We start from the raw sequence: 56,616 nt of genomic DNA on the forward strand, positions 1-56,616 counted from the left end.
TTTTACAGGAACAGAAATGAAGAGTGGTTTTGCACCAGATTGTTTTAATAAATCAAGTGCAATTTGTAAATCTTCATATTCTGGCGATTGATCATAAGCATCATTTTTTAAGTAGCCTTCACGTTGTTTTAATTTCTTCTTGATTTTGCTGTTGAAGTAACCATCTTCGATACCATATTCGTTAGATCCAGATTCCGCTGCACCTGTTTGATCTGCATGTTTACGAGCTTCATCCCAGTTCATTTGTTTTAATGAAGGGTCAAGTTTTTCTTTATGCGGTTTAATATCAAACATTGCTGTAAATAAATCTTTGCGATCTAAAATGTTTCGATAAATATAAGCGAAAGGTTTAGCAGCAAGTGCTTTTACTTTATGCTTTGTATCATCGTAAACGATACCTTCAAGCGAAATTTTAAGTAAAGTTTCTTTCTTAACAATCTCAAAGTTTAATAAACGTTTTGCAATTTGCTTTTTCATTTCAGGTTTTACATCATCGTTGAAAATGAAGTGGTAACCTTGTTGTTTTGAAAAGTTAGGTGCAAAGTGTGTTTCATCAATACCTTGTGGCACAAACCATTGCGGAGAAAGAACGAATACCATTTTCTTATCCTTCAATTGATCCATTGTAGATGCAAAGTTTAATACATGTACAAGATCTTGTGTTCCACCGCGTCCAAGTAGGAATGGTGTGAAGCCTTCAGGCTTTACTTTGAAATAGTTTGATGGATGGTAAGCATCCATACGTGCGAATTCTGATGATCCATACATCGGAAGGTATTTCGAGTCTGCTAACATCTTTTGCTGTAAAATCATACTTTGAATCTTTTCTTCTTTTAAAGAAGTTGCAGCTTGTTCTACTTTTTCATCACTTAAAAGTGGAAGTAGGAAGCGCGTTGGAATAAGTAAGAATACAGCAAAAAGGGCCAATGCTAAAAGCATCGGACCAAATTTTGCTTTGTTCATCGGATTTCTTCCAACTTCTTAATAACCATGTTTGGAGTAGCCCACTCGTCACGGTCAAAATCAGAAATAGAAACTTCAATATCTAAACGCTCTTGGAATTCAACTAATAAAGATACTACAGCGAAAGAATCAAGAATACCTTCTTCAAATAATTGAACATCTAAGTTTTCTTTCACAATATCGTTTTCACATACTTCTTCTAAAATATCTAATACTTGCTCTTTGAATTCTGCCATTTTTAAAATCTCCTTTATATCCGAAATATATTATATGTGCAACTTCTTATTAGTTATAAGAAGAGTGCATTAAAAGTATCTGTTAAGGTGTCCAGAGAAAATAAGGAAACCGAAACATACAACGTGGAACGTAATTACGATCGCAAGGACGTGTGTAAATTTATTGTTTGGCCAAAACTTATGCTTCTTGTTTTTTCGTTCGAAAATATCGAATAAAATGAACAGTGCGGCATGATAGAGACCATAAATAATGTATTGATACACATGCTCACCAGTAATATGCCAAATTCCCATGATGAAAAAGTTTAAAAATGCACCGATATACGAAATTGTGTAACGGTTCTTAATTAACTTTTTCTTCGTTGCAAAAAAGACGAAACGCATGTAAATAAAATCACGGAACCAGAATGATAAACTCATGTGCCAGCGGTTCCAGAAGTCTTTAATATTACGGCTAATGAATGGCTTATTAAAGTTTTCTGGCGTCTTAATTCCCATCATATAACTTACACCAATTACAAATGAGCTATAACCAGCAAAGTCGAAGAATAAATATAAGCTATAGCTATACATGTAAATCATATTAGATAGAATTGTATCTTGCTGTGCAAATGCGGGATCCATAAAATATTGTTTTATTAAGTAAGCGATAATAAATTTATACAAGAAACCTTGGAAAATACGGTTTAATCCTGTATATAATAAGTTTTGATACTCCTCAGCGCTAGGTGGCTTTTGAATATCTTTTTGGAATCTACGGTAACGATCGATAGGTCCCGTTGAAATAGCTGGGAAGAATAAAACGAATTCCCAAAAATTAAAGAAGGATAGTTCTTTAATTAAGCCATCACGAACCTCAAATACCATTTGTACTGCTCTAAATGTTACATAGGACATTCCTAGAAATACAATAAACTTTAGATCAGGTGCAAACGGTGCGATTTTTGCCAAAATAAGTGGCAAAATCGATAAAATAACAGCTACACAAAAAGTGAGTGTACTATTCTTTTGTTTTCTTAATAATAAATAGCCTTTAATTAAGGCATATTGCCAAATAATAAATGCGGCTAACATAATTGCTTGCTTCGGTTTATCCGAGAAGATAATAGCAAGCATGACTAGTGTTAAAACGGCATTATATTTACGCAACATTTTACCTTTTAATCCAGCTATGATAGTAGGTATTAATAAAATGCCCACTATAGCGAAAAAATAAAATGATCCATATGCGGTCATGCTGTAACCTCACTCAATAATTTTTTGCGATCTACCTTTCCATTTGGTGTCATTGGAATAGAAGATTGATACATGAATTTACGTGGAATCATGTAGTTTGGTAATCGCTCATTGAGTTCTTTTTTGATTGCAGATGTTAATTTGAATTCTTTTTCAAATGAATGTTCTCCAGGAACAACAACCGCTAATAAATAATCGTATTTCTCACCTTTTTTAATTGGAACGATAACTGCTCCTTCTACGTAAGAACAAGCACGAAGGTGATGCTCAATTTCTTCTAATTCCATTCGATAACCATGCAGCTTAATTTGGAAATCAAGACGACCATTATAGAATAGAAGACCATTTTCAACATAGCCAGCATCGCCTGTTTTATAGGCGCGCTCACCGTCAATCATAGTAAATGCTTTTTCTGTTAATTCAGGGCTTCCTAAATATCCAACGCTTACGCTTGGACCAACAATTACGATTTCACCTTTTTCACCATCAGGCGCAATCGTACCATCTTCTTTCATAATAAGAAGGCGGCAGTCTGATTTACAGTAGCCAACTGGAAGTGATTTGTATTGATCAAGCACTTCTTCTGTAACGTGAATACCTGTTACAGCGACAGTAGCTTCAGTTGGACCGTACGTATTCATAATTGTTGCTTTTGGGAAACGCTCAATTAATTTTCTAGCTACTTCATTTGGTAACACTTCACCGCAGAATAAGAATGTTTTCATGTTTGGTAGCATACTCTCAGAGAAAGATGCTTCCATTAAACACATCTCTGCGAAAGATGGTGTGGAAGTCCATACTTGTATATCCGATTGCTCTAAAGAAGCAAACAAGTCTTTTGGACGTGCAATCATATCTTTATCGATTGCCCAAAGTGTCCCACCTGTTACTAATGATGGGTAAATATCCATGACAGATAAATCGAATGAGAAAGGTGCTTGGTTTAAGAATACTTGCCCCGTTTGTAAGTTGAAATCTTCTACAGCCCATTTTGTAAAGCTAACAAGGCAGTTATAAGTAATCTGAACCCCTTTCGGATTACCTGTGCTTCCTGATGTGTAAATAATGTAGAAGTTCTCATCACCTTTTACCGCATGTTCAGGATTTGGAGTGTTCCCTTTATGAGTAAAGAAAATATCTTTTAAGTTGTCTTCACTTACGATGCGAACTGGTAAATCAGTTACAGTTACTGCTGTTGCCGATAAAAGTAATTTCGCACCAGAATTTTCAGCAATACGTTGTACACGATCAGCTGGGATAGATAAATCTACAGGGATGTAAGCATGTCCAGCTTTTACACATCCTAAAAAGTTAATAATCATTTCAGGTTGCATATGGCCATACACCATAATTGGTGAACGATCGTCTGGATACTCAGAAGAAATCCAATGTGCTAACGCATCAGAATCTTCCTTTAATTGTTTGTACGTAATTTTCGCATCTCGCCAAACAAAAGCGGTTTGATCAGGCGTTTCTGCAGCCCACTTTTCAATTTGTTCTAATAACTTCATAACGTTCCCACCCTAGAATTCATTGTAAATAAATGTACTTGTGTTTGTATCATGGAATCCATACAACCAAAGTAATGCAAATAAAATTGCAAGGTAATAAACCGTCTTTGCAACCCATTGTGTGAGTGGTCGAGACCATATCTCTTTTAATCTTTCCATGTCTTTCCCTCTCTTAATGAAATAATAGCTCTTTGTAGGTATCATGTCCTACATTATTGTGAAAAAAACAAAATCCCACATTTTAGGTAAAAATAAGTCAAAAGGCTCTTTTTTGATATTAGCACTAAATACTAAAAAAGAAAATCCCTAACTTAGCAATTATATTACATTCAGCATGAATTTGTAATGGGTTTGACATGTAAATAGAAAGGAGATTGTGTGAATACATAAAAGTGGACTATAAGAATACGTAAAAATACAGTATTTGTTTTTATTAATCATTCAAGATGGAGTAAACTTTTAAATTTCTAGTTATTTTGAAAAGGAGGAAATTATCATGAATAGAGTGTGGAAGAATCTAATTTCGGAAGAAAATATCGTGAAATGGAGAAGGCACTTCCATAAGTATCCGGAATTATCATTTCATGAAAAAGAAACTTCGCAATTTATATATGATACATTATGCTCATTTTCTTCTTTTGAAGTAACGAGACCGACGAAGTATAGTGTACTAGCAATTAAAAGAGGTGTGAAGCAAGGGAAAGTAATTGCGATTCGAGCTGATATAGATGCTTTGCCAATTCAAGAGGAGACAAGTAAACCTTATACGTCTGTGAATAAAGGTGTAATGCATGCATGTGGGCATGATGCTCACGCGGCTATTTTGTTGGGTACAGCAGAAGTGCTAGCAAATATAAAGGGAAATTTTTCAGGTGAGATTCGTTTATTCTTTCAGCATGCAGAAGAGGTGTATCCTGGCGGGGGACAAGAAATGGTTGAAGCAGGCGTAATGGATGGTGTTGATTATGTAATAGGTTTACATGTTATGTCAGGACTTGAGAGCGGGAAGATAGGCATTGCGTATGGGCCGATGATGGCTGCACCAGACGTATTTACAGTTGAGATTCAAGGCAAAGGAGGACACGCGGCGCGACCAGAAGAAACGATAGATCCTATTGCTATCGGAGCACAGATTATTACAAATCTACAACATATCGTATCAAGAAATACAAGTGCTTTTATGCAAAGGGTTGTTTCAGTTACACAATTTCATGGGGGAACGGCTGACAATATTATTCCTAGTACAGCAACTTTAATGGGAACTGTTCGTTCATTTAATCAAGCATTGAGGGTGGAAGCAGAAGGGAAAATCGAGAAAATTGTGAAAGGAATTACAGAAGCACATGGAGGATCGTATACATATACGTATCGATATGGATATGATCCCGTTATTAATGATGAATATATTACGAAAATAGTAGAAGAAAGTGCACTACATTTGTTTGGGAATGAGCGTGTTGTGAAGCTTGAACCTTCTATGGGTGGAGAAGATTTTTCAGCATATTTAAGAAAAGCACCTGGTTGTTTCATTAAATTAGGAACAGGTAATGAAAATATATATACTTGTTATCCACATCATCATCCGAAATTTGACTTGGATGAATCAGCATTAATTTGTGGAGTGGAGCTATTTTTAGAGACGACTATAAGATTACTAAAATCATAGAAAAACAAAAAAAGGCAACTGCACTCTATTGCAGTTGCTTTTATTTCTTTCCGTCAGAGAGGGCTGAGAAAGAACTATGCTCATTTATAGTATATGAATAGCTAACGGACAAGCTTGTACATTTTAATCATTTTTAAAAAAAAGTTGTTGACAGTGATAATCAATATCAATTAATCTAAAAATAGTTGAAATTGATAATTATTATCAATAGGATGGATGCGACATGTTAATGAGAAAAAATTTTCACCTTCTGCGGAGGGGATTAAAAGATAAAAATAAAGATGTTGATCAGCATATGGAATGGCAAAGAAATGTAATTCGGTCTGAATATGTAGATGAGAAGAAGAGCATTCAAACAGAAAAAGAGATACAAAGTAAAGGGAGAGGTTCAGTTGAGTAAGTTAGTAATGATTTTTGCAAGTATGAGTGGAAATACAGAGGAAATGGCTGACCATATTGCCGGCGTAATTCGTGAAACAGAAAATGAAATTGAAGTTATTGATATTATGGATTCACCAGAAGCTTCTATATTAGAACAGTATGATGGAATTATTTTAGGTGCATACACTTGGGGAGATGGTGATCTTCCTGATGATTTCTTAGATTTTTATGATGCAATGGATTCTATTGATTTAACTGGGAAAAAAGCAGCAGTATTCGGATCGTGTGATTCGGCTTATCCGAAATACGGAGTGGCAGTTGACATTTTAATAGAAAAGCTACAAGAGCGCGGGGCAGCAGTTGTGTTAGAAGGACTAAAAGTAGAATTAACGCCAGAAGATGAAGATGTAGAAAAATGTTTACAGTTTGGAGCTGAATTTGTAAAACACTTTTCTTAATGGCAGAAGGGAGAGGAAGAGGAAGAGCAAGTGCATGAGAAAATCGCAATCAAAACGATGACAGATTATCATTTGTATGATTTTATGCGTTGCCCGCATAAATTTTATTTCCGTCATATAAAAAGAAGAGAACCTTCTTCGTTTGAATGGCAACAAATCGCACAAATGATTGTGAATCGAATTATTAACGAATATTACACACTACCTGCGGGCCAACAAACGAAAATCGTACTTTTAATATTAATAGAAAAGTATTGGAAAAAAGTAAGGATTAATATGTTTGCTTCAAAGACGGAGTATTATATTGTGTTAGCGAAGCTAACGGATCACTTATTACAGTTTGTTGAAAGAGATGATAGTCAGACACCGCCGTTATTTTTATATGAAAAATTTCAAACATATATGGAAGAGTTAGGTGTCCACATGTCATTGACATTAGAAGTTGGTGAGTGGAGTACTGGGGCGTTTGTAATTAAAAAGTATGTTGTCGATGCGGATGAGGAAATGCTTGCTCTTTGTCAAAAGTTAATAACAGTATTCAGTTATAAAGCTTTCGGCATTCTTCCAGGGAAAATTGAAGTTATTAATTTAATAGAAGGAACTAAGTATGAGTACATTCCGAAACAAGAAGATATAACAACTGGAATGGCTGATTTATCTAGAATGAAAGAAATGTTGCAGCAACCTGAGCACTACACAGAGCGTCATTTTCGTTCTGAGTGTATAAGTTGTGCATTTCGTAGCGAATGCCAAGGGGAAGAAATAAAGGAAGAAGCGAAGCAGAAGAAAAATATCGTACATTAAAGGATGCAATGTTGCATCCTTTTTTTGTATTGACATGAAAAGCTTTTCATCATTTACCGTATATTTGTAGCAGATTTTAATAAAGGGAGGAATAATCAATGAAAGATGAAACGAAAGTATTTCAATGGTTAAAAGAACAAAATGCTCCTTTTGGGATTCAACTGCAAATTTTACAAGCATTTCAACTATATAAAGTCATTATTGAAATGGATAAAAAGTTAATGATGTATGAGGAGAGGGAATATAGGGAGAGAATGTAATCTCATCCCTGCAGTATTACTTTCAGTTGTTCTATACTTGCTAGAAATTCAAGTTCATTCTTTGTTTCAAAGTTATAAATTATATTATGTAGTAAAGGACTGTATTGATAAAAATTTGTGATACGGTGAATGAGTAATGGATCATGGTGTGAAGTAAGTGTACAGTATTGTTCATATACTGATGTAGTAAATTCATGTCCGAAATCATCATATAGCCCAGCAAAGTCAAAGGCAGGATCTCCAATTTGAGCATCACCAAAATCAATGATTCCTGAAATGGTTTTATTTTGGTTATCAAATAAAATGTGATGATGTGTAAAGTCAGCGTGAATGATTGCATTTGGAAATACCGATGTAGCTATACAGGCAAAAAAATTCTCGAATAAACGGTTTAAGGTTGATTTCTGGAACGAAGTTAGACTGTTAGTAACATACTCATTTAATTTAGTTTGTAGCTCTTTCCAGTAGGTAAGTGTTTTTTCGGTAGGGAACCCTAACGCTGTAACACTTTTTAGAGGAATGCTATGTAGAGCCGCAAGGAAAGTAGCTAATTGTGTAATAATTATTTTTCGTTCTTTTTCATCTAAGTTCGCAACTATTTCTGTTTTTAATGGTTCACCATGAATGAGAGTATAGTAACTACAAAGAGGAACCTCATCAGATTCATTTTTATAAATTAGGTGATATTGTGGAACTTCGATTTCTTGTAGTGATTGAGTGAGAATTGTGCACAGTTCTTTTTCTAACGGAATTCGCATTGCATATTCCTGTTTTCGCGGGAAACGAAACAGTAGTTCATCATTTACAATAACCGCTACATTATCCCATCCTTCTTCATTTTGTTTATATGAGTGTATAGAAAGATTAGGCAAAGCTTCTTTTATATATTGTTTGTAAGAGTCCATACTTGTTCCTCGTTTCTAATTTAAGTTATTCCACTTTATGATATCAGAATTTTCTTTCTATATGTTAAAATATAACTATCATTATGAAGAAGGGCGGGAGAATTACGAAGAAAAGAATGGTAATCATTTCTCTATGTATCGTTTTTGGACTGTTTTGGTCATATAAAGAAGAAGTTTTTGCTAGCTATAAACCGATTGATCAGTACGGATTAAATAAGGAATTAAAGAACAAAAGTATAGAAACTTTAACTCATAATGAAATGAAAAAGGTAGGAGAACATTTTGTGACCGAACAACTATCAGTTTTTGAGTTTACTAATAAAGAAGATGTGAAACGAAAAGGTGAAGAACTATTTTTAAATAGAGGGTATGAACAATTAATGAAAAATTATTATCCAAATCGTTTTCAGGATTTAGAGTATAAATTTACAAACGAGGAGATACGTGAAGTGAAGGATGAAAGTTTTCTCTATAAAACTGTAGCGTACGTGACGGGTATTGAAAATGGTAAGAGAAGCGAAATGAAATTGAATTATGAAATGAAAATTGTAAAGGTTAATCATGCATTAAAGGTGTTAGAACAAAAACAGTATGTACAATAAAGAGAAACATAAATCAGTACCATAAATAGCGGGATAAAAAAATCCCCCAGTTCTTTGAGGGATTTTAAAGGTTTTCATTTTGTTGCCCAATTTCTTTTTGAGCAATATATAAATTTCCTTGCTCGACTTGTTTCTGAGTAAGAACCGAATCACCTGCATACCCTTTTTCTGTTTTCACAATTCTTTTTGAACGATTGGAATTTTGTTTCTTCATATAATAAACCACCTTTCATCAAAAATAAACGAAAATGATAAGCACGAGTAATACAGCAGCAAAAATGGTAATACCCATTAAAAACGAAGTGTTTTTATATTTAGGTTGTTTATGTACATCTTGCCGATAACCAGGTGAAATTTCAGGGGCGAATTCTTCGTCGAATGATTGCTTTTTTTCTTTTTCGTCCATATGTATCCACCTTTCTTTTTCATTATGTTATACGTTACAAGAAAAAATATGCATAAAGAAAACAACCGCTATATTATGAGCGGCTGTTTTGCGTTGTATATTTTCTCTGAACTTGAAAGAGACGGATAAGGAGGAAGGTTGCTCCAAATGCTAGACCGATAATAAGACCGATCCAATATCCTTTTGCTGCCCAATCAGTATAGGTTGCTAATATGTAACCGAGAGGGAGACCAATTACCCAATAGGCGATCAATGTCATAATTAAGGCGACATTTACATCTTTATAACCACGTAGTGCCCCTTGTACAGGAGTTGCAATTGCATCTGAAATTTGAAATAAAATCGCAAATATAAGGAATTCTTTTGCTAAATGATGAACTTGTATATCTGTCGTATAAATCGAAGCAATTTCATCATCAAAGAAGTAAAGAAGAATGGAATATAATAGGGCGAATGCAAGTGCTAAGCCAATCCCGATAAATCCATATTGTTTTGCGTTATTATATCGTTTCGCTCCAACTTCAAATCCAACAGAGATGGTCATGGCCATTGCTAAACTTAAAGGAGTCATATATAGCAAGGAAGCGAAGTTCATAGCCGCTTGATGAGCTGCGATTGTTGTCGTACTAAAATTACTCATCATAAGTGTTACCGCAGCGAAAATACTCGTTTCAAAAAAGATAGCAAATCCGATAGGGACGCCAAGTTTTAAGAATTCTTTCCAACTCGAAAGAGAAGGGCGATATAATTGTTTAAAGATATGGAAAGATGCAAAAGGCTCTTTCGTACGAATAATCATAACGGTAATAATTAAAATGCACCAATAGGTTGCTGCAGAAGCAATTGCTGCTCCGACACCACCGAGTTTTGGAAAACCGAAGTTACCGAAAATTAATACATAATTTAATACTACATTAATTGGTAATGATAGTAATGTAATGATCATCGTTGTACGAGTTTTTCCTAATGCATCAATAAATCCGCGTAAAACTGTGTAAGTAAATAAAGGGATAATTCCAATTGCGATAATACTTAAAAATTGTGCTGCAATACGTTCTACAGGTCCTTCTAATTGCATGCCATTTAAAATAGGTGTAACAGTAAAGAAACCGATAAGGATAACAACGAGGCTAGCGAAAATGGCTAAATATACTGCCTGTATGACAACGTGAGGAACATCCTCTTTTTTCTTAGATCCAACGAGTTGTGCAACAATTGGAGTCGTAGCCATCAAAATTCCTGTTAATCCCGTACTAACTGGAATCCATATACTTGTTCCGATAGCAACACCTGCTAAATCAATAGGGCTTGCATGTCCTGACATTGTCGTATCGAAAAAACTCATTGCAAATAATGACATTTGCGTAACGAAAATCGGGAAAAATAGTAATACAAATTGCTTTAATTTTTGTGATAATGAATTAGTTTCTTTCATAAAATCCCCTTTCCGCTAAAAAACAAACTCTAACTATCATACAATTTAATCAAAAAATAGAAAAGAAATACGCGCATGCAATATGTACAATCAATAAAAAAAGGATGCACTTTAAAAGGGGATAAGGTATTATGATAAGGTGTGAAAAATTACATATTTGTTATTAAGGAGGCACTACTCGTGGCTGATTGGTTAATTGGAATAATCATGGGTGCTGTTGAAGGTTTAACAGAGTTTTTACCAGTTTCATCAACAGGGCATATGATTTTAACAGGTCATTTACTTGGATTTGACGATGAGAGAGCGAAAGTTTTCGAAGTTGTTATTCAATTGGGATCGATTTTAGCAGTTGTAGTTATATTTTGGAAGCGTCTATGGTCTTTAGTAGGTATAGGAAAAGTAACAGATGGACCGTCGTTAAATTTATTACATATTATTATCGGGATGATTCCTGCCGGCGTACTTGGCGTATTATTCCATAGTGCGATTAAAGAAGTTTTATTTGGGCCAGGCCCAGTTGTCATTAGCTTAGTGGCTGGTGGTATTTTAATGATTGTTGCTGAGAAGTTTTCGAAACCAAGTACAGCAAGAACATTAGATGAAATCACATATAAGCAAGCATTTACAATTGGAATGTTCCAATGTTTAGCACTTTGGCCAGGATTTTCTCGTTCTGGTTCTACAATAAGTGGTGGTTTATTAGCTCGCGTATCACATACAGCGGCAGCTGAATATACATTCATTTTAGCAGTACCAATGATGGTAGCTGCAAGTGGTTTAGATTTAATTAAAAGCTGGGATATATTAAGTGCGGCTGATCTACCGTTATTTGCAACAGGATTTATTACAGCATTCGTTGTTGCGATGCTTGCAATTGTTTCATTCTTAAAATTACTATCTCGTGTAAAACTAACACCGTTTGCTTACTACCGTTTCATTTTAGCTGCGGTATTCTATTTCTTCATTATGTAATAAAAAAACTGCCGAGTTCGGCAGTTTTTTTTATTTTACTACTTTTTCCATCATGCTTTCCATTACATGTTCCCAAAGAGAAGTGTCATCAGCTAATGTAGCACGGAAATTAGCGTACATTTCTTTTTGTTTCTCTTCGAATGTTGGATCTTCTTTTTCAGGCAATGTAGCGCGCATTGAAGTTACTAACTCTTGTACTTTTGGAGCACGTGGTCCCCAAACGGCTTGTTCGTTTCCATCTTTATCAATGAAAATAAAGATTGGAATCGCACGTGCTGTTCCGTTTGTTAAATATTGATCCATTAATTCTAAGTTTTCATCGCGAATTAATAATGACATATCAATATTTGCAACTTCAGAAATTCGTTTCATAACAGGTACGCATAAAAGAGCATCGCCACACCAATCAGCTGTTAATACGATAACACGCCAGCCGTCATTTTGACGTTCTTCTAATACAGGAAGTAATTCATTTGGAATTAAAAAATTATTGTAAATGTGAAGTAACTCGTATTGATTTACTTTCATTTCATTTACATATGTATCAAAGGACATACCTTTATCAGCCCATTGTTGTAAGTTCATAAGTAACACCTCTTTAGTATGATTTGCTTTCATTGTACCAATTTTTATATAGAAAAGCTTGTATTCTTACTCTTTCTTGTCACTTAATAATTTATTTAATAGGAAAAGGAATAGTACGACACATAATTCAGCTATGTTGGACAGTTGTACGCTCTCTATCCAATCGTCAGCGGTATGAATGACGAACCAATCTAGTGTAATTTCAATGATTGCGAAAAGAGTAATAGAAAGCCAATTTGGCATGTTTTGTGTCATTGGATATAGCAGTGCCTTGAAGAAACTGAAGATGAAAAATATAATACCGTCTAAGAAAGTAATTAATAAAAAAAATAGAAGTAAGGCAGTGCGCGACCTATACTCTACACCAGTAATATGAAAGATTCCTACATATACAAAAAATATAAATGCAAAAATTACAATGAGGAACAGAATAACAAAACCAATGATCAAAGTTTTATCTTTTAGATTGAAATTCGAAAATTTGTCTTCTTCACCCACTATCCCAACTCCTTTTTTTGGAAATTTAACTTCATTTTATCATGAAATATCTATTAAAAAACTACGAATTATGGGAAAATAAGGTGACAAAAAGTAAGATTTCATGTAAAATTATTAATAAGGTTTTTATTTAATCAAATGAAATAAAAGGGGCTGTCAAAGTTGTCTCAAAATCGAGAGCAATTAATGGAAGAACTATCGACAAATGTTTTTGCTATGTTCCGCACGTTGCGTAATGATATTGGAAAAATATTTGGTGGTTACATACCGTGGAATGAGTTCATCGTCCTTAGAATATTGAATCGTACGAATAAAGAAATGGTATCACGTGTGGCGAATGAGTTAAATGTGTCGAATAGTCATATTACAGCTGTTACAGAAAAATTAATTAATAAAGGTTTTGTAACTCGTTCACGTTCTACGTCAGATCGCCGAGTTGTATATTTGGAGATTACTGAACAAGGAAAAGATTTAGTTGCAAAAATGGAAGGTGCAAAAAAACAATATTTGCAAGAAAGATTTTCTACGCTCTCAGAAGAAGAAATGAATATAATGATATCTATTTCTAAAAAACTTATTTAAGTCATTATAAGTGAGAAAACGCTTACACTCCGGAAAAGAAGACTTTCCTTATATGAGGAAGGTCTTTTTTCGCATGTAAAAGATTATAAAAAAGAAAATATGTAACATACTACTAATAAAGGAAGGGGGCAGAAATATGACAAATCGAAATGGTAGTAAAGGGAGCGGAAATCAAGGCTCACCGAAATCAGGGCAATTTCAACAAGAGTTTAGTGCAGAATTTGAAACTGGTAACGATAATAAAGGAAAAGAATATCGTTCGAAAAAGGGAAGTAAATCAAAAAAGGAGTGAATCATTTCACTCCTTTTTTGATTTAAGATGCGGCAGATTGATCTGTATTATATTTTTCTTCTGATTTTGCGACAATCATTGCGCAAATTGCATCACCAGAAATATTTACAGCTGTTCTTGACATATCTAGAATGCGGTCAATACCGATAATTAAGGCAATACCTTCTACCGGTAGATTTACTTGATTTAAAACCATCGTCAGCATTACAAGGCCAACACCTGGTACACCAGCAGTGCCGATACTAGCTAGTACAGCAGTTAATACGACTACAGCTAGTTGGGAAATAGTAAGTTCAACGCCGTATACTTGAGCGATAAATACAGTTGCTACACCTTGCATAATGGCAGTACCATCCATATTAATTGTTGCACCTAGTGGTTGTACAAAAGAGCTGATTGCTTTTGGAACACCAAGCTTCTCTTGTGCGGTTTTCATTGCAAATGGAAGAGATGCATTAGAGCTAGATGTACTAAATCCAATCGCCATTACTGGTCCGAAATGTTTAAAGAAACGGACAATGCTTTCTTTTGCTAATACTTTTAATAAGCCACCATATACGAAGACACCATGAATAATAAGTACTAGCATAACGACAATCATATACTTGAACATCGCAGCGACGCCTGCAAGACCCATTTTACCGACGGATGAAGCAAGCAACCCAAATGTTCCGATTGGAGCTAATTTCATAACGAGATTAACGAGATACATCATTAATTCGTTGCCCTGTTCAAGTAATGAATGAATACTTTGGACACGTTTTCCTAAAATAGCTATACCAAGTCCAATTAATACGGCAAAGGCAATAATTTGTAACATGTTTCCATCAGCCATCGCTTTTGCTGGGTTATCTGGTACGATATTTAGCAATGTATCAACGAAAGATGTTTCGGTTTTTGCACCTTCATATTTAAGCCCTTCGGTTTTAAAATTACCGCCAGATCCTGGTTGTATAATCAGTGCAAATGTAACTGCAATAGAGATGGCAACGGCTGTAGTTACAAGAAAAAATGAAATTGATTTTAAACCAATTCTTCCAAGTTGCTTCGGGTCCCCAAGACCAGCAGCTCCAAGTACGATAGAAATGAATACAACAGGGACAACTAGCATTTTAATGAGGCGAATAAACAATTGACCAAGTGGATTGAACACATATTGATTTAATGGTTCAAAAATGGATGGTGCAGCTAAATTTAAAGTGAGTCCGACAACTAAACCGAGAAATAATGCAATTAAGATTGCTTTTGTTTGTTTCAATAAAACCCCCTCCTTATTTTTGTGAAATTACTTTCTACATTAATTGTACCGAAAAACTACCTATTTTGACAATATTTTCTGAATATTTAGTACAAAAAGTATCTATTTAAATATAGATTGCTTTTACGAAAGTAAGCAGAAAAAGCTAAATAAACTATTTAGAAAACAAAATAGACCATCACATATGATGGCCTAGGGAAGGGGACAATTTATGTCAATTTAATTAGGGATGGAAGTTGTTCAAGACACTGGGGAATGTCTTATAAATTAGGGAGGAACAACTTCGATACATATACTATAAAATGTGGATGTGACGCCCATGTGAACATAGAGTGAAAGAGAGAGGGAGTTTTAAATAGAAGATAGAAAGACAAAAAATAAGACCATCACGCAGGATGGCCAAAGGAAGGGGACAATTTATGTCAATTTAATTAGGGATGGAAGTTGTTCAAGACACTGGGGAATGTCTTATAAATTAGGGAGGAACAACTTTGATACATATACTATAAAATGTGGATGTGACGCCCATGTGAACATAGAGTGAAAGAGAGAGGGAGTTTTAAATAGAAGATAGAAAGACAAAAATAAGGCCATCACACAGGATGGCCAAAGGAAGGGACAATTTATGTCAATTTAATTAGGGATGGAAGTTGTTCAAGACACTGGGGAATGTCTTATAGATTAGGGAGGAACAACTTCGATACATATACTATAAAAGATAGATGTGACCCCCATGTGAACATAGAGTGAAAGAGAGAGGGAGTTTTAAATAGAAGATAGAAAGACAAAAAAATAAGACCATCACACAGGATGGCCAAAGGAAGGGGACAATTTATGTCAATTTAATTAGGGATGGAAAGCTGTTCAAGACACTGGGGAATGTCTTATAAATTAGGGAGGAACAGCTCCGATACATATACTATAAAAGATAGATGTGACCCCTATGTGAACATAGAGTGAAAGATATGAGGATTTAAGCAATGATACATATAAAATGATTGTTGTGAGAGTTATAGAGTAAGGATACTTATAATAGAAAGAGTCTTTTCATAAATGAAGTGAAGTTCGAGTATAAATAAAAGTTGAAAACTATGAAAAAAAGGATTATGCTCAACTATATTATAAGAATATAAGGTTTATCCTGCTATTTAAGGTTTTTTATAAGCCTTTAGTTATGAGGGGGAAAAGGGAGCTAGTGAATATGGAAGTAACAAAAAGACAAAGGCTGTATAATCGTTTTATACGATTAAATCCACCACAAATATTAGCATTAGGTTTTTTCTGCTTAATTGTGGTTGGCGGTTTGTTATTAAAGTTACCATTCGCAACGAAAGTACATATTAGTTGGGTAGATGCTTTCTTTACGGCAACGTCAGCAGCAACTGTAACGGGGTTGGGAGTAGTAGATACTGCAAGTACGTTTACGATGTTTGGCGAAATTGTAATTATGTTTTTAATTCAAACGGGCGGTTTAGGTCTTATGACAATTGCCATTTTAATTGTTTGGGTATTAGGTAAAAAAATCGGATTACGTCATCGCTTATTAATTGGAGAGGCATTTAATCAGACGAATATAGGTGGTCTTGTAAAATTAGTAAAACGTGTCTTTATATTTTCAATTTGTATTGAGTTGATTGGGGTTATCTTTTTATCGTTTCGCTTTATTCCAGAGTTTGGCTTTGGAAAAGGTATACACTATAGTATTTTTCACGTGATCGCATCTTATAATAATGCCGGATTTGCTCTATGGCCGGATAATTTAACGAGGTATGTAGGCGATCCGATTATTAATATTGGGATTTGCTCTTTAATCGTAATAGGTGGTCTCGGATTTACCGTACTAATTGATATATGGTATAGCCGGAGTTTTCGAAAGCTATCGCTTCATTCCAAAATCATGATTATTGGAACGGTAGCGCTAAATGTGATAGCGATGATTGTGATTTTTGTATTGGAATATAATAATGTGAAGACGTTAGGGAATTTACCGTTAAATGAAAAGTTATGGGCTTCTTTTTTCCAAGGGATTACTCCTCGTACGGCTGGATTTAATACAGTTGACTACGGTGGAATGGAAGAGTCATCTATATTATTTACGATGGTTTTAATGTTTATTGGTGCAGGAAGTGTATCAACAGGTGGAGGGATTAAATTAACAACGTTTGTTATTTTAGTTACATCTGTTCTTTCTTTCTTTAGAAAGAAAGAGGAAATCGTATTATTTCAGCGCACAATTAAAATGTCGACAGTAACGAGAGCATTAGCAATTGCTGTGGCCAGTCAAATTCTCATTTTTGCAGCAGTATTTATATTAATGCTTACAGAAGACTTCAGTTTTATTCAGTTACTATTTGAAACAATTTCAGCGTTTGGAACGGTAGGATTAACGATGGGAATTACTGCAAAGTTATCAGCGTTTGGAAAATGTATGATTATGTTTGTTATGTTTTGTGGATTAATCGGACCGTTAACACTTGTATTTTCTTTAGCGCGACCAGCAAAACAAAAAATTAAATATCCGTCAGAAGATGTATTTACAGGATAAGGTATCCCGCATAAGCGAGATACCTTTTTCTTTTTAAAAGAGGGAGAACAATAAGCCGATAAGCGCTACTCGGAATAAAATTGCAATGAGTGCTGCAATTCCGCCGACAATCGCAGCGATACCACCAGTTACAGTAGCTCCGCGGTTATAAGCGTAAATACCTAGTAGTACAGAAACAAGACCAAATAATGTTGGGAAGGTGAAAAGTGATAAGATAGATAAGGCAAGAGCGATAAAGCCAGCCGTTGATCCAGCAGCGGACGATCTTACATCATCTTTATGTTCCTTCTCATCGTAATCATAATCAATGCGCTGTGGTGCAACCTCAGCTGCATATTCTTCTTTATAGTCACTATAATCACTATCTATTCTATCTCTTTTTTTATACTCATCAAATTTCTCAGTCAAAGTCATGACTCCTTTCATAACAGGGTTCAATAGTAGTATGTATCTCTTTTCCCTTTTTATCCGAGTATGTACAGGGAGTAATATCCATTTAAAAGGTGAAGATTGTTTTTTTGAAATAGGAAAAGTTAGTATGACTTCCTCTATTTTGGAAAGTATAAAAAAGAATAATGAGGAAAGGGTGCAATACATAATGGAACATCCAATTGAAAATTTAATGAAAACAGCAATGACAAATTTAAAAGAGATGGTAGATGTAAATACAATTGTTGGCAGCCCGGTTTCAACAGCTGACGGAAATGTAGTATTAACAGTATCTCAAGTGGCCTTTGGTTTTGGAGCTGGCGGAAGTGATTTTAAAGGTGATTTTATTTCCGAAAAACATAAGAACGGACAAGGGCAACATAAAGAGCACAAACAAAGTCATCCATTTGGAGGCGGGAGCGGGGCTGGGGTTTCTATTAGCCCAGTTGCTTTTTTAGTAGTTGGTTCTAACGGTGTGCAAGTATTGCACCTCAATAGTAGTACACATTTAATTGAGAAGGCTTTAAATACTGTACCAAGCACTGTAGATAAATTTGTAAATAATCGTCAAAAGTGAACTTGCATTTTTTAGGAATTATGATATATTAGAACAAGTGTGCTTTATGATGATCGGAATAAATGAACTGTAAATATATATGATGTGTGGAATAAGGGAGAGGAATTTATGATTAATATCAAAAACTTAGTAGTTGGCTTATGTATGTTAGTAAGCGGCTTTGTTGTATATGTAATAAAAGAAAAAGCTCCATTCTAAAACAGACAAACCGTTACTGTCTGTTTTAAATTTGTAAAAAATGTTGACAAGTTATCGTATTGATGTTAAAATTTTAATTCGTGTCTCGGTTACAGCTAGTGTAAAGTAAATAAATCTTATAAATATAATACGAAAAGTTTGCGAAAGATCGGGTAATCTTACCAACAACTTTTGTGAACAAACCCTATAAATTATAATTATAGGCTTTATAGGTATACTAGTGAATCAAGGAGCGGTCAGTGGAACCGTAATGATGAGAGAGAGGTAGGGCTTTCATCCAGTATATGTTACTTTCCCGTTAGGTGAATATAAAAAAGAGGACTCCTTTTCAAAAGGGGTCCTCTTTCATTTTTTAAGTGCGACTTTCAACTTGTTGACAAATTTCATCCGTTGTTAAACCATGAGCTGTAATTACTGAACCCTTAATTGATGCATCTGCAATACCCATCATATTAGAATCTTGCCCAGTTACAACGCAACAGTCGCATCCTTGTGCATCCTGTTCGGAGTTAAGGGGAACGACTTCATGTCCTTGTTGCTTAAGAGCTTGCTGAACATCTGTTAGCGAGTTTTCAACACCGATTCTAGCCATAATTCTCACCTCCTACCATCTAGTTGCTAGTATGCTCAAGTACATCGCATATATTTATGAAAGATGGTAGGATACATTTAGCCGACTTTAATGGGCAGTAAGACCCCCACCTCAAAATGCAGCGAAAGCAAAGAAGTTAGGTGGGGGATGAAGAAAACCCCCACTGATTAAAATTTCACTTTATTTGTTTAGTCGTTATATACACCAGTAAGCATTTGGCTTACGAATTGATCGTTTAAAGTATCTTGGGAGGAAGAAGTATTTGAATGGATGTCGATGGAAGCAATAAAATTGTTATGTTTTTTATTATTTGGTTCTACCTCTACATAATTATCGAATTTACAAAAACCTTTCGTATCCATTAGATCAAATAGTTGAAGCATTTCTACTACCTCTTGTCTCGTTCCTTTAATTTGTACACACGCCATATTGATTTCCTCCTTCATTTTGACAAATTGTTTTTTAAAAATAGGATTATGATTCCGAAATGGAAAATATGAATGTTATTTTTAGACAGCGTTATTTTTACTATTTCCCCCCTTTTTCAGCAAAAGTCGTTGTATATTCCCGAATTTATAAAAACGGACGTCCGTTTATTGAATACAATAGATTCGTATCAATTGACGAAAATCCTTCTTTTAAGCAAATATTTTTTTAATGGAAATTGACGAAAAAAATTTTTTGACTTTTTGTAAACGTTAACAATGTTGTTAAATCAATATAATTAAAGATGTACGTACGAATAAAAATTATAAATTTTCTAAAAATTCACTTGATTTATTTAGAAAGGAGAGTAAACTAGGAAACAATAAAAAATTCATAGAACATAGGAGGCGCTTTCCAGTGAACGAGCAATGGATTTTCTTAAATGGAGAATTTGTTCCAAAAGACGAGGCAAAAGTATCAGTATATGATCATGGTTATTTATATGGAGATGGAGTATTTGAAGGAATTAGAGTCTATAGCGGTAATGTTTTCCGTTTGAGAGAGCATCTTGTCCGGTTATATGAATCAGCAAAATCCATCATGTTAGAAATTCCATATTCTTTAGATGAAGTAACGAATATTGTTGTTGAGACGATTCGACAAAATAAATTATCTAATGGATACATTCGCCTAGTTGTATCGAGAGGAGCAGGAAATCTTGGGTTAGATCCTGATTCTTGTACGAAACCGAATGTAGTCGTAATTGCAGAGCAACTATCTTTATTCCCGCAAGAGTATTATGAAAAAGGGATTCCAGTTGTAACAGTTGCAACGCGCCGAAACCGCCCAGATGTATTGTCGCCTCAAGTAAAATCTTTAAATTACTTAAACAATATTTTAGTTCGCATCGAAGCGAAATTGGCTGGAGTACAAGAAGCGCTTATGTTAAATGATCAAGGATACGTAGCTGAAGGCTCAGGAGATAACGTGTTTATTGTAAAAGGAAATAAATTAATTACACCGCCAAGTTCTGCTGGAGCGTTAGAAGGTATTACACGAAACGCTATTTTAGAAATCGGTGAAAAACTTGGATATGACGTTAGAGAAGAGCTATTTACAAGACATGATGTATATGTAGCTGATGAAGTATTTTTAACAGGAACGGCTGCGGAAGTAATTGCTGTTACGACAGTAGATGGTAGAACGATCGGTTTAGGGCAAACAGGTCCACATACGAATCGTTTATTAGAAGAATTCCGAAAGTTAGTTATAAAAGATGGAGAGAAAATTTACGAAGAAAATAAAGTTGGATAACAACTTTTTATAACATAAGAAAGCGTTGAGAGGGAGGAGTAGTTGATTGTGAAGCCTCACAGAGAGTCGGTGGTTGCTGGAAACCGATGGTTCACGTCGACGAACATCGCCCTTGAGTGCTAAGCTGAAGCATTTGTCTAGGCTTAGACGGTAGCTCCGTTATTAGCTAGACTCATTTTATGAGTCACTGAGGCAAGAGTATTCTTGCAAAGAAGGGTGGTACCGCGAAATCTTTCGTCCCTTCAGCACATAGCTGGAGTGTGGACGTAGGATTTTTTTTATTGATAAAAGTTTTGAAAAGGGGGCTTATAAGAACAATGTCTTCAAAAACGGAAGAGAAACTGGCAACTGGTGCACAGCTATTGTTAGAAGCGCTAGAAAAGGAAGGAGTAGAAGTGATTTTCGGTTATCCTGGTGGTGCTGTTTTACCTCTTTATGATGCACTCTATGACTGTGAAATTCCGCATATTTTAACGAAACATGAACAAGGTGCTATTCACGCTGCTGAAGGGTATGCCAGAATTACTGGCAATCCAGGGGTTGTCATTGCAACGAGTGGACCAGGTGCTACAAATGTGATTACTGGTCTAGCAGATGCGATGATTGATTCATTACCACTTGTTGTATTTACAGGGCAAGTAGCAACAACGTTAATTGGAAGTGATGCTTTCCAAGAAGCCGATATTATGGGGCTTACGATGCCGGTGACAAAACATAATTATCAAGTGCGAAAGGCTTCAGATTTACCTCGAATTATTAAAGAAGCATTTCATATTGCTAGAACAGGAAGACCAGGGCCAGTCGTTATTGACCTTCCGAAAGATATGGTAGTAGAGCAAGGCGAACGATGTAGTGATGCGCAAATGGATTTACCAGGATACAACCCGAATTATGAACCGAATCTACTTCAAATAAACAAATTATTACAAGCAATTATGGTTGCAAACAAGCCATTAATTTTAGCTGGAGCAGGTGTATTGCATGCGAAAGCTTCGAAAGAATTAACAAGTTTTGCTCGTAAATACGAAATTCCTGTTGTGCATACATTACTTGGTCTTGGTGGCTTTCCGCCAGATGAAGAGCTTTTTCTAGGGATGGGAGGAATGCATGGTTCTTACACAGCTAATATGGCGTTATATGAATGCGACTTACTCATTAATATAGGCGCTAGATTCGATGATCGTCTTACTGGAAATTTAGCTTATTTTGCGAAAGAGGCGACTGTCGCGCATATCGATATTGATCCAGCAGAAATCGGAAAAAATGTACCGACTGAAATTCCTATTGTTGCAAGTGCTAAGCAAGCGCTCCAAGTATTACTTCAACCAGAAGGAAGCAAAGAAAATCATCATGAGTGGATCTCTTTATTAAAGAATAGAAAAGAAAAGTATCCATTCTCTTATAAACGAAATTCTGAAAGTATTAAGCCTCAATATGCAATTGATATGTTATATGAAATTACGAAGGGAGAAGCGATTGTAACGACAGATGTGGGGCAACATCAAATGTGGGCAGCCCAATATTATCCGCTGAAAAATCCAGATAAATGGGTAACTTCAGGAGGACTAGGAACGATGGGCTTCGGATTTCCAGCAGCAATTGGTGCCCAAATTGCAAAGCCTGATGAATTAGTTATTGCAATTGTTGGTGACGCTGGATTTCAAATGACTCTGCAAGAATTAAGTGTGTTAAAAGAACACTCTTTACCTGTTAAAGTATTTATTTTAAATAATGAAGCTTTAGGGATGGTAAGACAATGGCAAGATGAATTTTATAACAAAAGATATTCGCACTCTTTACTATCGTGTCAACCAGATTTCGTTGCTCTTGCGAATGCGTATGGCATAAAAGGAGTTCGCATAGATGATCCACTTCTTGCAAAGAAACAATTGCAGCATGCAATTCAATTACAAGAGCCAGTTGTAATTGATTGCCGTGTACTTCAATCAGAAAAGGTAATGCCGATGGTTGCGCCCGGGAAAGGTGTTCACCAAATGGAGGGAGTGGAAAAAAGGTGAAGAGAATTGTTACAGCAACAGTTCGAAATCAAAGTGGTGTGTTAAACCGAATTACAGGTGTTATGACACGAAGACATTTTAATATTGAAAGTATTTCAGTAGGTCATACGGAATCATCGGACATATCGCGGATGACGATTGTTGTACACGTTGAAAATGAACAGCAAGTAGAGCAGTTAATTAAACAACTTCATAAGCAAATTGATGTTTTGAAAGTATCAGATATTACAGAAGAAGCGATGATTGCAAGAGAACTCGCACTTATTAAAGTAGCAACATCAGTAGCAAGAGCAGAATTATACAGTTTAATTGAACCGTTTCGAGCCGCTGTAATAGATGTTGGGAAGGATTCCATAGTTGTGCAAGTAACAGGTACACAGGAGAAAGTAGAAGCGTTAATTGAATTACTTCGTCCATACGGTTTGAAAGAAATTGCAAGAACAGGTGTAACAGCTTTTACGCGTAGTATGAAAAAACAAGATAAGCAAGTTATGTTAATTCAATAATCATTTAAATATAGGGGGAAATGAAAATGGCAAAAGTTTATTATGAAAAAGATGTAACGGTAAATGTATTAAAGGAAAAGAAAGTAGCAATCATTGGATATGGCTCGCAAGGTCATGCGCATGCGCAAAATTTACGTGATAACGGATTTGATGTAGTAGTAGGTTTAAGAAAAGGGAAGTCTTGGGATAAAGCGAAAGAAGATGGATTTTCTGTATATACAGTAGCAGAAGCAGCAAAGCAGGCTGATGTAGTAATGATTTTACTGCCAGATGAACTGCAACCAGAAGTATATGAAGCGGAAATTGCGCCAAATTTACAGGCAGGAAATTCTCTCGTTTTTGCACACGGATTTAATGTTCACTTTGATCAAGTGAAACCACCAGCGAATGTAGATGTATTTTTAGTAGCACCAAAAGGGCCGGGACATTTAGTTCGTCGTACGTTTGCTGAAGGAGGAGCTGTTCCTGCATTATTTGCAGTATACCAAGATGCAACAGGAGTTGCGACTGAAAAGGCACTTTCTTATGCCGATGGAATTGGAGCGACGAGAGCTGGTGTATTAGAAACGACATTTAAAGAAGAAACAGAAACAGACTTATTTGGAGAGCAAGCTGTACTTTGCGGCGGAGTAACTGCGCTAGTAAAAGCTGGATTTGAAACGTTAGTTGATGCGGGATATCAGCCGGAACTTGCATATTTTGAATGTTTACATGAACTGAAACTTATTGTTGATCTTATGTATGAAGGTGGACTTGAAAATATGAGATATTCAGTTTCAGATACAGCGCAGTGGGGCGACTTCGTATCAGGGCCACGCGTTGTAACGGAAGATACGAAGAAAGCGATGGGTACAGTGCTAGCAGAAATTCAAGATGGTACATTTGCAAGAGGTTGGATTGCAGAGCATAAAGCAGGAAGACCGAATTTCCATGCGACAAATGAGAAAGAGAATGAACACGAAATCGAAGTAGTTGGACGTAAATTACGTGAAATGATGCCTTTCGTACAGCCGCGAGTAAAGGTAGGGATGAAATAATATGAAGCAGATTTTGTTCATGGATACGACGCTACGTGATGGCGAACAATCACCAGGAGTGAATTTAAATGAACAAGAGAAATTGCAAATTGCAAGGCAATTAGAAAGACTAGGGATTCATGTTATGGAAGCTGGCTTTGCAGCAGCTTCCGAAGGGGATTTTCAATCGGTAAAACGTATCGCAAATACAATTCAAAATGCTACAGTTATGAGTTTAGCTAGAGCGAAAGAAAGCGATATTCGAAGAGCATATGAAGCTGTGAAAGGTGCGGTATCTCCCCGTTTACACGTATTTTTAGCTACGAGTGATATTCATATGAAATATAAACTTTGTATGTCAAAAGAGGATGTGTTAGATAGTATTCATCGTTCTGTTACACTTGGAAAATCATTATTTCCAACAGTACAATTTTCTGCAGAAGATGCGACAAGAACAGCAAGAGATTTTTTAGCTGAGGCAGTAGAAGTTGCGATTCGTGCAGGAGCCAATGTAATTAACATTCCAGATACAGTTGGATATACGAATCCAGAAGAATATTATTCTCTTTTTAAGTACTTACAAGAATCCGTTCCTTCATATGAAAAAGCAATTTTCTCTTGTCATTGTCACGATGACCTTGGAATGGCTGTAGCAAATTCGTTAGCTGCAGTTGAAGGGGGAGCATTGCAAGTAGAGGGAACAATTAATGGAATTGGTGAAAGAGCAGGGAATGCGGCGTTAGAAGAGGTTGCAGTTGCTCTTCATATTAGAAAAGATTTCTATCAAGCAGAGCCTTCTATGACGCTAAAAGAAATTAAAGCGACAAGTACATTAGTAAGCAGATTAACAGGTATGGTTGTACCGAAAAATAAAGCGATTGTTGGAGCGAATGCATTCGCTCATGAATCAGGCATTCATCAAGATGGTGTATTAAAAGAAGTGACAACATATGAAATTATTGAACCAGCGCTAGTAGGCGAATCTCAAAACTTATTTGTACTTGGAAAACATTCTGGACGTCACGCGTTTACAGAAAAAATGAAAGAGCTTGGCTATGAATTTACAAAGGAAGAACGAGATGCAGTGTTTGAAGCGTTTAAAAAATTAGCTGATCGTAAGAAGGAAATTACGGAGGAAGATTTACGAGCACTTATGCTTGGTGAAGCAGCATTTGCGGCTCAGCAATATAATATTACGCAACTGCAAGTACATTTCGTATCAAATAGTACACAATGTGCGACAGTTGTACTAAAAGATGAGGAAGGAAATGTATTCGAAGATGCAGCTACTGGCTCTGGTAGTATTGAAGCAATTTATAATGCAATCCAAAGAATTTTAGGATTAGAATGTGAATTGGCGGATTATCGCATACAATCTATTACACAAGGTCAAGATGCACTGGCTCATGTTCATGTTGAATTAAAAGAAGGAACACATCAAGTATCAGGTTTTGGTGTTGCGCAAGACGTATTGGAAGCGTCGGCGAGAGCATATGTCCACGCAGCGGGGAAATTGAAATCTTTTATCCAGCTTGTGAAATAAGTGTTTGATAGGTGAGAGGGGCTATTCTCATCTATCAAATTAAAGTTCTGAAAATTCAGTTAAAAGGGGTGTTGAAATTGGAAAAACGTATCGTTTGTTTAGCTGGTGATGGGGTTGGACCGGAAGTTATGGAAAGTGCGAAGGAAGTATTGCATATGGTAGAAAGGTTATATGGTCATCATTTTCATTTGCAAGATGAGTACTTCGGCGGGAGTGCTATCGATTTAAATGGGCAACCATTACCACAACGAACGCTTGCCGCTTGTTTAGCAAGTGATGCGGTTTTACTAGGAGCAGTTGGTGGACCAAGGTGGGATAGTGCGAAAGAAAGACCAGAGAAAGGATTATTAGCTTTAAGAAAAGGACTCGGTGTATTTGCGAACGTTCGCCCTGTAACGGTAGAAAGTGCAACGGCACATTTATCGCCATTAAAAAAGGCTGATGAAATTGATTTCGTTGTCGTTCGTGAATTAACAGGTGGGATTTATTTTTCTTATCCGAAAGAACGAACCGACGAAGTAGCAACGGATACACTTACGTATCATCGCCATGAAATTGAACGTATCGTTTCTTATGCTTTTCAATTAGCAAGTAAACGGAAGAAAAAAGTAACATCTATTGATAAGGCGAATGTTTTAGAATCTAGTAAACTATGGAGAACTGTAACAGAAGAAGTAGCACTTCGTTATCCAGATGTTGAACTAGAACATATTTTAGTAGATGCAGCTGCTATGGAGTTAATTCGGAATCCAGGACGGTTTGATGTAATTGTAACAGAAAATTTATTTGGGGATATTTTAAGTGACGAAGCTTCCGTATTAGCTGGATCATTAGGAATGCTTCCGTCAGCAAGTCACGCGGAAAAGGGCCCTTCGCTATACGAGCCTATTCACGGATCAGCGCCAGATATTGCCGGGAAAAATAAGGCAAATCCAATTGCGATGATGCGCTCTGTTGCGATGATGCTTGGGCAATCGTTCGGATTAACGAGAGAAGGGTGTGCAATTGAAGAAGCGATTTCAGCAGTCCTTAAATTAGGAAAATGTACAGCAGATATCGGGGGGACTGAAACGACAACTTCATTTACGAAGGCAGTAATGCAAGAAATGGAAGAGCAAGCGCTAGTAGGGAGAGGAAGATAATGGGGAAAAGGTTGCTAGATAAGCTTTGGGAAAAACACGTAGTTACGACAAATGAAAATGGATTAGATTTATTATATATCGATCTGCACCTTGTTCATGAAGTAACGTCACCGCAAGCCTTTGAAGGCTTGCGGCTTACAAATCGAAAGGTACGCAGACCAGATCTAACATTCGCAACGATGGATCATAATATTCCAACGAAAGATGTTTGGAATATTACCGATCGCATTGCGAAGCAGCAACTAGATACACTTCGGGAAAATTGTAAACAATTTCAGGTGCCGTTAGCGGATATTGGAGATGAAGAGCAGGGGATCGTTCATGTTATCGGGCCAGAACTTGGGCTCACGCAGCCAGGAAAAACAATTGTTTGTGGTGATAGTCATACAGCGACGCACGGTGCGTTTGGTGCGCTAGCGTTTGGTATTGGTACGAGTGAAGTGGAACATGTATTGGCAACGCAAACGCTGTGGCAAAGAAAACCGAAAGCGATGGGAATTGAACTAAAAGGAAAATTAAAGAAAGGTGTTTACGCAAAAGATATTATTTTGCATCTCCTTTCAAAGTACGGTGTAGCAGTTGGAACTGGATACGTAATGGAATTTTACGGAGAGACGATTCAGGCTATGGAGATGGAAGAGAGAATGACGCTTTGTAATATGGCGATTGAAGGAGGAGCAAAAGCAGGTATTATCGCGCCAGATGAAAAAACAGTTGCTTATGTAAAAGGACGTAAATATGCACCGAGAGACTATGAAACTTTCGAGAAGAAATGGTCTGAACTTTATACAGATGCAGATGCAGTTTATGATTTACATATTTCGATAGATGTTACAGATTTAGCGCCATACGTTACGTGGGGAACAAATCCGAGTATGGGAGTTCGTATTGATGAGAAATTGCCAGAAAAACATGATGTAAATGACGAAAGAGCATTTTCTTATATGGGATTAAGCCCTGGACAAAGTACGTATGACATTCCAGTTCAGCATGTCTTCATTGGATCTTGTACAAATTCCAGGCTCTCTGATTTAGAAATTGCTGCAGCTGTTGTGAAAGGGAGAAAGGTAAAAGAAGGTGTGCGAGCACTCGTTGTGCCTGGATCGAAAAGAGTAAGGGACGCGGCGATGCAAAAAGGACTACATCACATATTTGAAGAAGCGGGATTTGAATGGAGAGAACCTGGATGTTCCATGTGTCTTGGAATGAATCCAGATCAAGTACCTGAAGGAGAGCATTGCGCTTCAACTTCAAATCGTAATTTTGAAGGGAGGCAAGGAAAAGGAGCACGAACGCATTTAGTTAGCCCAGCAATGGCGGCAGCAGCTGCGTTATATGGTCATTTTGTTGATACTAGAAAGGAGAGTTATGATGGAGCCATTTCGTATTCATAAAGGTACTGCCGCAGTACTTATGAATGATAACATTGATACAGATCAAATTATTCCGAAGCAATATTTAAAGAGAATTGAAAGGACGGGGTTTGGAAAATATTTATTTGATGAGTGGCGATATGATAATGAACGAAACGAAAACCCTAATTTCCCACTTAATGCACCAGATAGAAAAGGGGCAAGTATATTAATTACAGGTGATAATTTTGGATGTGGTTCTTCAAGAGAACACGCACCTTGGGCACTTGCTGATTATGGTTTCCGCGTAATTATCGCGGGAGGGTTTGCAGATATTTTTTATATGAATTGTATGAAGAATGGTATGTTACCAATTGTAATGGATAAAGAAATGCGAGAAAAGCTTGCCAAAACGGATGCAAGAGAACAAATAGAAGTAGATTTAGAGAATGAAGTAATTACAACAAGTACGCACAGGTTTCATTTTACAATCGAGAAAATGTGGAAAGAGAAATTATTAAATGGTTTAGATGAAATTAGTATTACAATGCAATATGAACAAGAAATAAAAGAGTATGAAAGAAGGGTAGCTGTATATTAAAAGATAACGGAATATTTAAAATGTATTTACATTCAGAATTAAGTATTATATACTATGTAAAAATTAGAGGAGAAAGGGAGTAAGTATTATGAAAACAATGCAATCTATTAAAATGCTTACACAACTACATCATCATACATAAAGCCCTTGAACCTAGCGTGAAAACGTGTAGGTGCAAGGGTTATTCCCGTTGTACCTACACGCTACTAAAGAGCCTTGTAGGTATATTTTATCTACAAGGCTCTTTTTATTTTCGGTTTAGGTGCATGAAATAAGCATACATTAGAAAGGGAAAGGTGTGAGAATTTCGATGACAAAATGGAAACGGGCAAATCCAAATGGAACGAGAGATTATTTATTCGAAGAATGTACGTTAATTGAAGAAGTGGAGCAAAAATTAAGGCGTACTTTTTTAGAGAGAGGTTATGAAGAAATAAGGACACCAACAATTGAATTTTATGATGTGTTCGCCTTTCAAAGCAGGCCGATAGATGAAGAAAAGATGTATAAATTTTTTGATGAAAAGGGAAGGATTATCGTATTGCGTCCAGATATGACAATTCCTTTAGCGAGAGTGATCGGAACGCAGAGGTGTGATACGCCACTTAAAGTGATGTATAGCGGAAATGTATTTCGAGCGAATGAGTCCCTTACTGGAAAATATAATGAGATCGTGCAAAGTGGTATTGAAATTATCGGTATTGATAATGTAAGAGCTGAAATTGAATGTGTTATAAGTGTTATTCAATCACTTCAAAAGTTGAAAGTGCAATCTTTTACAATAGAGATTGGGCAAGTGCAGTTATATAAATGTATTGTCAAAAAGCTCTCCATTCATGAGGAAGAAGAGAAAGTTCTTAGAACATATATTGAAAGTAAAAATTATGCTGCTCTATCAAATTTTATTAGAGAAAAGAAATTAGATCGATGTGATGAAACAGTAAGGTTACTGGAGAAATTACCAAGGTTATTTGGGAATTTAGAAGTAATTGAGGAAGCAGAAAAACTTGCCTCCAGTAATGAAATGAAAATGGCTATTGCAAGAGTGAAAGAAATATATGAAGCAATTGAAAAACTAGGCTATGGATCTTATATATCAATTGATTTAGGAATGATTCAACATTTGGACTATTATACAGGTGTTATTTTCAAAGGGTATATATATGAAATTGGGGAAGAAATTGTTAGTGGCGGAAGATATGATGAGTTAATTGGAAATTTTGGAGAAATGTTGCCGGCTGTTGGACTCGCGGTGCAAGTTAATCAAATTGTGAAGGCGCTGCAGGAGCAGCAAGAACCATATGAACGAAAGAGAACAGATATTATGATTCATTACGAGTTAAATAGATTAGCAGAGACGGAACGGTTACGAAATTTAATTCAAAAGGACGGGAAAAAAGTAGAGATATCTTTATTTTCTAATTTAAATGACACCTTTCAATTTGCAAGAAAAAATCAAATAATAACGGTCGTTGAGGCAAAGAACGAATCGTTAGTGGAATATGTATGGAACGAGAAATGGGTAGTCCAGAAAGAAGGAGAAACTTCATGCGTAACATTCAAATTGCGTTAACGAAAGGGAGATTAGAAAAACATGTGATTCCACTCTTTGAGCAGATTGGAATCGATTGTTCAGAGCTTAAAAATAAAGGACGAAAGCTTGTCTTTCAAAGTAAAAATACAGATATCTCATTTATTTTAGTGAAAGCAGTAGATGTTGCTACTTATGTAGAACATGGAGTAGCGGATATCGGGGTCGTTGGAAAAGATATTTTAATGGAAAACGAGAAAGATATTTATGAAATGTTAGATTTAGGAGTAGGTGTGTGTAAGTTTTGTGTTGCTTCTATTCCTACTTATAATCCGAAGAGCTACCGGAAGAAACGTATTGCGACGAAATATCCACATATTACTTCTAACTATTTTCATGATAAAGGAGAGGATGTAGAAATCATAAAAATAGAAGGTTCTGTAGAAATCGCTCCTATTCTTGGGTTGGTAGATGCGATTGTTGATATTGTTGAAACAGGAAAAACATTACAAGAAAATGGACTCATTGTATTTGAGGAAATGTATTCTATATCTGCTCGAATGATTGTAAATAAGGCTGCATTAAAAACTAAAAAAGACGAAATATTCAGTATTATAAATATGATGGAGCAAGAAATTTTGTCAGGAAAATAGGGGGACTTGTAATGGAGATAGTTTGTGAGGATTTTCAAAAGGCGTTAACGAAAATAAAACTGTTACGAGAAAACGCTAATATAATAGAAGAAACTGTTCAAAGAAGTGTCAGGGAAATCGTTCATAACGTAAGAGAGAGTAGAGATGAGGCGTTATCTTTCTATACAAAAAAGTTTGATGGTGTAGAGATTAAAGATGTTCGTGTAAGTGAAGAAGAAATAAAACAAGCGAGTATGTTTGTAGAGAGTTCATTTTTAGAAGCGTTACAAGAGGCGAAGAAAAACATTATTTCGTACCATGAAAAGCAAAAAAGACAATCGATGTTTGATTGCACGAGTAAAGGCATCATAAGGGGACAAATCATTCGGCCGTTAGAAAATATAGGGGTATATGTGCCAGGCGGAACTGCTTCGTATCCTTCGTCAGTATTAATGAATGTATTGCCAGCAAAGCTCGCTGGTGTGAAAAAGATTGTAATGGTAACACCGCCAAGAGCAGTAGGAATTGATCCGCATATTTTAGTTGCTGCAAGCCTTGCAGGAGTAGATGAAATTTATACGATAGGTGGTGCGCAAGCAATTGCTGCTTTAGCATACGGGACGGAATCGATTCCGAAAGTGGATAAAATAGTTGGACCAGGGAATTTGTACGTCGCTTTAGCGAAACGAGAAGTATATGGAATAGTAAATATCGATATGATTGCTGGACCGTCAGAAATTGTAGTTATTGCAGATGAAACTGGCAATGCAAAATATATTGCTGCTGATTTATTATCACAAGCAGAACATGACGAGAGAGCGACAGCAATTTGTATTACAACAAATATAGATTTAGCAAAAGAAGTAGAAAAAGAGATAGAAAGGCAGTTAGAAACATTACCAAGAAGCGAAATTGCACGTGAATCAATAAAGAGAAATGGAGCCATTTTTATCGTTCCTTCTTTAGATGAGGCGCTAAAGTTATCGAATGAAATTGCCCCGGAACATTTAGAGTTACATATAAAAGAACCGATGAATGCTCTAGCTTATGTGAAACATGCAGGATCTATCTTTCTTGGACCATATGCACCAGAACCGCTCGGGGATTATTTAGCAGGACCGAATCACGTGTTACCGACAAGTGGAACGGCAAGGTTTTTCTCGCCGTTATCAGTCGATGATTTTGTGAAAAAATCAAGTTTTCTATCTTATACGGAGGAAGCATTAAGAGATGTAAAACATCATATTGTAGAACTTGCCAATAAAGAAGGGCTACATGCGCATGCGAGAGCAATTCAAATAAGATTTGGGGAGGAAGAATAATGCGGGAGTCTAGTCAAATACGTGAGACGACAGAGACAAAAATAAAATTAAGTTTACAGCTTGATGATGGGAAGAACGTTTCTGTACAAACGGGAGTTGGTTTTTTTGATCATATGCTAACTTTATTTGCAAGGCATGGAAGATTCGGTTTGCAAGTGGAGGTAGAAGGGGATGTATTCGTTGATGCACATCATACAGTTGAGGATGTTGGGATTGTACTCGGAAATTGTTTGAAAGAAGCATTGCACAGTAAAGAGGGGATTAACAGGTACGGCTCAGCATATGTACCGATGGATGAGTCTTTAGGCTTTGTTGCAATTGATATAAGTGGACGCTCATATATTGTATTTCAAGGAGAATTAACGAATCCGAAGCTTGGGGATTTTGATACAGAACTAACGGAAGAATTTTTTAGAGCAGTTGCTCATGCTGCCAATATTACATTACATGCTCGTATTTTATACGGAAGCAATACACATCACAAAATTGAAGCGTTATTTAAAGCGTTTGGTAGAGCGCTTAGAGAAGCAGTTGAAAGAAATGCCAATATTACTGGTGTAAATTCAACGAAAGGGATGTTGTAATTGATTGCCATTATAGATTATGGAATGGGAAACATTCGTAGTGTAGAACAAGCATTAAAGTATATTGGAGCAGCGTATATCGTAACGAGTGATAAAGAAGAGATTTTTAGAAGTGATGGAGTGATTTTACCAGGAGTAGGTGCATTTCCAAAAGCGATGGATGTATTGGAAGAAAAAGATTTAGTACGTGTGTTACAAGAAATTGGGCGTTCCAGAAAACCACTTCTAGGTATTTGTCTAGGAATGCAGCTTTTATTTGAAAAAAGTGAGGAACTACAAGACTGTAACGGGTTAAGTTTATTGCCAGGCGTTATTCGAAAGTTAAAGGTTCCTTATAAAATTCCTCATATGGGATGGAATGAGTTAAAGAAAGAAGGAGAAATAGCGCTTTGGAATGGAGTAGAGGACGGTTCTTTCGTATATTATGTCCACTCTTATTACGCAGATTGTCCAAATGAAATTGTATATGGAATAAGTGAATATGGAGTGAAAGTACCTGGTTTTGTAGCAAAAGGAAATATATATGGTGCACAGTTTCATCCTGAAAAAAGTGGTGACATAGGAATGCAAATGTTGAAAAATTTTAAAGGAGTGGTAGAATCATGGAAATCTTCCCAGCTATCGATTTAAAAAAGGGACGATGCGTTAGACTGTATCAAGGAGAATTTAGTAAAGAAACAGTAATGAATGAAGATCCGGTTGCGCAAGCGATTATATTTGAAAATTTTGGAGCGAAACGGTTGCACATTGTTGATTTAGATGGTGCAGTTGCTGGTGAGTCGTTAAACTTGTCCGTCATTGAAAGAATTTGCAAGGCAGTACGTATTCCAGTGCAAGTTGGCGGAGGAATTCGATCACTTGTAGCCGTAGAGAAATTATTTTCAGTAGGGGTAGATAAAGTGATTTTAGGAACAGCTGCTCTTTATGATAAGCCATTTTTAGAAGAAGCAGTTTTTCTATATAAAGAAAAAATCATCGTCGGAATTGATGCGAAAAATGGTTTCGTAGCAACGAGAGGCTGGCTTGATATGTCTGAAATTTCTTACATTGATTTAGCAAAACAAATGGAGAATGTAGGTGTTCAAACGATTGTATTTACAGACATTTCGAAAGACGGGACACTTGCAGGACCGAATATAGAACAATTGGAGTTACTACAAAAAAGCGTTTCTACTCGACTTATTGCTTCTGGAGGAATTGCATCTATACAAGATGTGAAAAAGTTAAATGATATGAACATATACGGCGTCATAATTGGTAAGGCTCTTTACGAGAAAACGATTGATTTAGAAGAAGTGCTAGAGGTAACAAAGTTATGTTAGCGAAACGCATTATTCCATGTCTAGATGTGAAAGAAGGGCGAGTCGTAAAGGGGGTAAATTTTATAGGGTTACAAGATGTCGGTGATCCTGTTGAAATAGCAGCTTTATATAATGATGCGGGAGCAGATGAAATAGTATTTTTAGATATTACGGCAACGCATGAAGGACGAAAAACGATTATAGATGTTGTAGAAAAAACGGCTTCAAAAGTATTTATTCCTCTTACAGTTGGAGGAGGAATTTCAAGTGTGAAAGATATGTACAATTTACTAAGAGCTGGAGCAGATAAAGTTTCAATTAACTCAGCAACAGTGCGAAATCCAAAATTAATCGAAGAAGGGGCAGAGCATTTTGGCTCACAATGTATTGTTGTAGCAATTGATGCTAGAAAAGTAGCGGAGGATAAGTGGAATGTATATGTGAACGGCGGAAGAGTTGATACAGGAATGGATGCAATCAGGTGGGCAAAGCGTGTTACAGAGCTAGGCGCAGGCGAAATTTTATTAACGAGTATGGATGCAGACGGAACGAAAAACGGATATGACCTTCGTTTAACAGAAGAAATTTCAAAAAGTGTTTCCGTACCTGTCATCGCGTCAGGTGGATGCGGTCATGCTGATCACATTATAGAAGTGTTTCAAAAGACAACAGTTGATGCAGCATTAGCGGCATCAATCTTTCATTACGGTGAGGCGACAATAGGGGACGTAAAGAGAAAGTTAAGAAATGCAAATGTTGAGGTGCGGCTATGAAACCTAACTTTTCAAAAGGACTATTACCAGCAGTTGTAATTGAAGAAGATACAAAAGAAGTTTTAATGCTAGCTTATATGAATGAAGAGGCATATGAAAAAACAATAGAAACGAAAAGAACATGGTTTTATTCTCGTTCAAGAAGGTCGTTATGGAATAAAGGAGAAACATCAGGTAATGTCCAACATGTGCAATCTCTTTATTTAGATTGTGATCAAGATTCAATCGTTGTTGTCGTAAAGCAAGTAGGACCTGCATGTCATACGGGAGAAAAAACATGTTTTCATTACAAAATTATATAGGGGGATACATATGAAAAATGCCTTTACATTACTATTCGAAACAATTAAAGAACGAAAGAGAAATCCACTTTCTGAATCATATACAAATTACTTGTTTTCAAAAGGAGAAGATAAAATTTTAAAGAAAATTGGTGAGGAATGTACGGAAGTAATTATTGCATCCAAAAATAATGATAACGAAGAGCTAGTGAAAGAAATGGTTGATGTAATGTATCACTGCTTCGTTTTATTAGCCGAAAAAAATATATCATTAGAAGATATTATGGAGGAAGTGACAGAAAGAAATGGGAAGCTTTCGAGAGTAGGGGACAGAAGAGAAATAGATACATTATAGGGGGAATATGTATGAAGGTGGATTATCACATTCATTTAGAAGAAGGGCCATATTCAATAGGATGGCTAGCTAAAATAAATGAAGCACTGCAACATTATGAACCGCTAAAAGAAGAAAAACATTCTATGGAATGGCTTGTGAAAACACAAGAACGCCTGCAAAGACGTGTGAATGAAGGGCCATTTACAACGAAATGGATTGATTTATATTTAGAAGAAGCTTTGCGAAAAGGGATAAAAGAAGTTGGTATTGTCGATCATTTATATCGTTTTTATGAAGCGAAAGAATACTATGAAAAATATGTTGATATTAGTGATTCGGGTCTTGGACGTTTACAAAAGGAATGGTTAGACCAAGTAAGGGTAGCTTCACTACATGATTTTACAAAGGCAATTGAAGAGGCGAAAGAACGGTGGAGTAAAAGAGGTGTTACGCTTAAACTTGGAATTGAAGCAGATTATTTTATTGGTGGTGAACAACAATTACAATCTTTACTCGCATTAGGAGATTTTGATTATGTAATTGGTTCTGTTCATTTTTTAAATGGCTGGGGATTTGATAATCCAGATACGAAAGAATATTTTAAGGAACATGACTTATATGTTTTATATGATACGTTTTTCAAAACGGTTGAGTGCGCAGTTCGTTCTGAGTTATTTGATATTATTGCTCATCTTGACAACATAAAAGTATTTAATTATCGATTAGATGAGAATGAACAACTTTCTTATTATAAGAAAATTGCGCGTGCATTAGTAGAAACAAATACAGCAACGGAAATAAATGCGGGATTGTACTATCGCTATCCTGTGCGCGAAATGTGTCCGAGTCCGCTATATTTACAAGTATTAGGTAAACACGAAGTTCCGATTACACTCTCTTCAGATGCTCATTATCCGAATGATTTAGGAAAATATGTGGAAGAGAATATAAAGACGTTACGTAATCATGATATTGCTCACTTAGCTACATTTACGAAACGAGTTAGAACGATGAGATTACTAGAAGAAGTAACAATTTCAAAATGATCACGATTTTTTCATGAAAACCCATCTTTTTGTTCAAAATAAGAAAGAATAAAAAGGAGGGTAAGAAATGTCGAAACAGCAAAATAAGCAAAATGTACAAGGTGCACAGCAACAAGCGTATACTTCTGAAACGAATGCTACATCTCAATCCGTTATTGAGGAACAAATTAGTGATACAGTTGCAGAAGGAACGATCGATGTGAAGCTTGGAAAACAATCGCAAGAAAAAGCATAAGAAGAGGGGGAGACTTGCATCTCCTCTTTTTTTGTGGAAAAGTGTCGATTTTCAAAACTATAATCAAATTCCTTGGTTTTTATATGTGGATTTCTTACAATGAAAGATAAGAGAGATCTTATTTTCTATAGAAGAGGTGTTAGTAGTGGCAAAAATATTAGTAGCAGGGAAAATTCCAGCAATCGGATTAGAACTATTAAAGGATCATGATGTAGAAATGTACGATAAAGAGGAGTTAATTTCTTTAGATGAATTAACAGAGCGTGTAAAAGACAAAGATGCATTGTTAAGCCTACTTTCTACAAAGGTGACAAAAGAAGTGATTGATGCGGCACCTAATTTGAAGATTGTTGCAAACTACGGTGCTGGTTACGATAATATTGATTACTCATATGCCGAAAAAAAAGGGATTGCGGTAACGAATACACCGAAAGTATCAACGGAAGCTACCGCAGAACTAACATTTGCACTTCTTTTAGCAGCGGCACGTAGAATTCCTGAAGGTGATACGCTATGTCGTACAACTGGATTTAACGGATGGGCACCGTTATTTTTCTTAGGCCGCGAAGTACATGGTAAAACAATTGGAATTATCGGCCTTGGAGAAATCGGAAAGGCAGTTGCAAAACGTGCGAAAGCATTTGGCATGAATATTTTATATACAGGACCAAATCGAAAGCCTGAAGCTGAAAGTGAACTGGAAGCAACATATGTAACATTGGAAGAATTGTTACAAACGGCAGACTTTATTACAATTAACTGTGCGTATAATCCGAAATTGCACCATATGATTGATGAAGAACAGTTCAAAATGATGAAGAAAACGGCGTATATTATAAATGCTTCACGTGGACCAATTATGCATGAAGCGGCACTTGCTCATGCTTTAAAAACAAATGAAATTGAAGGGGCAGCTCTTGACGTGTTTGAATTTGAGCCGAAAATTACGGAAGAGCTAAAAGGATTAAAGAATGTGGTACTTGCTCCTCACGTAGGAAATGCAACATTCGAAACGCGTGATGCGATGGCCGAAACGGCGGTAAGAAATATTTTAGCTGTATTAAATGGCGAAGAAGCTGTAACGCCTGTTAATCAAAAAGTATTCGTTACAAAATAAAAAGAAACCTTCCGATTCCGGAAGGTTTCTTTTTATTTTTCTTTATTTGCTCTTTTTGATGGTCTTTGTCTAAGGAATTGAGATAGCATGTACAAAATATATAGTGGAATAGCAATGAATAAGAAAACAGAAAAATTACCGAACCCTGTTTGGTACATTGTGATAATGATGCCCACTAAAAATAGTGTAATAATGATGCTATATCGTGGAATTGGTACATCTTTTAAACTTGGGATACGAATGCGGCTCACCATTAAAAATGCGAACGTTACAAATACTGTAATAAGAACGATTTTTGGAATGGTATGTGAAAATAATGTTAAGAAAGCAACAAGCCCTCCCGCTGCTGTAATCGGTACCCCAGTGAAATATTTCATTGAAGTAGAAGATGGTGTTACATTAAATCGTGCTAAACGATATGCTCCGAAAAGAGGGAATAGCCCCGCTATGTATAGTCCGATGATTCCATAATTAGAGAAAGATGTGTAATACATGAGAACAGCAGGTGCTGCACCAAATGTTACGACATCCGCAAGCGAGTCAAGCTCTTTTCCCATTTGTGAATCAACACGTAATAAACGAGCAACACGCCCATCAAGACTATCTAACATCATCCCGATAAGTACTAAAATAGCAGCTGATTTATAATATCCTAAAGATGCATAGCCGATTGACAAGAATCCACTATATAAATTTCCGAGCGTAAATAAGTTTGGAATAGCTGCTCTATACAAAATCTGATCCCTTGCTTTCTGTAATAAATTCTTAATTAGTGTATGAAAGTTTACTTATTTTATCATACCATAAATTTCTTCTTCACACGAAAGAAATTCCCAATTTGTGAAAGATTTCATATCAGAATGATTTGAAAAATAAGTGAAAAAAGAAGGGGCTGTCTCATAAGTCTCTTTCGAAGTAAGATCACATGAAATTGAAAAGGCAGAAACGTTATAAAATTAACATTTCTGCCCTTCACTTTTTATTCGATTTTGGCTAAAAAGCACTTTTTGGGACAGCCTCTTCTTGTATTATTCAAAGTTCGTTATCATAGTTCCAGTTTTATACCGATTGTTAGGATCGAAACGTAACAAATCTCCATAAATGAGTTTGTCGGAAAGTTTCAATTCTGTTTTTGCTTTTTCAATATTCGGTTGACATAATGAGATGTCTGCTTCTTCACCTGTGTTTCGTTTATAGCACATGTTTTTTGTATACACATAATCTTCCGAAACGAAGCTACCATCACGCATTACCATAAGTGGATCTTCTTCTTTAATAAATAAGTCAGTTCCAAATTCAACTGATTTATTTGTTTTAATACCAAGTAAATGAAGTAGCGTTGGTTTAATATCAATTTGACCAGACACTTTAGAAATGACTTTTCCTTCTTGACCAGGTACATGAATAATGAGAGGGACGCGTTGTAATTGCATAGAATCAAATGGTGTAATAGCGTCTTTCCCAAGGAACTGAGCCATAGCTGCGTTATGGTTTTCAGAAATACCGTAATGATCTCCGTAAATGACAATAACAGAGTTGTCATACAGTCCTTCTGCTTTTAATTGTTTAATAAATTGTTTAAGAGCTTCATCCGTATAACGAACGGTTGGGAAGTAACGGTTTACAACGCCACTTTCCGAATTAAACTCATCAACATATTGATCTTCTGGATTTAGAAGAAATGGAAAATGGTTTGTTAAAGTAATGAATTTTGTATAGAACGGCTGTGGTAAAGATTTTAACTTTGGAATAGATTGTTCAAAGAACTCTTTATCTTTTAACCCCCAACCGACAGACATTTGTTCCGTGCCTACGTAATCACTTAAATTAAAGTAACGATCATATCCAAGTGCAGGGTACATTACATCACGATTCCAAAACGTTTTATCGTTTGAATGGAAGACAGCAGAAGAATATCCGTATTTCTTTAATTGTTCTGGTGTAGCTGTATATTCATTTGTTGCATGAGTAAAGAATACAGAACCGCGGTCTAACGGATAAAGTGAATTTTCAACGATAAATTCAGCATCAGAAGTTTTACCTTGCCCTGTTTGATGATAGAAGTTATCGAAATAAAAACTATCTTTAATAAATTCATTTAAAAATGGAGTAATTTCTTTTCCATTTATTTTTTTATTAATAACAAAACTTTGTGTAGATTCCATTGAAATCAAAATTACATTTTTACCTTTTGCAGCTCCAAATAAGTTCTTATCAACTTGCTTATCTTTTGAGTCTGTATAGTTTTTAATTTCAGAGAACCCGTCCCCACTTGCAAATACACGTTCAGCTGAAGATTTTGATTGCAGTGTAATATCAAATAGATGATATGTGTATAAACCTAAATTTTTCACGACAGTTTGACGGTCAAACGAGCGTGAGAACATTTGTGGTTTATAAATAATGGAAACAACAATTTGTAGTGCTAATAGAGCTGTTACACCGCTAAAGAAAGTTCTCTTCTCAGAGCGAGAAAGCGGCGTTTTGTCGCAAAATGATGGGAATTTACGCGAAAGAAACATTAAGATGATCGCATCTGCAAATAACAGTAATGTTTTATACGTAAAGAGTTCTTTTATACTCGTCCCTAAATCAGCCATATTATTTGTTTGAAATAATACTGGGAACGTAACGAAATCGTTATAAAACCCATAAAACATTGCATTTCCAAATAAAATGAATGACAGTATAAAACTAATTCCAACTATAATGCGATTTCGGTGTTTAGATGCAAATAATGCAAAACCGAAAAATAAAAGTAACGCAGCTAGTGGATTCATAAAAAGCATAAATTCTTCAAAGAAATTATCAATTTTAATATCAAACGCTAGCTTGTACACAATATATGTTTTTATCCATAATAAAACGACTGCAACGAGTGCGAATCGCAGTTTTGGAAACAGACGTTGTAGCATAATATACTCCTCTCCTAAAAAGCATGACGGTTCTTGTGGGCCTATTTGATTAGCGCCTCATTTTATATATACGAACAGTCCTTTATTATTATGTTTATTATACTATGAGTATCATTATACGAAAATAAAAGAGAGTTGTGGACTTTTTTATAACAATTGAGTAGAAAAAGGACAGTAGGAGACAATAAAATGGAGTTTCTATGTATGATTATTATCGTGCGCGGAAAGAATCGTGTAACAATACGGAGGTTATAATGCGAAAATTATTATATTTTATAGTATGCAGTAGTGTTATACTTTTTGCTTCACCAAGTGTGTCGGTAGCAGAGTATGATGCACCTCTTATGGAAGATGCCCTTTATTCTGTGTTATTTCCGAAAATAAATAAAGCAATCGAAAAACAATATGGGAGCTTGAAGCCTTATCAATGCCCGAAAATTATTAGTTTAAAAAAAGTGTATAGCGGCACATATTTATTTCAAGCGAGTATTGAAGTGACAAAGTATGAACGTGTTGCAGGGAAAATTGCGCCACCATTTGAGAAGGTAACGATTACATTTAATAACGAAGAAGGCGAATGGGAAGTGACAAAGGTTTCAGTAAAGCGCTTACCAAACGATACGAAACTAAACTGTCAAAAAGCAATATAAAAAATTGTTTGACAAATAAAATGGTCCTTTGGTATTGTTAATAGCAACAATTAGATGTTTGAAAATTAAATAGACTTACCTCATCTACTCTCAAAGGTAGAGGCCGCGATAGGAAAGAGTAAGCTATGGGAGATTGAATGGAATCTGTGATCATAGGTTGAAAGGGACTATTGCCGAAATATAAGAATAACCATCTTATTCATATATTGGGACTGCATTGAATAAATGTAGTACTGTCATAAGATTTATTTTATGGAGAGCTATTTGGAGATGTTGATGCGGTTTCTTATTTTGAGGAGATAACAACTCGTTTATTTTTTCAATATATATTTTTCCTAATAAGAAACGCGTGTGAACATTGTTCCGCGCGTTTTTTGTCTATCTAAAAGCGTGCTGCAATGAATAGAAGATTGGGGTTATGAGTTTTAGAGGAAATAAGGGAGGAATTCAAATGTATTTACACGGCACAAGCCGAATCAATGGGCAAGGACACTTAGAAATTGGAGGGTGCGACACGACGCAGCTAGCAAAACAATATGGAACACCACTTTATGTATACGATGAAGAGTCAATTCGAGGAAAGTGCCGCGCGTTTCATCGTGCTTTTAAAGAAAGTGGGTTCTCTTATCAAGTAGCATATGCAAGCAAGGCGTTCTTGTGCATGGAGATGTGCCGAGTAGCTCGTGAAGAGAATATGTCATTAGATGTTGTTTCTGGAGGAGAATTATATACTGCACTACAAGCAGGATTTCCTGCATCGCGCATTCATTTTCATGGCAATAACAAAACAGATGAAGAAATTGTGATGGCTCTTCAGGCGAATATTGGTTGTTTTGTCGTAGATAACTTCTTAGAATTAGAAATTTTGCATGATTTAGCAGTGCAGCATGGGAAATTTGTGAACATATTAATTCGTGTAACGCCTGGGGTAGAGGCGCACACACATGAATATATTACAACAGGTCAAGATGATTCAAAATTTGGATTTGGCGTGTCAAATGGTCAAGCGATGCAGGCAATTGAGCTTGCTTTACAAAAATCAAATTATAACGTGTTAGGAATTCATTCACATATTGGATCACAAATATTTGAAACGGCTGGCTTTGTGCGAGCGATTGAAGTTCTTCGTCAATTTTTAGAAGCAGTGAGAGAGCGAACAAACTATGTAGTAAAAGTGCTAAATGTAGGGGGAGGATTCGGAATACGCTACACAGAGTCCGATACACCATTAACTCTTGAGACGTATGTGCGAGCTGTAACAAGTGCGGTGAGAGAACAATTTACGTTATGTAATTATCCATTGCCAGAAATATGGGTTGAACCAGGCCGTAGTATTGTGGGTGATGCCGGAACGACACTTTATACAGTCGGATCTGTGAAAGACATTCCTGGTATTCGGAAATATGTATCAGTGGATGGTGGGATGACTGATAACTTAAGACCTGCTTTATATAACGCTCGTTATGAAGCGATGTTAGCGAATCGAGGGAATGATGAGAACGAGGAAGTTGTTTCGATTGCAGGGAAATGCTGTGAGAGTGGAGATATGTTAATTTGGGATATTAATCTACCGAAAGTTGCTTCTGCGGATTTACTAGCAATTTCTTGTACAGGGGCATACGGGTACTCGATGGCAAATAATTATAATCGGATTCGTAGACCAGCTGTCGTCTTCGCGAAAGGTGGTACATCACAAATTGTTGTAGAGCGCGAAACATATGAAAATATTATTGGGAACGATCGCATACGTATAAAAGAACTTGTTTAAATGAGGAAAAAGGAGTTGTTCGGATGGGCAATTCCTTTTTTATAAAATAAAATAATTAAAATATATCGGAAAACTAGGATTGAAAAAAATCAGAATTGTGATAAAATACAAATACAAAGCTTATCAAGAGAAGCGGAGGGAACTGGCCCGGCGAAGCTCGGCAACCTGCTTATAGAAAGCAAGGTGCTAAATCCAGCAAAATGGAATCCATTTTGAAAGATAAGGTAAAATATATTACCGAACAGTCTTTTCGAAATGGGAAAGATTTTTTTTATGAATAAAAAGGGGGGCTGTTCGCGTGAGCGTACGGGAACATTTTGAGGAAGTATCTGAGAAAATTGAAGCGATGCTTGCTGATATGAAATATGGTTCAATTACAATTGTTGTGCAAGATGGAAAAGTCATTCAATTAGAGAAAAGTGAAAAAGTACGTTTAAAGTAAAAAGCGCTGACTAGAAAAACTAGAGGCGGTTTTAACCTATTTTATTAGGTTAAAACCGTCTTTTTGCTTTTACAGGGGGAAAAAACATGTTGACGTATGAAACGTGGGAAGAAAATGATGTTTCATTTTCAGAAGAAGATGAAACGAAAGGCGCGTTATCTGTATTAAGTTGGGCTTATAAAGAATATAAAAGTGAAATTGTATACGCATGTAGCTTCGGAGTGGAAGGGATGGTACTGCTGCATCTTATTAACCAAGTAAATCCATCTGCTAAAGTTGTATTTTTGGATACAAACGTACATTTTCAAGAAACGTATGAATTAATTCAAAAAGTGCGGGAACGATTTCCTTTATTGAATATTATAGAAAAACAGCCAGAACTTACACTTGATGAACAAGCCAAAGCGCATGGTGACAAGCTATGGGAAAGCAATCCCAATCTCTGTTGTAAGATTAGAAAAATTTTACCTTTAGAAGAATCATTAGCGAATGAAAAAGCGTGGATATCGGGATTGAGAAGGGAACAATCAGAAACCCGTAAGCATACAAAGTTTATAAATCTAGATCATCGCTTTCAATCTATTAAAGTTTGTCCGCTCATTCATTGGACGTGGAAAGAAGTATGGAGATATGTATACAAACATAGCTTGCCTTATAACCCATTACATGACATTGGGTATCCAAGTATTGGGTGTGAGAAGTGTACGTTACCTGTAGGAGAGGGTGGCGATTCAAGGGATGGTAGATGGGCAGGGAAAGTAAAAACTGAATGTGGCCTTCATTATCAATAAGGTGAATTTGAAAATAAAGCTAAGAGAGGGTTTAGAAAATGAGTACAAGAAACGAATTAGTAAATCTTTTAGACGAGACATATGATGTATCACAAATTGAAAAAGAAATTGAGCTAGACAACATTGCGTTAAGTGATTTAGAGCTATTAGCAACAGGAGGATATAGCCCGCTTACTGGTTTTCTAGGAAAGAAAGATTATGATTCGGTTGTAGAAACGCTTCGTTTAAATAATGGAAGTGTTTGGAGTATACCAATTACATTACCAGTAACGGAAGAGGTAGCAGAGACGCTAAAAGTTGGAGAGGAAGTAAAGCTTGTTAACGGTGGAAACGTATATGGTGTCATTCAAATAGAAGATATTTTTGTGCCTGATAAGGAAAAAGAAGCGTTACTAGTATATAAAACGACGGATGAGGCTCATCCGGGAGTGAAAAAATTATATGAACGACCGAACGTTTATGTCGGTGGGGCTATTGTTCTTACGAAACGCTTTGAAAATAATCCGTTTCCTTCTTATCATTTAGACCCAATTGAAACGAGAGAAGAATTTAAAAAACGTGGTTGGAAAACAGTAGTCGGATTCCAAACGAGAAATCCTGTACATCGTGCCCATGAATATATTCAAAAATCTGCTCTTGAAATTGTAGATGGTCTCTTTTTAAATCCGCTCGTTGGGGAAACGAAGTCGGACGATATTCCTGCTGATGTAAGAATGGAAAGCTATGAAGTGTTACTTCAAAACTATTATCCGAAAGATCGTGTCTTTTTAAGTGTATTTCCTGCAGCGATGCGTTATGCAGGACCGAGGGAAGCAATATTTCATGCACTAGTCAGAAAGAATTTTGGATGTACCCACTTTATTGTAGGGCGAGATCATGCAGGGGTAGGAGATTATTACGGTACTTATGAAGCGCAAGAAATTTTTACAAACTTTACAGTAGAAGAATTAGGGATTACACCGTTATTTTTTGAACATAGTTTTTACTGTACGAAATGTGAAGCAATGGCTTCGACGAAAACATGCCCGCATGGAAAAGAAGATCATGTTATTTTATCGGGTACGAAAGTAAGAGAACTATTACGAAACGGTGAGATTCCGCCAAGTACATTTAGTCGTAAAGAGGTAGTGGAAGTGCTAATTAAAGGCTTGAAAAAAGAAGTAGTAACAGAATAGGGAGAGAATGAGATGGACACAAATATTACTTGGCATACAGCTTCGGTTTCAAAAGATGAGAGAAGAGTGAAGAATGGGCATCATAGTTTTGTAATTTGGTTTACTGGTTTATCAGCGTCGGGTAAATCTACAGTAGCAAACGCGGTTGCTCGTAAACTATTTGAAAAGAATATTGGAAACTATGTACTTGATGGAGATAATATACGCCACGGTTTAAATAAAGATTTAGGTTTTTCTGAAAGTGATCGTATGGAAAATATAAGACGGATTGGCGAAGTGGCAAAGCTATTTGTAGATCAAGGTACTGTTGTTCTTACAGCGTTTATTTCACCGTTTCGAGTAGACCGAAAACAAGTTAGAGATCTATTAGCTGCAGATGAATTTATAGAAGTGTTTGTAAAATGTCCAATTGAAGAGTGTGAGAAACGTGATCCGAAAGGGCTTTATAAAAAAGCAAGAAAAGGTGATATTAAAGACTTTACAGGTATCGATTCACCATATGAGGAACCAGAGAAAGCGGAATTAATTGTACAAACGCACAAGTATTCTATTGAAGAATGTGCAGAACAAATCGTGAAGTACTTACAAGAGCGTAGTTTTATATAGGGGGATAAAAAATGAGTTATGAAAAAGTATGGGCTAACAATGAAAAATTAAATCAAACTGAGAAAAATAAATTAAAAAAAGATGGATTGGAAATCTTTAATGACATTCCTTACTATGCAGAGAATGGCTTCGAATCTATTCCGAAAGAAGAGTGGGACGCATTCAAATGGGCAGGGTTGTATTTACAAAGACCGAAAGAAGCTGGTTATTTTATGATGCGTGTAAATATTCCTTCTGGCATTATTACGAATGCACAGGCAGAAGTGCTTGCTTCTATCGCTGAGGATTATGGACGTGACGTAATAGATATTACGACAAGACAGGCGATTCAGTTTCATTGGTTACAAATTCATCAAATTCCAGATATTTTTAAAAGATTAGCAAGAGTTGGGTTATCTTCAGCTGGGGCGTGTGGTGATATAACGCGTAATATTACAGGAAATCCACTTGCTGGCATTGATGCAAATGAATTATTTGATACAACGCATATTGTGAAAGAGGTATATGACTACTTCCAACATAATGAAGAGTTTTCTAACTTACCACGTAAATTTAAAATGTCTATTAGTTCTAACATTTATAACGCAGCAAACGCAGAGATTAACTGTGTTGCATTTACACCTGCTACGAAAGAAATAGATGGTGAGAAAAAAGTTGGTTTTCATATAAAAGTAGGCGGTGGGTTATCGGCTCGTCCATATTTAGCTGATGAATTAGATGTATTCGTTTTACCAGAAGAAGTCAAAGCGGTAGCGATTGCGATTGCTACGATATTCCGTGATTTTGGATATCGTGAAAAACGTCATTTAGCTCGTTTGAAATTTCTTGTTGCAGACTGGGGAGCAGAGAAGTTTAAAGAGAAACTAATAGAATATACAGGACCATTACAAAGTAAAGGAGAAAGTGCTCTTAAAGGCTGGAATGCGGGATACTTTTATGGTGTCCAAGACCAAAAACAAGATGGACTAAAATATGTAGGTTTTAATGTGCCGGTAGGACGCCTACATGCAGAAGAAATGTTTGAGATTGCAAGAATTGCTAAACAATATGGAAATGGACAAATTCGTACATGTAATTCACAAAACTTCATTATTCCGAATGTTCCGCCAGAAAATGTAACTGGCTTGCTAAATGAGCCGTTGTTTGAAGCGATATCAGCAAATCCGAAATCGTTTATTGGTCACGCGGTTTCTTGTACTGGTATTGAATATTGCAATCTTGCATTAGTAGAAACGAAAGAAAGATTACGAAAAATTGCCGAATACTTAGATACACAAATTGCACTCGATGTTCCGATTCGTATTCATATGGTAGGATGCCCGAATTCATGTGGTCAACGTCAAATTGCTGACATTGGATTACAAGGTGTAAAAATGAAAACGAAGGAAAAAGGAATTGTTGAAGCCTTTGAAATATATGTAGGTGGAACGCTGTTAGATGGTGGTGCTTATAACCAAAAGTTAAAAGGAAAAATAGATGGTGAGGATCTACCTGATGTACTCGTATCATTTATAAGTTATTTCAAAGAAAATAAATTACCAGCTGAAACGTTTTATGATTTTGTAGGCCGTGTTGGTGTAGAGACATTACAAACAGCGTTAAATAACGTGTTAGAAGAAGTAATAGCGTCTTAGGAGGGACAATATGGATTTATATCGATTTGAAGCTGTATTAGAGAATAGTATTGTTCCAATTGTTGTTGTTGCTGAAAGTGAAGAAAAGGCATTTAAGATGGCGGAGATTGAACTTGAAAAACATTTTTTACCGTTACCAGAAGTAAAGGAGATTGCTCTATTTGAAAAAAAGAAGATTCGAAAAAGCGCGGCTTTTGTTATTCATGAGTAAGGAACATTGAAATATGAAGAAATGAAAACTTCCATTCCTATATAAGGATGGAAGTTTCACTTTAATAGTAGAAATGAGGAGAGATGATGGGAAAAGTATATATCGTTGGAGCGGGCCCTGGAGATCCAGATTTAATTACTGTAAAAGGATTGAAATGTATTGAGAAGGCAGATGTTATTTTGTACGACCGTCTCGTAAATAAAGAGTTGCTTTCCTATGCAAAGTCTGGAGCGGATTTAATTTATTGCGGAAAACTACCAAATTATCACACGATGAAGCAAGAGACAATTAACACGTTTCTTATTAAATATGCGAAAAAAGGAAAAGTTGTAACGAGGCTAAAAGGTGGGGATCCATTTGTATTTGGTAGAGGAGGAGAAGAAGCTGAAGCGTTAGCAAAGCAAGGTGTACCGTTTGAAATCGTTCCTGGTATTTCAGCTGGAATAGCTGCTCCTGCTTATGCTGGTATTCCAGTGACACATCGTGATGCAAGTGCAAGTTTTGCTATTGTGACAGGGCATAGAAAAGAAGATGCTGAAGAGGAAGTGAAGTGGGAAAATTTAGCGAAAGGTGTAGAGACTTTAGCTGTATATATGGGGGTTAGCAATTTACCCTACATATGTGAGCAACTGATAAAGCATGGAAAAAATAAAAGTACGCCTGCTGCTATTATTGAGCGGGGAACGACATCTATGCAGCGCACAGTTGTTGGGACGTTAGGAACAATTGTAGATGTTGCGAAAAAAGAACAAATTCAAAATCCAAGCATGATTGTAATTGGAGAAGTCGTCCGTTTTAGAGAAAAAATCCATTGGTTTGAAAAGCAGACAGAAAGTACGTATCAAGTAAGTGGAGTGTTATAAAATGAAAGCCATCTTATATATATGTCATGGAAGTCGCTTGAAAGCAGCGAAAGAAGAAGCGGTTGCATTTATTACGTCATGTATGAACCGTGTAGAGGCAAGTATTCAAGAAATTTGTTTTTTAGAGTTAGCGAGTCCAACTATTGATGAAGGGTTCCGTACATGTGTGAAGCGTGGTGCTACAGAGATTATCGTTATTCCAGTTTTTTTATTAGCAGCAGGTCATGTGAAAAAAGATATTCCGTTTGAATTGGAAAAGTTAAATAATCAATATCCAAGTATAAAAGTGACCTATGGTAATCCATTTGGCGTATCAGAAACACTTATAAAATCAGTGTATAACGGTAGTGGCATTGAACAGGAAAATAAGAATGAAGTGACGTTACTTCTCGTTGCAAGAGGGAGCAGTGATCCTGAAGTATTACGAGATATAAACTGGATCGCTTCTTTATTTCAAATGGAAGAGAAAATTAAAAAAGTAGAAATTTGTTATTTAGCAGCTGCCGAGCCGAAATTTGAGAAGAAGTTAAAGGAAGTTGTAGAACGAAAAGAAAAGAATATCGTTGTACTGCCTTACTTGTTATTTACAGGTTTGCTTATGAAGCATATTGAAAAAGAAGTACGCCAATATGAGCTAGATGAGATAAAAATAAGTCCATATTTAGGGAAGAATGAAGCGTTTCAGTATATGTTAATTCAGAAAACGAAGAAATTATTGAAGGGAGATCAATATGTATCCACTTACAGTGCGAGTTGAGAAGAAACGTGTTGTTGTCATTGGTGGAGGGAAAGTCGCGGGATTCAAAATTATTCCTTTACTCAAACAAGGTGCAGATATAGTTGTGGTAAGTCCTGAATTGGATGCAAATTTAGTGAAACTTGTAGAAGAAAAGAAAATTCGTTGGTATCAAAGGGAGTATGAAAAAAGTGATATTAAAGACGCCTTTTTAGTTGTTGCAGCGAGTAGTGATGCTGTATTGAATGAACAAATTGCTGAAGATGTCGCAGAGAATCAATTAGTAAATGTTATTACGAATCCGGAAAGTGGTAATGTTCATTTTCCGGCAGCGATTCATCGTGGATTACTGAATGTGGCTGTTTCTACTGGCGGAGCGAGCCCAAAACTTGCAAAAAAAATTCGAGATGATATCGCAAATAAATATGATGAGACGTATGAATCATATCTTGATTTTTTATACGAAGTTAGAATAAAGGTGAAAGAATTACAAATAGAGAAAAGAGAGAGAAATATATTGTTGCAAGAGGTATTGAAGTCGATATATGTTCAAAATGAACAAAAAAGAGAATTGTTTTTACAAGAATTAGAGAGAAGAGTTCATATAGGATAATAAATAAATTGTACTTTACAACTATAAGAATATAATTTATAATCACAAGTAACTTCAATAGATGAAATCGATGAGCAAGAAGAGTATGTATATTTGATACGTTCAGAGAGCTGGGGTAAGGTGTGAGCCCGGTACGATAAAATATACAGAATGGGCTTGCGAGAGGTATGTTGAACATTGTAGTAGGCAACCCGGGTTCCGCCGTTAAAAGGATAGAGTATCGGAGTTTTTCCTGTACTTGAACAAGTGGGATTTATCAATCCAATTGAGGTGGTACCACGGTATTAACATTACATATATCGTCCTCTACATGCATATTTGCGTGTAGGGGACTTTTTTATTTTCTAAAGGAGGTGTGCGAGTATGAAATGAAAGTGTATAATTAACAAAAGTTTAAATATTCAGAAAAGGAGAAATTATGATGAAAGAAACACAGCAATGGACGTCGAAAATAGGCTTTGTACTCGCAGCAGCCGGAGCCGCAGTAGGTCTTGGTGCGATATGGAAATTTCCATATGTTGCAGGTAATGGCGGGGGAGGCGCATTCTTCCTTGTATTTTTACTATTAACTTTATTTATAGGTATGCCGCTTCTTATAGCTGAATTTGTTATTGGACGTAGTACACAAAAAGAGGCAGTTACTGCGTATAAAGTATTAGTGCCAAATAGCAAGTTATATCCTTGGATTGGTCGCATGGGAGTTGTTACTTGTTTTAGTGTACTATCTTTTTATAGTGTTGTAGGTGGATGGATTTTACTTTACTTATACTATAGTGTGACAGGAAGTTTCTGGAATGGAGTGGCTGATTATGGGCAATTATTCGGTGAGACGATTTCAAATCCAGTAAGCGCGATCGGAGCACAATTTATCTTTATGCTTTGTACGATTTTTGTCGTAAGTAAAGGTGTAGAGAAAGGGATAGAAAAGGCAAGTAAGTATATGATGCCGTTATTATTTATTTTATTTATTGCAATTATTGTTCGTGCGTTAACACTGGATGGTGCTTTTGCTGGGGTAGAGTTCTTCTTAAAACCAGATTTTTCAAAGCTGACAGCAGATACGATTTTATATGCGATGGGACAATCTTTCTTCTCTCTAACAGTAGGGGCCTCAGTAATGGTAACGTATAGTTCATATTTAAAGAAAGAAGAACATTTAGCGAAGTCAGCAACATCTATTGTAAGTTTAACTGTTTTTGTTACAGTACTTGCAGGATTAGCGATTTTCCCGGCGATTTTCGCACTAGGTGTTAAGCCGACTGAAGGACCAGGGTTACTATTTATCGTCCTTCCAGCAGTATTTGCGAAAATACCATTTGGACAATTTTTCTTCATTATGTTTTTAGTGCTATTCTTCTTTGCAACGTTAACATCTGCGATTTCCATGCTTGAAATTGTAGTAGCATCTGTTGCGAAGGGGGATGAGAAGAAGCGTCCGTCAGCATCGTTATTAATTGGTATTCTAATTTTTGCAGTTGGAATTCCGTCAGCGTTATCGTTTGGTATTATGAGTGATGTGAAAATATTTGGGAAAACATTCTTTGACTTAGTCGACTTCTCAGTAAGTAACGTATTGCTGCCGTTAGGGGTACTAGCTATTTCGCTATTCGTACCAAATAAAATGAGTAAAGAAATGTTAATGAAAGAATTAGAAGTTACGGAAACGAAAGGGAAAACATTATTTAATATTTGGTTCTTCTTACTTCGTTATGTTATTCCAATAACTGTAATTATTGTATTTTTAAATGTGATAGGTGTATTTAAAATGTTTGCATAATAAAAAGACGGAGAAATCTCCGTCTTTTTATTATGTTGTAGGTGTATTTAGTAAGCGATTATATGCTTTGTAGGCTGTGATGACTGCGAGGAATGATCCGATTAAAAATAAAACTGAGCCACCAAATGTAAATAGCCGGCCAATAAAAGTCTCTCTAGCTTCTTGTATTTCTTGCTGTAATTGTGTATTCATATAATTCACCCCGTAAACTATAGATAGGCATTTAGTTATAGTCTATGTAGAATGCCTATAGTGTGTGAAGTGGAAATAAAAGAACTCGGTATGCACCGAGTTTTTTTATAATCCGATATAAGGAGATGGATCAACTGCGTTTGTCTTGCCGACATTCCATTCTCCCAGATGAAGTTCGAAGTGTAAATGTTGTCCGTATGATTGGCCAGTATTCCCCATAAATCCAAGTTGAGTTCCTTGTTTTACAGTTTGTCCATTTGATACAGAACGGCTACTCATATGAGCATATACTGTTGTATATGTTTTTCCGTTAATACGGTGAGATAAGTACACAACATTTCCGTAACTAGATGATAATTCTGAGCGAATAACAACGCCATCTGCAGCGGCAATAATTGGAACAGTTCCTGAAGCAGCGATATCGATTCCTTTATGGTTATCTATAGAGCGTACGCCAAAACCAGAAGTTTTTGATCCAGCTGCTGGTTTAATAAATCCTCCGATGTTTGTATCGTGTGGTGTTGGGGCCGCTTGAGCTGTTTGAGCAGATGAAGCAGCTTGTTTACGAGCTTCTTCCGCCTTGCGAGCTTCCTCAGCTTTACGAGCTTCTTCTGCGCGTTTTTCTTCTTCAATTGCCTTTTGAACAGCTTGACGCTGGTTTTCTAAAATGCCTTTAGATTCTTCTAATCCTTCAATCTCTGAATCTACTTTTGCTACTTTCGTATGTAGATCGCTAATAAGAGTTTGTTGCTGTTGTTGGTTGTTTTGTAATTCTTGTTGTTTTTGTTCTAATTTTTGCTCGGATTCTTTCAGTTGTTGCTCTTTTTTCTCAACAGCCTCTTTTTCTTTCGTCACAGCATCTTGGTCATTTGTTTGTTTTTTCACAATGTCAGTATCATTATTTAAAATTAAACTGACAGAGTACATATTATCAACAAGATCAGCAATGTTTGCAGAATTTGTTAATACTTCCGTAATGATATTTGTGCGAGGTTTTTCTTGCATAGATTGCAGTCGTTGCTTAATAACTTCCTGACGCGTATCTATGTTTGTTTGTAATTGCTCTATATGTTTCTTTTTTTCAGTAATTACTTGTTGTGTCTTACTAATTTCTTTTTTTGTATCGTTTAATTCAGCTTCGTTTTTATTAATAGAAGTAGTTAAATCGTCGATTTTCTTTTGTAATTCTTGAATTTCTTTTTCTATTTGTTCTTTCTCGGCTGATTTATTTTGTAAGTCATTTTGTTTTCCTTCTAATTCAGATTGAATATTAGATAATTTATCTTGATTCGTTTCAGCGTATGCGGGTGAAAGTAACGGGGAAGCAAAAATCGTTCCTGCTGCTAAAACGCTGAACGCTACAAATTTCTTTTTCATGGTTGTCTGGCTCCTTTCCCTATGAATGTTATATATCATAAGAAGAAGAGTGTCTATCGTTGTAACCATAATGTAAAGAAAATTTTATAAAATTACTAAGTTTTGTCGGAATTTATCATTTTTTTACGGTAATTGTAATGGTGATTCTCTTTCTTAATTTGTGTAACAAAGGTGTGTTCTGGATTACATTTTGTTAAATAAAGGAATGAATAGGTCTATTTGATGTAGTGAAATTTAATTTGGAAACTCAATAAAATACTAGTAAGGAATCGTTCTCATGTTAGGTTTTCTGACATGGGTTTTGTTTTTGTCAAGAAAATTATTTGCGTTCGGGCAAAGTTATTTTGTTGTCAGATTTTAAATTTTGATTTATGATTTTTAACAGGGACAAAATGTAGTGAATTGTCGAATAATATGTAATACTCTTAATTTCAAGTTTTATAGATATAGAATGAGAGGTAGAGTGACACATCGAAGAGGGGGTTACAACAAATATGAAAAGAATAGGACTTGCATGGCAAATATTAATAGGACTTGTGCTTGGTATTGCGGTTGGTGCGATTTTCTTTGACAATCCAGCTGTTGTGAAGTACTTACAACCAATTGGTGATATTTTCATCCGACTAATTAAAATGATTGTAGTACCGATTGTTGTAGCAAGTATTGTTGTTGGGGTTGCTGGTGTTGGCGATGTTAAAAAATTAGGTCGACTAGGCGGAAAAACAATTATTTACTTTGAAATTATTACAACAATTGCAATTATTGTCGGTCTATTAATTGCGAATATTTTCCAACCAGGAAAAGGCGTAAATATGGAGCAGTTAACAAAGACAGATATTTCGAAATATACACATACGACAGAGCAAGTACAAAGTCATTCGTTTGCAGATACATTTGTAAATATTGTTCCAACAAACATTGTAAAGTCATTAGCTGACGGAGATATGCTTGCTATTATCTTCTTCTCTGTATTATTTGGTTTAGGTGTAGCAGCAATTGGTGAAAGAGGAAGACCGGTTCTTCAATTTTTCCAAGGTGTAGCTGATGCGATGTTTTACGTAACAAATCAAGTTATGAAATTTGCACCATTTGGTGTGTTTGCACTAATTGGAGTTACAGTTTCTACATTTGGTCTTGCTTCGTTAATTCCATTAGGGAAATTATTAATTGTAGTATACGGGGCAATGATTTTCTTCGTTGTAGTTGTCTTAGGACTTACAGCGAAAATATTTGGAATTAACATTTTCCAATTCTTTAAGATTTTAAAAGACGAGCTGATCTTAGCATATTCTACAGCGAGTTCAGAAACAGTTTTACCGAAAATCATGGAGAAGATGGAGAAGTTCGGTTGTCCGAAAGCAATTACATCTTTCGTTATTCCGACAGGTTATTCATTTAACTTAGATGGATCAACTTTATATCAAGCAATTGCGGCTATTTTCTTAGCGCAAATGTACGGTATTGATTTATCCATTACACAACAAATTACATTATTGCTTGTATTAATGGTTACATCAAAAGGTATCGCAGGTGTACCAGGCGTATCGTTCGTTGTATTATTAGCGACACTTGGTACAGTAGGTATTCCACCTGAAGGTTTAGCGTTTATTGCAGGTATTGACCGTATTCTAGATATGGCTCGTACAGCAGTTAACGTTGTAGGTAACTCTTTAGCAGCTGTAGTTATGTCTAAATGGGAAGGTCAATATGACGCTGAAAAAGGACAAGCCTACTTGAAAGAAATTTCTAATAAGCAAGCAGCTTAATTATAATTTGAACAAGCTCTCACATAATATGTGGGGGCTTTTCTATATAGAAGGGGAGCAGACGTAATGAAACGTAAATATGGTGACGGTTCTTCGTGGAAGCGACTACTAGAGAAGGATTATACGGTTAAGCGAATAGAAGAAGGAATGCTAGGAATACTAGAAATAAAAAAGGTGAGAGAACCTAGTTGTAAAGAATATGACGGTAAAGAGCTATGTATTGCTGGCAATCAGTATACGTGGATTCAATATTTCATAGACGAGAAAAACTTTGCGATTACCGCTATGTTAGATGATCAAAAGGAATTAGTGCAATATTATATCGATGTGGCGAAAGACTATGAAATAGACGAGCGTGGTTTACCGTATTTTGATGATTTATATTTAGATGTAGTATTATTACCGAATGGTAAAATGTATGTATTGGATGAAGATGAGTTAGAGGATGCTTATAAAAGTGGCGATGTTACAAAAGAAGAGTATGAGTTAGCTTGGTACACTACAAAGTGGATTATAGCTGCAATAAAAAATAATGAATTTTATTGGATTTCAATATTGGAAGAAGAAATCAAAAAGTTAAAATGATTATTGTATTCAAATTTTTGTATAATTACCAAAAAAATCTATACAAA

Annotated in this window: 65 protein-coding genes, 2 riboswitches and 2 other annotated features (1 of these 69 running past the window's edge); of the genes, 46 read left to right on the plus strand and 19 right to left on the minus strand. The window is 35.9% G+C overall.

From position 1 onward, the window contains the following. The 5 genes from dltD to ACTFSI_RS07095 form a co-directional block, all read right to left on the minus strand. Positions 1-963: the 5' portion of a D-alanyl-lipoteichoic acid biosynthesis protein DltD gene (gene dltD, locus ACTFSI_RS07075; RefSeq protein ID WP_001030282.1), read on the minus strand. The gene continues 213 nt to the left of window position 1, outside the view; only the first 963 of its 1,176 coding nucleotides appear in the window; the start codon lies at positions 961-963; its stop codon lies beyond the left edge, outside the window. Further along, complete coding sequence (gene dltC, locus ACTFSI_RS07080) at positions 960-1,199, minus strand: D-alanine--poly(phosphoribitol) ligase subunit DltC (RefSeq protein ID WP_000807310.1); 240 nt, start codon at positions 1,197-1,199, stop codon at positions 960-962. Before dltC ends, dltD begins: the two co-directional genes overlap by 4 nt. Before the next feature lie 69 nt (positions 1,200-1,268). Then, the gene (gene dltB / locus ACTFSI_RS07085; RefSeq protein ID WP_000127945.1) at positions 1,269-2,435 is read right to left on the minus strand and encodes a D-alanyl-lipoteichoic acid biosynthesis protein DltB; all 1,167 of its coding nucleotides are present in this window, start codon (positions 2,433-2,435) and stop codon (positions 1,269-1,271) included. Next, positions 2,432-3,946: a D-alanine--poly(phosphoribitol) ligase subunit DltA gene (gene dltA / locus ACTFSI_RS07090; RefSeq protein WP_000770505.1), complete on the minus strand. Its 1,515-nt coding sequence runs from the start codon at positions 3,944-3,946 to the stop codon at positions 2,432-2,434. Before dltA ends, dltB begins: the two co-directional genes overlap by 4 nt. A gap of 12 nt (positions 3,947-3,958) precedes the next feature. Then, positions 3,959-4,105, minus strand: coding sequence for a teichoic acid D-Ala incorporation-associated protein DltX (locus tag ACTFSI_RS07095; protein WP_000440293.1), 147 nt, complete (start codon positions 4,103-4,105; stop codon positions 3,959-3,961). Positions 4,106-4,442: 337 nt separating this feature from the next. Here ACTFSI_RS07095 and ACTFSI_RS07100 point away from each other — a divergent pair, with 337 nt between their 5' ends. The 5 genes from ACTFSI_RS07100 (at position 4,443) to ACTFSI_RS07120 (ending at position 7,515) form a co-directional block, all read left to right on the plus strand. After that, on the plus strand, positions 4,443-5,612 hold the full coding sequence (locus ACTFSI_RS07100) for an amidohydrolase (RefSeq protein ID WP_001082778.1): 1,170 nt from the start codon (positions 4,443-4,445) through the stop codon (positions 5,610-5,612). Positions 5,613-5,835: 223 nt separating this feature from the next. Beyond that, positions 5,836-6,012 (plus strand): hypothetical protein, encoded by a 177-nt coding sequence (locus ACTFSI_RS07105; protein ID WP_000929023.1) that lies wholly within the window; start codon positions 5,836-5,838, stop codon positions 6,010-6,012. Beyond that, positions 6,005-6,451, plus strand: a complete 447-nt coding sequence (locus ACTFSI_RS07110) for a flavodoxin (RefSeq protein ID WP_138322273.1) — start codon at positions 6,005-6,007, stop codon at positions 6,449-6,451. Before ACTFSI_RS07105 ends, ACTFSI_RS07110 begins: the two co-directional genes overlap by 8 nt. Positions 6,452-6,481: 30 nt before the next feature. Beyond that, a complete protein-coding gene (locus ACTFSI_RS07115; RefSeq protein WP_138322272.1) occupies positions 6,482-7,255 on the plus strand; it encodes a hypothetical protein in 774 nt (257 codons plus the stop codon). A gap of 98 nt (positions 7,256-7,353) precedes the next feature. Then, complete coding sequence (locus ACTFSI_RS07120; RefSeq protein WP_000651087.1) at positions 7,354-7,515, plus strand: hypothetical protein; 162 nt, start codon at positions 7,354-7,356, stop codon at positions 7,513-7,515. A gap of 2 nt (positions 7,516-7,517) precedes the next feature. Here ACTFSI_RS07120 and ACTFSI_RS07125 read toward each other — a convergent pair whose 3' ends face one another. Further along, positions 7,518-8,420: an aminoglycoside phosphotransferase family protein gene (locus ACTFSI_RS07125; RefSeq protein ID WP_138322271.1), complete on the minus strand. Its 903-nt coding sequence runs from the start codon at positions 8,418-8,420 to the stop codon at positions 7,518-7,520. Between the two features lie 83 nt (positions 8,421-8,503). On the opposite strand from ACTFSI_RS07125, the gene ACTFSI_RS07130 reads away from it, so the two are divergent. Then, positions 8,504-9,022, plus strand: coding sequence for a biotin transporter BioY (locus ACTFSI_RS07130; protein WP_138322270.1), 519 nt, complete (start codon positions 8,504-8,506; stop codon positions 9,020-9,022). Positions 9,023-9,086: 64 nt separating this feature from the next. Here the strand turns inward: ACTFSI_RS07130 and ACTFSI_RS07135 are convergent, their stop codons facing one another. The 3 genes from ACTFSI_RS07135 to ACTFSI_RS07145 form a co-directional block, all read right to left on the minus strand. Further along, a complete protein-coding gene (locus ACTFSI_RS07135; protein ID WP_000744619.1) occupies positions 9,087-9,236 on the minus strand; it encodes a hypothetical protein in 150 nt (49 codons plus the stop codon). An 18-nt stretch (positions 9,237-9,254) separates the two neighbouring features. Further along, positions 9,255-9,428 (minus strand): hypothetical protein, encoded by a 174-nt coding sequence (locus ACTFSI_RS07140; RefSeq protein WP_000343560.1) that lies wholly within the window; start codon positions 9,426-9,428, stop codon positions 9,255-9,257. Between the two features lie 73 nt (positions 9,429-9,501). Beyond that, complete coding sequence (locus ACTFSI_RS07145) at positions 9,502-10,863, minus strand: MATE family efflux transporter (RefSeq protein WP_000665401.1); 1,362 nt, start codon at positions 10,861-10,863, stop codon at positions 9,502-9,504. A 180-nt stretch (positions 10,864-11,043) separates the two neighbouring features. Between ACTFSI_RS07145 and uppP the strand changes: the two genes are divergently transcribed. Further along, positions 11,044-11,835, plus strand: coding sequence for a bacitracin resistance undecaprenyl-diphosphatase (gene uppP, locus ACTFSI_RS07150; protein ID WP_000796249.1), 792 nt, complete (start codon positions 11,044-11,046; stop codon positions 11,833-11,835). Positions 11,836-11,865: 30 nt separating this feature from the next. Here uppP and ACTFSI_RS07155 read toward each other — a convergent pair whose 3' ends face one another. Beyond that, positions 11,866-12,453 (minus strand): thioredoxin family protein, encoded by a 588-nt coding sequence (locus ACTFSI_RS07155; protein ID WP_003266558.1) that lies wholly within the window; start codon positions 12,451-12,453, stop codon positions 11,866-11,868. Between the two features lie 33 nt (positions 12,454-12,486). Then, the gene (locus tag ACTFSI_RS07160) at positions 12,487-12,918 is read right to left on the minus strand and encodes a YrvL family regulatory protein (protein ID WP_000503435.1); all 432 of its coding nucleotides are present in this window, start codon (positions 12,916-12,918) and stop codon (positions 12,487-12,489) included. 162 nt (positions 12,919-13,080) lie between these two features. Between ACTFSI_RS07160 and ACTFSI_RS07165 the strand changes: the two genes are divergently transcribed. Then, positions 13,081-13,500 carry a MarR family winged helix-turn-helix transcriptional regulator gene (locus ACTFSI_RS07165; protein ID WP_000081439.1) on the plus strand — a complete coding sequence of 140 codons (420 nt, stop codon included), beginning with the start codon at positions 13,081-13,083 and terminating at the stop codon, positions 13,498-13,500. Positions 13,501-13,636: 136 nt separating this feature from the next. Further along, entirely contained in the window at positions 13,637-13,792 is a 156-nt protein-coding gene (locus tag ACTFSI_RS07170; protein ID WP_000184931.1) for a hypothetical protein, read from the plus strand. Positions 13,793-13,814: 22 nt separating this feature from the next. On the opposite strand, the gene ACTFSI_RS07175 is transcribed toward ACTFSI_RS07170, so the two are convergent. Then, the gene (locus ACTFSI_RS07175) at positions 13,815-15,050 is read right to left on the minus strand and encodes a dicarboxylate/amino acid:cation symporter (RefSeq protein WP_000814819.1); all 1,236 of its coding nucleotides are present in this window, start codon (positions 15,048-15,050) and stop codon (positions 13,815-13,817) included. Positions 15,051-16,251: 1,201 nt separating this feature from the next. Between ACTFSI_RS07175 and ACTFSI_RS07180 the strand changes: the two genes are divergently transcribed. Next, a complete protein-coding gene (locus tag ACTFSI_RS07180) occupies positions 16,252-17,595 on the plus strand; it encodes a TrkH family potassium uptake protein (RefSeq protein ID WP_000454132.1) in 1,344 nt (447 codons plus the stop codon). A 33-nt stretch (positions 17,596-17,628) separates the two neighbouring features. Here the strand turns inward: ACTFSI_RS07180 and ACTFSI_RS07185 are convergent, their stop codons facing one another. Beyond that, positions 17,629-18,021 carry an imidazole glycerol phosphate synthase gene (locus ACTFSI_RS07185; RefSeq protein ID WP_001997037.1) on the minus strand — a complete coding sequence of 131 codons (393 nt, stop codon included), beginning with the start codon at positions 18,019-18,021 and terminating at the stop codon, positions 17,629-17,631. Between the two features lie 112 nt (positions 18,022-18,133). Between ACTFSI_RS07185 and ytfJ the strand changes: the two genes are divergently transcribed. Beyond that, positions 18,134-18,601 (plus strand): GerW family sporulation protein, encoded by a 468-nt coding sequence (gene ytfJ, locus ACTFSI_RS07190; protein ID WP_002071000.1) that lies wholly within the window; start codon positions 18,134-18,136, stop codon positions 18,599-18,601. Positions 18,602-18,709: 108 nt separating this feature from the next. Continuing rightward, positions 18,710-18,799 carry a hypothetical protein gene (locus tag ACTFSI_RS07195; protein WP_000608225.1) on the plus strand — a complete coding sequence of 30 codons (90 nt, stop codon included), beginning with the start codon at positions 18,710-18,712 and terminating at the stop codon, positions 18,797-18,799. 352 nt (positions 18,800-19,151) lie between these two features. On the opposite strand, the gene ACTFSI_RS07200 is transcribed toward ACTFSI_RS07195, so the two are convergent. Then, positions 19,152-19,391, minus strand: a complete 240-nt coding sequence (locus tag ACTFSI_RS07200; RefSeq protein WP_000101003.1) for a YkuS family protein — start codon at positions 19,389-19,391, stop codon at positions 19,152-19,154. Positions 19,392-19,579: 188 nt separating this feature from the next. Beyond that, on the minus strand, positions 19,580-19,819 hold the full coding sequence (locus tag ACTFSI_RS07205; protein ID WP_000752510.1) for a DUF3911 family protein: 240 nt from the start codon (positions 19,817-19,819) through the stop codon (positions 19,580-19,582). Positions 19,820-20,234: 415 nt separating this feature from the next. Between ACTFSI_RS07205 and ilvE the strand changes: the two genes are divergently transcribed. From ilvE to ACTFSI_RS07305, 20 genes are all read left to right on the plus strand, one after another. Beyond that, positions 20,235-21,131, plus strand: coding sequence for a branched-chain-amino-acid transaminase (ilvE, locus tag ACTFSI_RS07210; RefSeq protein ID WP_138322268.1), 897 nt, complete (start codon positions 20,235-20,237; stop codon positions 21,129-21,131). Between the two features lie 16 nt (positions 21,132-21,147). Further along, positions 21,148-21,376, plus strand: a binding site (T-box leader). A gap of 72 nt (positions 21,377-21,448) precedes the next feature. Then, positions 21,449-23,149: an acetolactate synthase large subunit gene (gene ilvB / locus ACTFSI_RS07215; RefSeq protein ID WP_138322267.1), complete on the plus strand. Its 1,701-nt coding sequence runs from the start codon at positions 21,449-21,451 to the stop codon at positions 23,147-23,149. Beyond that, on the plus strand, positions 23,146-23,655 hold the full coding sequence (ilvN, locus tag ACTFSI_RS07220; RefSeq protein WP_000822948.1) for an acetolactate synthase small subunit: 510 nt from the start codon (positions 23,146-23,148) through the stop codon (positions 23,653-23,655). The genes ilvB and ilvN overlap by 4 nt, the downstream gene beginning before the upstream one ends. Positions 23,656-23,681: 26 nt before the next feature. Beyond that, positions 23,682-24,692: a ketol-acid reductoisomerase gene (ilvC, locus tag ACTFSI_RS07225; protein WP_001151733.1), complete on the plus strand. Its 1,011-nt coding sequence runs from the start codon at positions 23,682-23,684 to the stop codon at positions 24,690-24,692. Position 24,693: 1 nt separating this feature from the next. Continuing rightward, the gene (leuA, locus tag ACTFSI_RS07230) at positions 24,694-26,214 is read left to right on the plus strand and encodes a 2-isopropylmalate synthase (RefSeq protein ID WP_138322265.1); all 1,521 of its coding nucleotides are present in this window, start codon (positions 24,694-24,696) and stop codon (positions 26,212-26,214) included. A gap of 77 nt (positions 26,215-26,291) precedes the next feature. Continuing rightward, complete coding sequence (gene leuB / locus ACTFSI_RS07235; protein WP_000415369.1) at positions 26,292-27,356, plus strand: 3-isopropylmalate dehydrogenase; 1,065 nt, start codon at positions 26,292-26,294, stop codon at positions 27,354-27,356. Beyond that, positions 27,356-28,750, plus strand: a complete 1,395-nt coding sequence (gene leuC / locus ACTFSI_RS07240; RefSeq protein WP_138322264.1) for a 3-isopropylmalate dehydratase large subunit — start codon at positions 27,356-27,358, stop codon at positions 28,748-28,750. Before leuB ends, leuC begins: the two co-directional genes overlap by 1 nt. Then, positions 28,728-29,309 (plus strand): 3-isopropylmalate dehydratase small subunit, encoded by a 582-nt coding sequence (leuD, locus tag ACTFSI_RS07245; protein ID WP_071724158.1) that lies wholly within the window; start codon positions 28,728-28,730, stop codon positions 29,307-29,309. Before leuC ends, leuD begins: the two co-directional genes overlap by 23 nt. Before the next feature lie 310 nt (positions 29,310-29,619). Next, positions 29,620-30,882, plus strand: coding sequence for an ATP phosphoribosyltransferase regulatory subunit (gene hisZ / locus ACTFSI_RS07250; RefSeq protein ID WP_440045305.1), 1,263 nt, complete (start codon positions 29,620-29,622; stop codon positions 30,880-30,882). Continuing rightward, complete coding sequence (gene hisG, locus ACTFSI_RS07255) at positions 30,858-31,493, plus strand: ATP phosphoribosyltransferase (protein WP_001244478.1); 636 nt, start codon at positions 30,858-30,860, stop codon at positions 31,491-31,493. Before hisZ ends, hisG begins: the two co-directional genes overlap by 25 nt. A gap of 11 nt (positions 31,494-31,504) precedes the next feature. Then, a complete protein-coding gene (gene hisD / locus ACTFSI_RS07260; protein WP_070805581.1) occupies positions 31,505-32,794 on the plus strand; it encodes a histidinol dehydrogenase in 1,290 nt (429 codons plus the stop codon). Then, positions 32,794-33,378: an imidazoleglycerol-phosphate dehydratase HisB gene (hisB, locus tag ACTFSI_RS07265; protein ID WP_070805582.1), complete on the plus strand. Its 585-nt coding sequence runs from the start codon at positions 32,794-32,796 to the stop codon at positions 33,376-33,378. The genes hisD and hisB overlap by 1 nt, the downstream gene beginning before the upstream one ends. Continuing rightward, on the plus strand, positions 33,379-34,008 hold the full coding sequence (gene hisH / locus ACTFSI_RS07270; protein WP_070805583.1) for an imidazole glycerol phosphate synthase subunit HisH: 630 nt from the start codon (positions 33,379-33,381) through the stop codon (positions 34,006-34,008). Further along, positions 33,981-34,700 carry a 1-(5-phosphoribosyl)-5-[(5-phosphoribosylamino)methylideneamino]imidazole-4-carboxamide isomerase gene (gene hisA, locus ACTFSI_RS07275; RefSeq protein WP_000402314.1) on the plus strand — a complete coding sequence of 240 codons (720 nt, stop codon included), beginning with the start codon at positions 33,981-33,983 and terminating at the stop codon, positions 34,698-34,700. Before hisH ends, hisA begins: the two co-directional genes overlap by 28 nt. Beyond that, on the plus strand, positions 34,694-35,452 hold the full coding sequence (gene hisF, locus ACTFSI_RS07280) for an imidazoleglycerol phosphate synthase cyclase subunit (protein ID WP_000880093.1): 759 nt from the start codon (positions 34,694-34,696) through the stop codon (positions 35,450-35,452). Before hisA ends, hisF begins: the two co-directional genes overlap by 7 nt. Next, positions 35,449-35,754 (plus strand): phosphoribosyl-AMP cyclohydrolase, encoded by a 306-nt coding sequence (hisI, locus tag ACTFSI_RS07285; RefSeq protein WP_000803969.1) that lies wholly within the window; start codon positions 35,449-35,451, stop codon positions 35,752-35,754. Before hisF ends, hisI begins: the two co-directional genes overlap by 4 nt. 10 nt (positions 35,755-35,764) lie before the next feature. Further along, positions 35,765-36,088, plus strand: coding sequence for a phosphoribosyl-ATP diphosphatase (hisE, locus tag ACTFSI_RS07290; protein WP_000786132.1), 324 nt, complete (start codon positions 35,765-35,767; stop codon positions 36,086-36,088). An 11-nt stretch (positions 36,089-36,099) separates the two neighbouring features. Continuing rightward, on the plus strand, positions 36,100-37,116 hold the full coding sequence (locus ACTFSI_RS07295; RefSeq protein ID WP_440045306.1) for a histidinol phosphate phosphatase domain-containing protein: 1,017 nt from the start codon (positions 36,100-36,102) through the stop codon (positions 37,114-37,116). 67 nt (positions 37,117-37,183) lie between these two features. Beyond that, positions 37,184-37,351, plus strand: a complete 168-nt coding sequence (locus ACTFSI_RS07300) for a YozQ family protein (RefSeq protein WP_000043572.1) — start codon at positions 37,184-37,186, stop codon at positions 37,349-37,351. A gap of 145 nt (positions 37,352-37,496) precedes the next feature. Continuing rightward, a complete protein-coding gene (locus ACTFSI_RS07305) occupies positions 37,497-38,468 on the plus strand; it encodes an NAD(P)-dependent oxidoreductase (RefSeq protein ID WP_001062822.1) in 972 nt (323 codons plus the stop codon). A 32-nt stretch (positions 38,469-38,500) separates the two neighbouring features. Here ACTFSI_RS07305 and pssA read toward each other — a convergent pair whose 3' ends face one another. Beyond that, a complete protein-coding gene (pssA, locus tag ACTFSI_RS07310) occupies positions 38,501-39,202 on the minus strand; it encodes a CDP-diacylglycerol--serine O-phosphatidyltransferase (protein ID WP_000285422.1) in 702 nt (233 codons plus the stop codon). A 294-nt stretch (positions 39,203-39,496) separates the two neighbouring features. After that, positions 39,497-41,383 (minus strand): LTA synthase family protein, encoded by a 1,887-nt coding sequence (locus ACTFSI_RS07315; protein ID WP_000941731.1) that lies wholly within the window; start codon positions 41,381-41,383, stop codon positions 39,497-39,499. Positions 41,384-41,583: 200 nt separating this feature from the next. Here ACTFSI_RS07315 and ACTFSI_RS07320 point away from each other — a divergent pair, with 200 nt between their 5' ends. The 12 genes from ACTFSI_RS07320 (at position 41,584) to ACTFSI_RS07375 (ending at position 52,649) form a co-directional block, all read left to right on the plus strand. Continuing rightward, a complete protein-coding gene (locus ACTFSI_RS07320; RefSeq protein ID WP_002091837.1) occupies positions 41,584-42,033 on the plus strand; it encodes a DUF3888 domain-containing protein in 450 nt (149 codons plus the stop codon). Between the two features lie 89 nt (positions 42,034-42,122). Then, positions 42,123-42,304: riboswitch (Lysine riboswitch) on the plus strand. 180 nt (positions 42,305-42,484) lie between these two features. After that, positions 42,485-43,801 (plus strand): diaminopimelate decarboxylase, encoded by a 1,317-nt coding sequence (lysA, locus tag ACTFSI_RS07325; RefSeq protein WP_000280638.1) that lies wholly within the window; start codon positions 42,485-42,487, stop codon positions 43,799-43,801. 117 nt (positions 43,802-43,918) lie between these two features. Then, positions 43,919-44,027, plus strand: a riboswitch (SAM riboswitch). Between the two features lie 72 nt (positions 44,028-44,099). After that, a complete protein-coding gene (locus ACTFSI_RS07330) occupies positions 44,100-44,243 on the plus strand; it encodes a YezD family protein (protein WP_000116161.1) in 144 nt (47 codons plus the stop codon). A gap of 86 nt (positions 44,244-44,329) precedes the next feature. Further along, positions 44,330-45,034, plus strand: a complete 705-nt coding sequence (locus tag ACTFSI_RS07335; protein WP_000958988.1) for a phosphoadenylyl-sulfate reductase — start codon at positions 44,330-44,332, stop codon at positions 45,032-45,034. 38 nt (positions 45,035-45,072) lie between these two features. Beyond that, a complete protein-coding gene (gene sat / locus ACTFSI_RS07340; protein ID WP_044793710.1) occupies positions 45,073-46,209 on the plus strand; it encodes a sulfate adenylyltransferase in 1,137 nt (378 codons plus the stop codon). 12 nt (positions 46,210-46,221) lie between these two features. Then, positions 46,222-46,815, plus strand: a complete 594-nt coding sequence (cysC, locus tag ACTFSI_RS07345; RefSeq protein WP_000380508.1) for an adenylyl-sulfate kinase — start codon at positions 46,222-46,224, stop codon at positions 46,813-46,815. Positions 46,816-46,826: 11 nt separating this feature from the next. After that, positions 46,827-48,449 carry a nitrite/sulfite reductase gene (locus ACTFSI_RS07350; RefSeq protein ID WP_000119649.1) on the plus strand — a complete coding sequence of 541 codons (1,623 nt, stop codon included), beginning with the start codon at positions 46,827-46,829 and terminating at the stop codon, positions 48,447-48,449. 10 nt (positions 48,450-48,459) lie between these two features. After that, positions 48,460-48,660 (plus strand): DUF3906 family protein, encoded by a 201-nt coding sequence (locus ACTFSI_RS07355; protein ID WP_000366909.1) that lies wholly within the window; start codon positions 48,460-48,462, stop codon positions 48,658-48,660. An 86-nt stretch (positions 48,661-48,746) separates the two neighbouring features. Then, entirely contained in the window at positions 48,747-49,523 is a 777-nt protein-coding gene (gene cobA, locus ACTFSI_RS07360; protein ID WP_000521286.1) for a uroporphyrinogen-III C-methyltransferase, read from the plus strand. 1 nt (position 49,524) lies between these two features. After that, complete coding sequence (locus ACTFSI_RS07365) at positions 49,525-50,280, plus strand: sirohydrochlorin chelatase (RefSeq protein ID WP_440045307.1); 756 nt, start codon at positions 49,525-49,527, stop codon at positions 50,278-50,280. Next, on the plus strand, positions 50,255-50,872 hold the full coding sequence (locus ACTFSI_RS07370; protein WP_000283344.1) for an NAD(P)-binding protein: 618 nt from the start codon (positions 50,255-50,257) through the stop codon (positions 50,870-50,872). Before ACTFSI_RS07365 ends, ACTFSI_RS07370 begins: the two co-directional genes overlap by 26 nt. Positions 50,873-50,933: 61 nt before the next feature. Continuing rightward, positions 50,934-51,182 (plus strand) — a binding site (T-box leader). A 111-nt stretch (positions 51,183-51,293) separates the two neighbouring features. After that, positions 51,294-52,649, plus strand: coding sequence for a sodium-dependent transporter (locus tag ACTFSI_RS07375; RefSeq protein WP_440045308.1), 1,356 nt, complete (start codon positions 51,294-51,296; stop codon positions 52,647-52,649). A 30-nt stretch (positions 52,650-52,679) separates the two neighbouring features. On the opposite strand, the gene ACTFSI_RS07380 is transcribed toward ACTFSI_RS07375, so the two are convergent. Both ACTFSI_RS07380 and ACTFSI_RS07385 read right to left on the minus strand, forming a co-directional pair. Then, complete coding sequence (locus ACTFSI_RS07380) at positions 52,680-52,841, minus strand: hypothetical protein (protein WP_001095995.1); 162 nt, start codon at positions 52,839-52,841, stop codon at positions 52,680-52,682. A gap of 105 nt (positions 52,842-52,946) precedes the next feature. Further along, entirely contained in the window at positions 52,947-54,218 is a 1,272-nt protein-coding gene (locus tag ACTFSI_RS07385; protein WP_000726430.1) for a murein hydrolase activator EnvC family protein, read from the minus strand. A 494-nt stretch (positions 54,219-54,712) separates the two neighbouring features. Between ACTFSI_RS07385 and gltP the strand changes: the two genes are divergently transcribed. Next, complete coding sequence (gene gltP, locus ACTFSI_RS07390; RefSeq protein ID WP_000821148.1) at positions 54,713-55,984, plus strand: glutamate/aspartate:proton symporter GltP; 1,272 nt, start codon at positions 54,713-54,715, stop codon at positions 55,982-55,984. Positions 55,985-56,050: 66 nt separating this feature from the next. Then, a complete protein-coding gene (locus ACTFSI_RS07395; RefSeq protein WP_000824678.1) occupies positions 56,051-56,569 on the plus strand; it encodes a DUF402 domain-containing protein in 519 nt (172 codons plus the stop codon). The last annotated feature ends 47 nt before the right edge of the window (positions 56,570-56,616 follow it).

Origin of the sequence: Bacillus cereus group sp. MYBK101-2 (genome assembly GCF_051918845.1) — a bacterium.
GTDB lineage: Bacteria > Bacillota > Bacilli > Bacillales > Bacillaceae_G > Bacillus_A > Bacillus_A paranthracis.

What these genes read in the sequence shown, in the direction of transcription:
- dltC (WP_000807310.1), bottom strand. Translation starts at nt 1,199, where the DNA reads ATGGCAGAATTCAAAGAGCAAGTATTAGATATTTTAGAAGAAGTATGT.
- dltB (WP_000127945.1), bottom strand. Translation starts at nt 2,435, where the DNA reads ATGACCGCATATGGATCATTTTATTTTTTCGCTATAGTGGGCATTTTA.
- dltA (WP_000770505.1), bottom strand. Translation starts at nt 3,946, where the DNA reads ATGAAGTTATTAGAACAAATTGAAAAGTGGGCTGCAGAAACGCCTGAT.
- ACTFSI_RS07095 (WP_000440293.1), bottom strand. Translation starts at nt 4,105, where the DNA reads ATGGAAAGATTAAAAGAGATATGGTCTCGACCACTCACACAATGGGTT.
- ACTFSI_RS07100 (WP_001082778.1), top strand. Translation starts at nt 4,443, where the DNA reads ATGAATAGAGTGTGGAAGAATCTAATTTCGGAAGAAAATATCGTGAAA.
- ACTFSI_RS07105 (WP_000929023.1), top strand. Translation starts at nt 5,836, where the DNA reads ATGTTAATGAGAAAAAATTTTCACCTTCTGCGGAGGGGATTAAAAGAT.
- ACTFSI_RS07120 (WP_000651087.1), top strand. Translation starts at nt 7,354, where the DNA reads ATGAAAGATGAAACGAAAGTATTTCAATGGTTAAAAGAACAAAATGCT.
- ACTFSI_RS07125 (WP_138322271.1), bottom strand. Translation starts at nt 8,420, where the DNA reads ATGGACTCTTACAAACAATATATAAAAGAAGCTTTGCCTAATCTTTCT.
- ACTFSI_RS07130 (WP_138322270.1), top strand. Translation starts at nt 8,504, where the DNA reads ATGAAGAAGGGCGGGAGAATTACGAAGAAAAGAATGGTAATCATTTCT.
- ACTFSI_RS07135 (WP_000744619.1), bottom strand. Translation starts at nt 9,236, where the DNA reads ATGAAGAAACAAAATTCCAATCGTTCAAAAAGAATTGTGAAAACAGAA.
- ACTFSI_RS07140 (WP_000343560.1), bottom strand. Translation starts at nt 9,428, where the DNA reads ATGGACGAAAAAGAAAAAAAGCAATCATTCGACGAAGAATTCGCCCCT.
- ACTFSI_RS07145 (WP_000665401.1), bottom strand. Translation starts at nt 10,863, where the DNA reads ATGAAAGAAACTAATTCATTATCACAAAAATTAAAGCAATTTGTATTA.
- ACTFSI_RS07155 (WP_003266558.1), bottom strand. Translation starts at nt 12,453, where the DNA reads ATGAAAGCAAATCATACTAAAGAGGTGTTACTTATGAACTTACAACAA.
- ACTFSI_RS07170 (WP_000184931.1), top strand. Translation starts at nt 13,637, where the DNA reads ATGACAAATCGAAATGGTAGTAAAGGGAGCGGAAATCAAGGCTCACCG.
- ACTFSI_RS07180 (WP_000454132.1), top strand. Translation starts at nt 16,252, where the DNA reads ATGGAAGTAACAAAAAGACAAAGGCTGTATAATCGTTTTATACGATTA.
- ACTFSI_RS07185 (WP_001997037.1), bottom strand. Translation starts at nt 18,021, where the DNA reads ATGAAAGGAGTCATGACTTTGACTGAGAAATTTGATGAGTATAAAAAA.
- ytfJ (WP_002071000.1), top strand. Translation starts at nt 18,134, where the DNA reads ATGACTTCCTCTATTTTGGAAAGTATAAAAAAGAATAATGAGGAAAGG.
- ACTFSI_RS07195 (WP_000608225.1), top strand. Translation starts at nt 18,710, where the DNA reads ATGATTAATATCAAAAACTTAGTAGTTGGCTTATGTATGTTAGTAAGC.
- ACTFSI_RS07200 (WP_000101003.1), bottom strand. Translation starts at nt 19,391, where the DNA reads ATGGCTAGAATCGGTGTTGAAAACTCGCTAACAGATGTTCAGCAAGCT.
- ACTFSI_RS07205 (WP_000752510.1), bottom strand. Translation starts at nt 19,819, where the DNA reads ATGGCGTGTGTACAAATTAAAGGAACGAGACAAGAGGTAGTAGAAATG.
- ilvB (WP_138322267.1), top strand. Translation starts at nt 21,449, where the DNA reads ATGTCTTCAAAAACGGAAGAGAAACTGGCAACTGGTGCACAGCTATTG.
- ilvC (WP_001151733.1), top strand. Translation starts at nt 23,682, where the DNA reads ATGGCAAAAGTTTATTATGAAAAAGATGTAACGGTAAATGTATTAAAG.
- leuA (WP_138322265.1), top strand. Translation starts at nt 24,694, where the DNA reads ATGAAGCAGATTTTGTTCATGGATACGACGCTACGTGATGGCGAACAA.
- leuC (WP_138322264.1), top strand. Translation starts at nt 27,356, where the DNA reads ATGGGGAAAAGGTTGCTAGATAAGCTTTGGGAAAAACACGTAGTTACG.
- leuD (WP_071724158.1), top strand. Translation starts at nt 28,728, where the DNA reads ATGGAGCCATTTCGTATTCATAAAGGTACTGCCGCAGTACTTATGAAT.
- hisZ (WP_440045305.1), top strand. Translation starts at nt 29,620, where the DNA reads ATGACAAAATGGAAACGGGCAAATCCAAATGGAACGAGAGATTATTTA.
- hisG (WP_001244478.1), top strand. Translation starts at nt 30,858, where the DNA reads ATGCGTAACATTCAAATTGCGTTAACGAAAGGGAGATTAGAAAAACAT.
- hisD (WP_070805581.1), top strand. Translation starts at nt 31,505, where the DNA reads ATGGAGATAGTTTGTGAGGATTTTCAAAAGGCGTTAACGAAAATAAAA.
- hisB (WP_070805582.1), top strand. Translation starts at nt 32,794, where the DNA reads ATGCGGGAGTCTAGTCAAATACGTGAGACGACAGAGACAAAAATAAAA.
- hisA (WP_000402314.1), top strand. Translation starts at nt 33,981, where the DNA reads ATGGAAATCTTCCCAGCTATCGATTTAAAAAAGGGACGATGCGTTAGA.
- hisF (WP_000880093.1), top strand. Translation starts at nt 34,694, where the DNA reads ATGTTAGCGAAACGCATTATTCCATGTCTAGATGTGAAAGAAGGGCGA.
- hisI (WP_000803969.1), top strand. Translation starts at nt 35,449, where the DNA reads ATGAAACCTAACTTTTCAAAAGGACTATTACCAGCAGTTGTAATTGAA.
- hisE (WP_000786132.1), top strand. Translation starts at nt 35,765, where the DNA reads ATGAAAAATGCCTTTACATTACTATTCGAAACAATTAAAGAACGAAAG.
- ACTFSI_RS07295 (WP_440045306.1), top strand. Translation starts at nt 36,100, where the DNA reads ATGAAGGTGGATTATCACATTCATTTAGAAGAAGGGCCATATTCAATA.
- ACTFSI_RS07300 (WP_000043572.1), top strand. Translation starts at nt 37,184, where the DNA reads ATGTCGAAACAGCAAAATAAGCAAAATGTACAAGGTGCACAGCAACAA.
- ACTFSI_RS07315 (WP_000941731.1), bottom strand. Translation starts at nt 41,383, where the DNA reads ATGCTACAACGTCTGTTTCCAAAACTGCGATTCGCACTCGTTGCAGTC.
- ACTFSI_RS07320 (WP_002091837.1), top strand. Translation starts at nt 41,584, where the DNA reads ATGTATGATTATTATCGTGCGCGGAAAGAATCGTGTAACAATACGGAG.
- lysA (WP_000280638.1), top strand. Translation starts at nt 42,485, where the DNA reads ATGTATTTACACGGCACAAGCCGAATCAATGGGCAAGGACACTTAGAA.
- ACTFSI_RS07335 (WP_000958988.1), top strand. Translation starts at nt 44,330, where the DNA reads ATGTTGACGTATGAAACGTGGGAAGAAAATGATGTTTCATTTTCAGAA.
- sat (WP_044793710.1), top strand. Translation starts at nt 45,073, where the DNA reads ATGAGTACAAGAAACGAATTAGTAAATCTTTTAGACGAGACATATGAT.
- cysC (WP_000380508.1), top strand. Translation starts at nt 46,222, where the DNA reads ATGGACACAAATATTACTTGGCATACAGCTTCGGTTTCAAAAGATGAG.
- ACTFSI_RS07350 (WP_000119649.1), top strand. Translation starts at nt 46,827, where the DNA reads ATGAGTTATGAAAAAGTATGGGCTAACAATGAAAAATTAAATCAAACT.
- ACTFSI_RS07355 (WP_000366909.1), top strand. Translation starts at nt 48,460, where the DNA reads ATGGATTTATATCGATTTGAAGCTGTATTAGAGAATAGTATTGTTCCA.
- cobA (WP_000521286.1), top strand. Translation starts at nt 48,747, where the DNA reads ATGGGAAAAGTATATATCGTTGGAGCGGGCCCTGGAGATCCAGATTTA.
- ACTFSI_RS07365 (WP_440045307.1), top strand. Translation starts at nt 49,525, where the DNA reads ATGAAAGCCATCTTATATATATGTCATGGAAGTCGCTTGAAAGCAGCG.
- ACTFSI_RS07370 (WP_000283344.1), top strand. Translation starts at nt 50,255, where the DNA reads ATGTATCCACTTACAGTGCGAGTTGAGAAGAAACGTGTTGTTGTCATT.
- ACTFSI_RS07375 (WP_440045308.1), top strand. Translation starts at nt 51,294, where the DNA reads ATGAAAGAAACACAGCAATGGACGTCGAAAATAGGCTTTGTACTCGCA.
- ACTFSI_RS07380 (WP_001095995.1), bottom strand. Translation starts at nt 52,841, where the DNA reads ATGAATACACAATTACAGCAAGAAATACAAGAAGCTAGAGAGACTTTT.
- ACTFSI_RS07385 (WP_000726430.1), bottom strand. Translation starts at nt 54,218, where the DNA reads ATGAAAAAGAAATTTGTAGCGTTCAGCGTTTTAGCAGCAGGAACGATT.
- gltP (WP_000821148.1), top strand. Translation starts at nt 54,713, where the DNA reads ATGAAAAGAATAGGACTTGCATGGCAAATATTAATAGGACTTGTGCTT.
- ACTFSI_RS07395 (WP_000824678.1), top strand. Translation starts at nt 56,051, where the DNA reads ATGAAACGTAAATATGGTGACGGTTCTTCGTGGAAGCGACTACTAGAG.